This is a genomic window from Bacillus sp. PS237 (genome assembly GCF_037963345.1).
Classification (GTDB): Bacteria; Bacillota; Bacilli; order Bacillales; family Bacillaceae; genus Bacillus; species Bacillus subtilis.
The window spans coordinates 4090748-4142759 of record NZ_CP150156.1; the positions used below are offsets into that span (position 1 = coordinate 4090748).

A 52012-nucleotide genomic window follows, 5' to 3' on the forward strand; every position below is an offset into this window, starting at 1 on the left:
TATAGGAATCAACGGTTTCTTTCAGAAACTTCTGCACCAGCACCGTGTCGGCGCCTTTTGCCCTTAAATAAGAAGCCGCATCGAAAGTCCGCGAGCCCGTGCGGAGAGAAAAGCTCTTTGTATCCACTATTATACCAGCTAATAGGGCTGTTGCTTCAATCATATTGATTTTTAAGCGCTTCGGCTGATATTCAAGCAGCTCTGTCACCAATTCCGCTGTGGAAGAAGCGTATGGTTCCATATAAACGAGCAGCGGATCTCTGATAAACTCCTCACCTCTTCGGTGATGGTCGATGACCACGATATGTTCAATTTTATTGACCAGCCGTTCCTCCATGACGAGTGACGGCTTATGTGTATCAACGATCACAAGCAGTGTGTCATCATTGGAAATCTCCATTGCTTCTTCAGGCGTAATAAATCTTGACCACAGTTCTTCATATTTTTTGATTTCCCCAATCAAACGCTGCACACTTGATCCGATTTGGTTTGGGTCAATCACGATAAAACCATCTTTGTTATTTGCCTGAGCCACCTTTAAAATCCCGATCGCTGCGCCGATAGAATCCATGTCGGGGAATTTATGCCCCATGATAATCACATTGCTGCTTTCGGTGACGATTTCCTTTAAGGCGTGAGAAATCACGCGGGCCCGCACCCTTGTTCGTTTCTCCATTGGGTTTGTTTTACCGCCGTAAAACTTCACCTTGCCGTTTGGCAGCTTAATGGCTACCTGGTCTCCGCCGCGTCCCAGTGCTAAGTCCAAGCTGGATTGCGCCAAATCGCCAAGTTCTTTCAGGGAAGAGACTGAAGCCCCGACACCGACGCTTAACGTCAGCGCTACACCGTCAAACGAGGTTTTTTCCCGCACTTCATCAAGAATCGAAAACTTCGAATTTTCGAGTTCAGTTAAGATATGTTCATTAAGTACAGCAATAAAGCGTTCTGAAGACGTCCTTTTCAAGAAGATCCCGTACTCCTGCGCCCAAGCGTTCAGCAAAGATGTCACCTGGCTGTTCATCGTGCTTCTCGTCTGGTCATCCAATCCTTGTGTCACATCATCATAGTTATCAAGGAAAATATATGCCAGGACGGTTCTTTCGTTTTCATATAGCTTTTCAATCTGGATTTGTTCTGTTACATCAAAGAAATATAAGAGACGCTCATCCCGTTTGATGACAACCCTAAACTTGCGGTCATTCAATGTAACCGTTTCCGATTCCACCTCTTGTTTGATAAGCGGCACTACCGATTCACAAGTATCGTAAAGTGATCTCCCCACTAAAGTGCTTTCATTAAAACAAGAGGAAAGAAACGGATTTGCCCATTCTATATAATATTGGTCATTAAAAAGCATGATTCCAATCGGCATTTCCATCAATGCCTCTTCACCGACTTTTTTCAACCTGTAGGACAACGTAGAAATATAAGCATCAATCTCTTGTCGAATAAGAGAATCAGCACGCTTAATAAAAAACAAAATAACTGCCAGCAGCAGCACTTCGACGGTTCCTAATATCCAGTTAAAATAAAAGCTGATGAGGATTGTAATAATTGACAGAGCAATCAATGCATAGATGGGATACCGAAACAGCGGTTTTTCATAAAAGCTTGGCATTTCTATCACTCCCCACCATGTGAGTAAAACTCATGTTCACTTCACCTTATTCCTTATATGAAAGCCCATATCTAAAACGCCTAAAATGCGAATGGCCGCCATGAAGACCGGATGCACAAACCCAAGTATGACAGCAATCACAGCCGCAGCCTTTGGATATTGTTTCTTATGGCAATAGAAAAAGATAAATGATAAACCTTGGATGAAAATCAGAAACCCGAGTATAAACTCCCCATTTAAAGCGATAGAGTACAGCATTTGGCCTTTTTCTAAAGGCAAAAATGAAAGCATGACAATAATCAAATACAGTACTACAACACTTTGCGGAAACTTCAACTCTCTAAAAGGCTTTAGATTAGGAATATCGGGGGAGAATCGCCTTAAGAGCGGCTTAGCGATAAGGTAACTGAGGAAAGAAAAAATAACTCCTACCATCACAATAGCTGTTGGAAAAAGATATTGAACGATACCCAATTGTTCTTCCATCAGTTTTAATTGCTTCTCAAACTGCCCAGCATTGCCCGACTGCTTCGCTACAGTTTCTACAATATCAAGAGATTGCCGGTATTGTGTCATTGCCTCATCAATGATATTGATACCCAAAAACTGAATGCTTATCACAAAATAGAAGACAATACTAAGCATATAAATAAGAGCGCCCGAAATAATGGCGTGCCCGGGCTCTTTCCTTTTGAAAAAATGTCCCATGGCAATGCCGGCGCAAGCTGACATAAAAGCTACAATAAGCCCGTTAAAGGACCCGACAATAAAAACAACCGGAAGACTGACAGCGCCCATCCATATCCCTAGCTTCAATCCATGTCTGATCGTATACAAGATCATTGGCAGCGGCAGTGCAAATAACAGAATTGTTCCAATCACAGGAACATAAACGACCAGAAGCGTAATGATCGCAAACAGACTGATTAAAATAGCACCTTCCATTAAAGCTCTCGTTTGTTTCACTTAGTCACCTCGTATCATCCTGAACATACGAATAGAAAAGAGCAGCATAAACGACTGCTCTTTTGTTCATCGCTGCAACATGCTTTGCACCGAATGTTTTTATATCATCTCTAAATTTTACTTTTATATTTTAACATAAGTCCAAATCGCAAGTAAAATGACGCTAATGTTTCATGTGAAACATGAAAAAGGAAAAGACATTCTTTGAAAAGAATGCCCATCACAATTAATGTTTATCATCCATAAAGCCAGAAGATTCCTTGTTTTTCTTTTTCGTTTTTCTGACATACATAAAAATTAAGATCACCAGTAAAAGGGTTGTTGCTTGCAGAACGCCGCTGCTAAACAAGAAAAAGTTCTTTATCATGTCCCACATTGTGTTTCACCTCTTTGTGCATGTTCTCAACCCGTATCCTATATAAGGTGAATTTCCCTTTTTAAAAACTTCAAAACATCATGAACAACATTGAGCGTTGGGCATATGCTGATATGGAATCTGATCGATAAAGGAGAATTTTCACATGGATGAACGCAGAACATTGGCTTGGCATGAAACATTAGAAATGCACGAGCTGGTTGCTTTTCAATCAAACGGACTCATTAAACTGAAGAAAATGATAAGAGAAGTAAAAGACCCTCAGCTCAGACAGCTTTATAACGTGTCTATTCAGGGTGTTGAGCAAAATTTGAGAGAGCTTCTTCCGTTCTTTCCACAGGCTCCGCACAGAGAGGATGAGGAAGAAGAACGCGCAGATAACCCATTTTACAGCGGTGACCTGCTCGGTTTTGCCAAAACATCTGTCCGCAGCTATGCCATCGCAATTACAGAAACAGCAACACCTCAATTAAGAAACGTACTGGTCAAACAGCTGAATGCTGCCATCCAGCTGCACGCCCAAGTTTATCGATACATGTATCAGCATGGATATTATCCGTCTTACAACCTTTCTGAACTGTTGAAAAACGATGTCAGAAACGCCAACAGAGCCATTTCAATGAAATAAAACAAGCAGCAAAGGAGTTCCCTTTGCTGCTATTTCTGCTGATCCTTCACTAAGCCGTTCGAACGATAAGATTCCAGCACGTCTCTGTTGGATTCTCCCCATTCTTTCATTTGCAAAACAATCGGTTCAAGCGTGCGCCCAAATTCCGTCAGAGAGTACTCTACCTTGGGCGGCACCTGGTGATAAACCTCACGGTGCACGATGCCGTCCGCTTCCAGCTCCCTCAGCTGGAGAGTAAGCATTCTTTGAGTAATACTCGGGCAGATTCGCCGAAACTCATTAAATCGTTTCTTGCCATCTATCATGTGATAAAAAAGAATTCCTTTCCACTTTCCGCCAATGACATCTAGAGTGAATTCAACTGGACAGCCTTCTTTGTTCGGGTATATATTCTTTTTTTCACTCATTCTTGACCCTCCAATAGTACCTTTTTTGATACTACATTACATTTTGCAACTAATCTACCCAGTATTTTACACACCTTTTCTCCTTAGCTCAAAGAAAATGCTTCTTATTCACATCAATTTTTAAGGGTTTGCATGATTACACCTGCAGCAAGACGTGTTAAACTATATAAAGATTACACTACTTAAAAAAGGATAGGAGCTATCATGGAAAAGATACTTATTTTCGGACACCAAAACCCAGATACAGATACGATTTGTTCTGCGATTGCTTATGCTGATTTGAAAAACAAACTCGGCTTCAATGCTGAGCCTGTCCGCCTCGGACAAGTCAACGGCGAAACACAATACGCGCTTGACTATTTCAAACAAGAAAGCCCGCGTCTTGTTGAAACAGCTGCAAACGAAGTAAACGGCGTTATCCTGGTTGACCATAACGAACGCCAGCAAAGCATCAAAGACATTGAAGAGGTTCAGGTTTTAGAGGTTATCGACCATCACCGCATCGCTAACTTTGAAACAGCTGAGCCGCTTTACTATCGTGCTGAGCCTGTAGGCTGTACGGCTACCATCTTAAACAAAATGTACAAAGAGAATAACGTGAAAATCGAGAAAGAAATTGCCGGCCTTATGCTGTCTGCGATCATTTCTGATTCCCTGTTATTTAAATCTCCAACTTGCACGGACCAAGACGTAGCAGCAGCAAAAGAGCTTGCGGAGATCGCTGGAGTAGATGCTGAAGAATACGGCTTGAACATGTTGAAAGCAGGCGCTGATCTAAGCAAAAAAACAGTGGAAGAGCTCATTTCTCTTGATGCGAAAGAATTTACACTCGGCAGCAAGAAAGTCGAAATCGCACAAGTAAACACAGTGGACATTGAAGATGTAAAAAAACGCCAAGCTGAATTAGAAGCTGTGATCTCAAAAGTTGTGGCTGAGAAGAATCTTGATCTGTTCCTTCTCGTTATCACAGATATCTTAGAAAATGATTCACTTGCTCTTGCAATCGGTAACGAAGCAGCGAAAGTGGAAAAAGCGTTCAACGTTACATTAGAAAACAACACAGCCCTCTTAAAAGGCGTTGTTTCCCGTAAAAAACAAGTCGTTCCTGTCTTAACAGACGCAATGGCTGAATAAGCAAAAAGCATCCCGCGTCGGGATGCTTTTTCTTATTCACCCAGCTTCTCAATTTGTCCCATCACATCAGTAATTTGCTTTGCGTTTTGGACCAGGTCTGACTGCTCCAATTCTTTAAGCGATACCTTGCCTTCCTCGGCTTGTTTCAACACATCTTCAGCGCTTTTCTGCAAGGTTTCGTTATGCTCCTGAATGGTTCGATGAATCTCCGCTGCGGCATCAGGCGGCGTTAATTCATTAAAATCAGCGGCAGCCTTCTGAATCGACTCAAGCTGCGCTTCAAGTTTTTCTTTCGCCTCGGTGTCATTTACAGCTTTCTCAGCCAATTCAGGCGCTTCCTCTGCAAATGTCTTCACCTTCTCCACATAACCAGCTGCTTCACTCGTATAGTTCAATCCGTCGTTCACCTGATCAAGCATGCCGCATCCGCCTGCACTCAAAAGTCCCACTCCGGCAAGTACTGTCAAAATGATCTTCATCTTCAGCCCCCTCATCGTTTCTTTTTCATTTTTTCTTTTAAGATCGGAATCAATTTCTCTTTCGCTAACGGCAGCCCTTTCCTCACCAATTCACGCTTCAGCCACTTTTTCAGCTTAGACATTCTGATGCTCCTCTCCCTTTTTGATAAAAATGAAAAAACTCCACCAATTTGGTGAAGTTCCTGAAACAAAAAGACCTTCACCAAATCAGATTTGGCAAAGGTCTCGCTAACAATGAGATTGCCAGCAAAGCCGAGGACACCTTGTCCCGTAATGACGACTTTACTGTGAAAGCTACTCCCCTTTGGAGTGTTCATTTTTATTACTTTCATTCTAAAGCACCGATCTGTTCCAGTCAAATTCCTGCCGTTTATATAAAAGCGCGCTGTGGTATTTAAAATTTGAATGGTTTTTCTATCAGGAGATCATGCTATGACAGAGGAGGTTTTCATCATGAGTCAAGAGCGCGTGAAACGGCCTGGGCATACCAGATGGTACATATCTTCGTTACTTAGCGGCATTATTATTCTTAATTATTTTGACCGAGTGGCCATCTCGGTAGCGGCCCCTGCGATACAAGATTCGTTTCACCTTACTGCAACTGAACTCGGCATCGTGTTTTCCATTTACACCTATTCCTATACACTGATGCAGCTGCCTGTCGGAAGTTTGCTGGACCGTTTTGGGGTCGCATGGGTCACGAGGGTTGGAATGACAATATGGAGCTTTTTAACGATCCTTCTTGCTTTTTTGCAAGGAAAATTGCTGTTGTATCTGTTCCGGTTTCTCATTGGGCTGACGAGCGCCTCTGCGTTCCCTGCTGCCTCTAAAGCAACCGCTCTCTGGTTTCCTCCAAGTGAGCGGGGATTGGCAAACTCACTGTTCGATTCGGCCGCCAAGTTTTCAAATGTAATCGGCGCGCCATTGGTCGCCTTTCTTGTCACAACATTTGACTGGCGTGTCGCTTTTTTGACGATTGGATGCATCAATGTGCTGTTTACGATCTTTTTCTGGCAGTATTATGAACAGCCTGAACGGCACAAACGCATTTCTAAAAGTGAACTAAACTATATTCAAAAACACAATGCCATTACAACAGAGCAAATCCCTTACAAAACGGGCCCGCTTTTAAAAAAGCTTTTCACCAATCGAAAAGTATGGGGCTTAATGATCGGATTTACAGGGTACGGGTATACATTCAACCTGCTGCTCACCTGGCTTCCGACTTTCTTTAAACATACATACGGTATGGATCTCATGTCGTCCGGTTTATTTACGGCAGTGCCGTGGCTGATCTCAACCATTTCCGGAATTGCCGTCGGCGGCTGGCTCGTCGATTATTTTATTAAGAAAGGCTATCCTAATACCAAGGTGTACCGAACCGTAATCATAGTCGGAATGAGCTTTGGCTTTTTCTTTTTAGGATCCATTCTGACGAACAATATTACCGTAGCCATTATTTGCATTTCCATCGGACTCGCCGGAATTTCCGCAACCGCTCCGGTCGGCTGGTCCATCTCCGCAGAACTCGCGCCGATCGGTTCCGTATCCATGCTGAGCTCCATGGTGAATCTCGCAAACAACCTGTTCGGAGGCATTATTGCTGCGTCACTGACAGGGTATTTGTTTGATGTGACAGGCTCCTTTACCCTCAGCTTTCTGGTAGCTGGTTTTGTGCTGTTGCTGGGATTGGTTTTTTATGTGTTTGTATTAGGGGATGTAAAACGAATTAAACTATAGAACATGAAAAAGAGAGCTGCCAGTTGGCAGCTCTCCCTTTACATCAAAGAATCGGCCCGTCCCCATTTACCTTCTCCTCGTCCTGTTCCTCTATATCAAGCCCCGAAGCTAGCATTTCCTGCTCTATCTGTTCGAGCACCTGCTCGTTTTTTCCTTGAAGACCACCTTCATAATGAAAAGCATCCTGTGTGCCGTTTTCCTCTATTGTCGCTAAAATATCGTGGATATCATTATGGTCTCCTGAAATGGAGCCGAATCCCTGGTTTTGTTTTTTATAATTCACAAAACCGCTGGGGAGGTTGTTTCCGAGGTTTACACATGATGCGCTCCGAGTAGTAATTCATCAGTGTATCAAAATCTTCATTTTGGATTGCCACATCACATGCAGAGATGATGTCTTTCAATTGCTGTTCCAAATGAATTCCCCTAATCATCATGATTGGATATATTATACAATGTTTGACACGTAGGGATCCTTTTCATTTTTGTTTTTACGGTTTCGCTGGTCCATTTCCGCAGAGCTGGCGCCGATCGGTTCCGTATCCATGCTGAGCTCCATGGTAAATCTGGCAAACAACCTGTTCGAAGGCATTATTGCGGCTTCATTGACGGGGTATTTTGTTTGATGTGACAAGGCTCCTTTACGCTCAGCTTTCTGGTAGCCAGTTTTGTTCTGCTGCTTGGATTGGTTTTTTACGTGTTTGTCTTAGGGGATGTAAAACGAATTAAGCGGGAATAAAGAGTGCTTGTAGAGAAAACGTTGTTCTTTCTACAAGCTTTTTAGTTTTGTGCTGTTTTTCAAGATATTCAGCTGTCATAAAAAGAAAATGAGCTCCCACATACCGGCTAGGTATGTGGCGTTCTTCTTCATGTTCTGGCATGCAGCTGTGAGGAGGATTTGTTTGCTCACCCCCTGAACCTGCGATAGCTAAGCCCGTGCAGTTGTTTTGAACCTACAAAGCTTCGTTCTATTTTTTCTTTTCTTTTTTTAGAGATTTCCTGAAATAGAAAAGCAATCTTTTCTAACCTTTTCTTTATGGTTTTGCCATACATACCGAGTAACGACTTTCTGGCGTTTCGTTGATTTTGTGTAATATTCTCAAACATATTTCAGGATTTGATTTATATGACCGATAGTCTTTGCGATCAATTGTTGAGTACGTAAGTGTATGCTGATTCAACAAATGTATCTGTATTGTTCACTTTATAATGAAATTTCCATTTTGGAAGCAAACCCCTGACTGGGTGATAACGTCTATGTGCGATGGCACCAAAAACTTGGAGGTCAAATAGTCCTTTAGAGATGAGAGTTGTTAAGTAGCCGGAATCTAGAGCGACGGCTTCTACTTGAAAATCAAATCATGCAATTTAGTGATCCAATCGGTCAAGGTAGGGCTTGGAACAGAATCATGGACTTTTCTGGAGTTGCAAACTATTAATCGTCCTCATTAAATTTATAATAAAAATATTCTCAATTGAGCAAATCGCCCACCCTTTTTCCTTTATAACATAAAATCCAATACTATCAATAAAATTCTTTACAGGTTATTACAGTTAAGATATAATATAGTTAATCTTTTACGTAAAAGGAGGTTTTTATTACTTGTGTTGAAGTTTTAAATAGGAGTAACTCCATCTCCCCATTACGGTCTTCATTTAATTTCATCCTGAGTTTTATTTAGTTAGATATAAAAACGAAAATTTCACATTATTTTTAACTAACCGATAGTATAAAATATATATTGAAAGGATTGTAAAATTATGAATAAATTCCTGAAGAGCAATTTCCGTTTCCTTCTTGCGGCTGCTTTAGGCATATCATTACTTGCTAGTAGTAATTTTATAAAAGCCAGCAATGATAACTATAAATTCCATTTACTTGTACCTTATGGCTATGGTAATGCCTATTCAAATGATGCATTTAGACAGACCACTCATACAGATAATCCTTGGAAAGTAAATTTACAGAAATCGGCAGAAGGTAAAGGTACAATCATGACATTTTGGTTGATTAACACAGGGAATAGTAAAATTCCAAAAGCTTCTAAAATACATAACGTAAAACAAGGAAGCGGAGCTCATTATTATCATGCAAATAGCCAGGGAAGCCATACATATGTAGCCTTAGCAGTTGAAAACAACAATTACAGTGCAAGTTCTTATGGTATAGATGGTGTATGGGATGAAGAAACTTGGTAAACAAGAACCTTCTAAAAACGTTGGCACCTTTTAGCCACGCGAAAAAATTTAGAATGATAATCTTTTTATAAGATTATCATTTTTATTTATTCTATTAAGAATTGAGTGAGAACATGGAAAGTCATATTTATCGCATTATCAAAAATAAATTAACTATAATAATATTTACTATAATCATATTAATTCCTTGTGTTGATATATCACTATTGTTAATGACTAACACAGAATACCATCCTGCATATGCGTTTTTCCTTTCTGGCACTTCCGTAGGGCATGCTTCACAAATGATCCTATTATGGTTTCTTCCGCTTTATTTTTTGTTACTATGTGCTGACGATTCTATACAAGATTATAAAACAGGATATCATTACATTCTTATAAGCAAAGTTGGCAGAAAAAAATATTGTTTGGAAAAAATATTTACCTCTTTTATCATTTCATTTTTGACAATGTTTTTGTCACTAATATTAAACTTTTTATTGGTTCAGGTTTTCTTTTTTAAAGGTACATTTAAAAATGACTTAGACCAAATTAAATTCCCTGATAACAGCCTTTATACTTTTAGTATGGCCCATCCTTATATAGCAATTGTGTTATTTTCTATTATTTGTTGTATTATGTCTGGATTTGTTGGAGCACTTGGTTCAAGCCTCAGTTTACTTTTTCGTGATAAGAAGTATGCCTACCCAGCAAGTTTTTTTATTTGGTTCGTACTTATACTAAAAAACAAATCATTAATGTTTTTATTCCAACCGTTTACAGAATACGGTTATAATGTACTTCTCCCTATCCTATGTTTGTCTATCTTTATTTTTCTAATAATAATTTCTAGTATTGTTTTATATGAGGCAAAATACAATGAAAATTAAAAGACTACTATTAATTTTATGTTTACTACTATTTTTAGTTACTTTATGGTTCAACCAGAACCACACTTATCTTGGAAAGAATTCTATCGCGTCATTACTATATATGAATAATAGTACATTCGGATATAGTTCAATATTTGCATATACCTTGTTTTATATTGTCCCGTTTCTTATGTTACTTAGTAACTTTTTTCATTCAGAAAACCCCTACAAAGTAATGAGGATGGTTAAGCGTAAAAATTACTACAAGTCTAAAATTATGGAGATTGGGTTTGTTTCTTTACTTTTTTCTTCAATACATACTGTTATTAATATTACGTGTACACATATTTTCTTTAGTAAAAACTTGTTGGTCGAAGCAAACTTTTTATCAATTTGTTTATTAAACATGATTAGTTTAGTGTTTTTCTACTTATCAGTAGGTATTATGTTTAGACTTACATACGATCTGTTTAATTCAGTAGCATTAGCAATTTTTATTGTGTATATAATTTTAGATAGCTTGTATTTCGGCGTTAAATTATTACTTCCTAATGGATATTGGGAACCCTTTAGAGACTTGGCTATATTCACAAATATGCTCAATAGATATTGGTCAACTTCAAATCTTATAATAGTTTATATTAGACAGATAATAATAGTTTTTATTTTTTATTTAGTTGGATCTTCAATTTTTTTGAATAAGGATTATAAAAAATGAGGATTAAAGGCTTTTTCATAACTTTAGTTGCGATAATATTTCAGGCGTCATTATCGAGTTATAATAATAATAAAAATGTCTTTCCTTTTTTAGATGGCATACCAATAAGCACCTCGGGTCATTATGAGTATCAAAATATTTTATTGTGGTTTGTACCTATTGTTTCCCTAAGTTTTTGTTTCTCTGGGAGTATTAGAGATACATACATTTCGTATGAGCAATTAAAGTTAGTAAGAGAACATAGTAGAGTTAAATGGGTAACATCTCAATTCTTAATAATTACAGTTGTACTTTTAATCTTTACTTTATCTCAGATTGCTATATTTTATATTTATTCACTTGTATCTCTTCATAACCTTGATATTAATTCCGTTATCAATAAAAGATTTGTTATGATGACACTCATGTATTATCTAACCTTACTTAACTTATTTAGTTTTCAATTATTTATGGAGCTTTATTATAAATCTCAAATAGCACAATTAAATATAAGCGTTTATATTATTTTTTCGTTAATTTTAGCAAAGAAGTTAGTGCAATTAAATTCTCCGAAAGTTATTCACTACTTTTTAATTCCAAACTACAGTAATGGATTAAGAACTGGGTTAAGCTATTATTCCCAATCTGGAACTGCTATTATTGAACCATTATTAGGTTTGTTTATTATAATCATTTTACAGATTTCAATAGTTATATTATCTGTCTTAAAGTTCAAAAAAATAGATATGCTAAAAAGTGAGGGCTTACAATGATTGAGGTATTAAACCTAACAAAAAAAATTAAAAAGACTACAGTTTTAGATAATATCTCTTATACATTTGAAAAAGGAACAATTTATGGACTATTTGGGAGTAATGGTTCTGGAAAGACCATGCTACTTCGTGCATTATCCGGGTTAATAGTCCCTACTGAAGGGAGTATAACTATTAAAGGTGAACAATTACATAAAGATATCTCTTTTCCTAAAAGTGTAGGATTAATTATAGAAAATATGCAGTTACTTCCTCAGTATGATGCTTTTACTAACCTTAAAATTTTGTCAAAAATTAAAAAGATCGCATCAGATAATGATATATTAGATTCTATTAGTAGAGTTGGTTTGGAAAATTTTAATAGTGTAAAGGTTAGTAAATTCTCGTTAGGAATGAAACAACGATTAAATATTGCACAGGCTATTTTTGAAAAACCTGATATATTGCTACTTGATGAACCAACAAATGCGATTGATGAAAAAGGAGTTGCATTTGTTCATGACATTCTTTTACAAGAGAAAAAAAGGGGAGCTACCATTATTATTACTAGTCATCACAAGGAAGATATTATATCTTTATGTGACATTGCATTAGAAATGAATCATGGACGTCTAGAAACTTCAGAAAAAGTAATATATAAGAAAGATAGTTAGTTTAAACTGGCTATTTCTTATCCAATGATAGACTGCAGACAAGTTCAACTGCTGTAATGCTAGAAAATCCAATGAAATGCTGATAATTGCGAAGAGATATGATCAGTCAGAAAACAAATCTTAAAAAGAAAAAGTAAATTCATCAATATTTCTAATAAACCTGGCAAACAACCTGTTCGGAGGCATTATAGCTACTTCACTGACGGGATATTTATTTGATGTGACAGGCTCCTTACGCTCAGCTTTCTGGTGCCGGTTTTGTGTTGTTGCTGGGATTGGTTTTTTATGTGTTTGTATTAGGGGATGTAAAACGAATTAAACTGGAATAAAGAGTGCTTGCTGAAAAGCACTCTTTTTCTGCATCGAAAGAATACTTAAGATAAGTCACTCCCAAAAATCGTAACAGTCTGACGGTTAAACATAAACCTCTGCCCGTTCCATTTTAATACGGTTTGAACATATCCCAATGAGTCGGCGTTATACCTTCCCGCTATCCGCTGGTACGCCAATAATTCGTATACGCCGTCTCTGTCAAAATCAACCGGATACAAGCCCGATAAAGGATTCACCCATCCTTCTATCGGCATTTTTAACACACCTTGGCTGTTATAAATCTCATTCAAATATTCCCTGCCCTTGTAAGTAAGGTCGAGGATATACGTTTCGTTTTGCTGATGACTGATAACGCTCGCTTTATATTGATTTTGATACCTCACACTGTACTTTAATTCATCATTCAATACATCTGAATTGAAAATTCGCCGGAACTGCCTGTTTAGATAGGCAAACACATATGCATAAATAGCACCGCCGCTTCCCCCTGTGTCCATTACTACTGCCACATCCTCAATCTTGTCGCCTGTCATATCCCCCAGAAAAAGTGACGGATTGTATCCCATATTGTTTTGAAGCTGAATCCGCTGCTCCTGATGGGTTCTGCCATCACGGATCACCAATGTGATATTTCTCCATAACGGGCTGCCGGGCATTTGATTTCCAGTTAGAAAGACCTCGTCAATAACGCCGTCTCCCGTTACATCGCCGCGGGTAGATACAATGATTGCACGTGAGGAGACAGGCTGCCGAAATACGTATGGATGTTGAACAAGTCCTCTGCCTTCATAAAACCAATAAGGAGCCATTCTGATGTCATACACATTCAATTGTGTCACCTTCCCTAATCAGCTGAATGAATCATTATATGCAGGAATGGCACATCAAAGACATATCTTACACACCAATTAAATCCGTACCATATGAATTATCAATTACACAAAGCCACTCGCCTTGCGCATTCTTTTTAAATACATAGGTCGCCCTTCTTTCCATCGCATACTCGGAGTCCTTTTTATCCGAATCAAGCAGTGTCTGAGAAAGAACGAGTACCGTGTCACCTGCTTCCAACAGGATCATTTTCCCTTGTGTCGGGACAATATGATGATTGAAATAGTTCGCAATCGTGATAAACGCTTTTTTGATTTCTTCCTTGCCTCGCGCGATCATGCCCGGCTTCACAACTAAAACGGCATCTTCCGAATAATAATTCATCAGTGTATCAAAATCTTCATTTTGGATTGCCAAATCACACGCAGAGATGATGTCTTTCAATTGCTGTTCCAAATGAATTCCCCCAATCATCATGATTGGATATATTATACATCGCTAGACCACTGAAACCTTGAAAACAAAATGAAAAGTATCCTTTTTTCCTATATAATCAAATAGATATATTTAACAAAGTACCCAAGTGAAGGGGTGAACATTATTGTCTGCGGAAGTAACGTTACATGACAATATACATTATGATTTAAGTGCGGATTGCCAGCACTGTTTTGGCCTGTGCTGTGTCGCCTTGCCTTATGCGAAGTCGGCAGATTTTGCTTTTGATAAAGACGGGGGCACGCCTTGCCGCAACTTACAATCAAACTATCAATGTTCTATACATAAAGATCTCAGAGAAAAAGGATTTCGAGGCTGCTCTGCATATGAATGCTTTGGCGCCGGCCAAAAAGTATCCCAAATCACTTATGAGGGAAAGGATTGGCGAAACAGCCCCGAAACGGCCAACCAGATGTTTGACGTTTTTCCTATCATGCAGCAGCTGCACGAAATGCTCTGGTATTTACATGAAGCTCTTTCTATAGATATAGCCAAGCCGATTCATTCTGAACTGAGAACCACTTTCGAAAAAATAGAAAGGCTCACCAGACTCAGCAAAGAACGCTTGCTGACACTGCAGGTGGACGAGCATCGAGCTGAGGTCAATGAATGGCTGTTAAAAACAAGTGAACTGGTGCGTGCCCAAGCCCGCCATCCAAAACTCCCGAAAAAGGTCAGCCGGGGAAGTGTCCTGATCGGCGCGAAACTGAAAGGGCTTGATCTGCGAGGAGCAAATCTAAGAGGGGCGCTGCTCATAGCCGCCGATCTGAGAAATGCCGATTTGAGAATGACAGACTTTATCGGTGCAGATATGAGAGACGCTGATCTCAGCGGCGCCGACCTGACCGGGAGCATCTTTTTGACACAGGCACAGGTGAACGCCGCCAACGGCGATTCGAATACAAAGCTGCCGCTGTCTGTACGAACCCCTGCCCATTGGAAATAAAAAAGGACCCGCTAACGGTCCTTTTTTACTGATCAATTCAATCCTTTTTCGTTCCTCTTATCCGGCATTTTCACACTTCTTGCCAAGTATCCCGACAGCCATAACGCAACCAGCAGCATGAAGGTGATCATACCGACGACGCCCAGCCAGTGAAAACCAGACCAGAATAGCCCTCCGATTGTTCCGAAAACACTTGAACCGGCGTAATAAAAGAACAAATACAGCGATGAAGCCTGTGCTTTGTTGTGAAGGGCTCTCCTGCCCACCCAGCTGCTGGCAACTGAATGCCCTCCGAAAAAACCGAATGTAAAGAGGGCAATCCCCAGAATTTTCACTGCCAGCATATTGTTTATCGTAAATAACGCACCTGCAATGACGATGAAAATATTCATCACCAATATTTTCGGATAGCCATACCGATCAACCATTCTTCCAATGAAAGACGAGCTGAAAATGCCTACAATCATCACAATAAAGATCCAGCTGGAAAATGCTTTATTAAGCGAATACGGCGGGCCCAACAGCACATACACAATGTAATTAAACAAGGCAACATTGCTTCCAAGCAGCAAAAAACCAATGAGAAACAAGCTGAATAGTTTACGGTCCCTCAAGTGGCCGATCAGAGACATTCCCAATTTCCCGAGCTTCAATTTTCTTGGCGTAAAATGCCTGGATGGCGGCAAATTTATAAAAAATATAACACTAGCAATCAAACTAATGACACCAATTGTCCCCATCGCCATATGCCAATTCAAGTACTCGCTCAGGAGCCCGGAAACGATCCTTCCGAAAACGGCGCCGATTGCATTTCCGCTGATATATAGCCCCATCGCTGATCCAAGACTTCCGGGTTCAATTTCTTCCCCAAGATAAGCCATCGCAATCGACGGAAGGCCTGCGAGCGCAACGCCTTGAATGGTTCTCAATACGAGCAGTGTATGAAAGCTCGGACTAAAGGCCGATGCCAGACAGAGAACCGATGCGGCCAGCATGGAAATACCCATAATAGGCTTGCGTCCCCACACCTCGGATAATGAACCAAAGACAAGCATGCTCACAGCTAACAGCATTGTGGTAACAGATAAAGAAAGACTCGCCGCAGTAGGCGTTACATGAAATTCCCGCGTGAATTCCTCCATGAGCGGCTGTACGCAATATAGAATCGCAAATGTATTGAAACCCGCAGCGAAGAAAGCAAACGTAATTTTTCGAAAAACCGGTGTGCCTTTTCGAATGTATGTCATCGGGACTTTATCGGTCCCTCATCATGTTGTGGAGCACTGCCATTCATAAACAATCATCCTTTATTTCTTACGAATTCAAACATCCTCGAGTCTGTTTATATTATTATCTTAGCACCGTTGATATATGTTGTATAATGCATATAAAATATCCTTTTCATGCTTATATGTAATAAGGAGAGATGATAATTGGAATGGGAACAACTTGAATATTTTCAAACACTGGCCCGGATGCAGCACGTCACGAAAGCCGCAAAAAGCCTCTCCATCACACAGCCTGCACTTTCACGCTCTATCGCCAGGCTGGAAAATCATTTGGGCGTCCCGCTATTTGACAGGCAAGGACGATCCATCAGCTTAAATCAATACGGACACATTTTTTTACGACGGGTTCAGGCGATGATGAAGGAGTATACCGAAGGAAAAGAAGAAATCCAAGCCTTATTAAAGCCAGACCAAGGCGTAGTCTCTCTCGGTTTTTTACATACATTAGGCACCACGCTCGTGCCCGATCTCATCGGCTCCTTTCAGCAGGAATACCCCAACATTTCCTTCCAGCTGAAGCAAAACCACTCTTATTGGCTGCTTGAACGATTAAAATCCGGAGATCTGGACCTCTGTCTCCTCGCTTCGATTAAGCCTGAAAATCCGATCCAATGGATCAAGCTGTGGAGTGAAGAACTCTTTGTATTTGTGCCAAATGATCACCCATTAGCCAGTCGCGAAAGCATTACCCTGAATGAGATTGCCGGGGAGCGTTTTATTTTATTGAAAAAGGGCTATGCGCTTCGGATGACGGTCGATGAGCTGTTTGAGAAGGCCAATATACAGCCGAACATTATGTTTGAAGGAGAAGAAGCAACTACTGCCGCAGGTTTTGTGGCAGCCGGTCTGGGCATATCTATTCTCCCAGACCTGAAAGGCTTAGACCAAAGCAAAATCACCAAAATCCGCGTCAGCTGGCCGGAATGTCAGCGTGTCATAGGAATTGCCTGGATAAAAGGCAGGTTTTTATCACCGGTTGCTGAGACCTTTAAACAATATGTGATCAGCCATTTTTCTGAGTAGGAAGGATTCAAGCATGAATGTCAAAAAAATCACGTCAGAACAGGATTTACATACAGCGTTTGAAATCAGAAAGGCAGTATTTGTAGAGGAACAAGGCTGTCCCATTTCGGATGAATTCGATGAGTTCGATACACTCCACGGTGACTGCCAGCACATCCTGGCTTATCATCAGAATGTACCTGTTGGCACTGCACGTGTCCGTATCGTTGGCCACACGGGGAAACTGGAACGAATCTGCATTCTGAAGTCTTACCGCAAATTCGGTTTGGGAAAAGTGATCGTCGATGCATTAGAACGTATTGTAAAAGAACAAGGCATTTCTGCCTTCAAACTGCACGGCCAGACACAGGCGGCAGGCTTTTATGAAAAGCTCGGCTATCGGACTGCATCAGAAGAATTTATGCTGGACGGCATTCCGCATGTGCTGATGACAAAACAAGACGATTCTGCGCTATAGATTGTTCACAAATTTGTCACTTATGAGCATGAACGGTTCATTGGTATACTAATCACCGATTATGGAGAGAAGGAATGATTGTATGCCAGCAAATAAAAAAGAAGGCCTTATATTTGGCGTGATGATGTGCTTTGGAATGGTTTGCGTCATGTCGATTTACAATGCCATCATCAACCGAGCCATCTACGATTTTTCACTGATGACCGTTTTTGAAATGGTCATCGGTTTTATGATCGCCCTCCTGTTAGATTTACTGTTAGTGGGCCCCCTCGCCAAGAAGATTGCATTCCGCATGCCGTTCGACAAGACTAAAAAAATTTATGTCATCCTTGCCATGTCAACTTGTATGGTGATTGGCATGGTACTTTGTATGTCTGTGTTCGGTTTAGTGACAGCGGTTCTAGCAAATGGGCTGAACGGGGACAGCCTCTTCAGTGCTTATCTTATGATTGTGTTGAAAAATTTCATCCTGGCCTATCCGTTGCAATTACTGATTATGGGCCCATTAGTCAGAGGAGTTTTCATGAAATTTGTAAAACCAAAGCTCACAGCCGCAATTTAAATAGAAAAGGAGTGAGCCTGACACTCACTCCTTTTGCTCATGAATCGAATGTAAAACAAGCTCCGCAAAAGCCTCTGCGGCAGGCAGCTGCCATTTTTTCTTTTTGGGTGTGAGTAAATCGGATCGAGGGCTTCACCATGCTGGAGATTTTTCAGCTTATGTTTTTCACTTCCATTAATCCCTATACCTTACCACATAGTTTTTATACAATTCTTCGTTATAAAGGATTTCTTCGCCATGTGAAGAGCAAATGAGCGTTGGTTTGATTTGATCTATGATTGAGCCGCTGTCGATGTTCTCATTTATATCAACACTGAATCTTCTTATAGGTGGGTGTAAATCCTCCTTACTTGTGATAAAAAGGTCGCCCGTCAATAGCGTACGATCGATTTTATGATAATACACAACATGCCCCGGCGAATGGCCAGGTGTTAAATAGTATTTCAGAGGCAGATGAGCAAGCGTTTGCTCCGTCAGCGGCTGTACAATATGGGCTACCCCTGTGTTCTCCACTTCATTTTTGTTCGGATATGGCTCTTCCCCATTGATGTACTTTAGTTCTTTCTGGTGCGCAAAAATCGGAATATCAAATCTCTCTAACCATTTTGATGCACCCCCGATATGATCACTGTGGCCATGGGTAAGCAAAATGGCTTTTGGATTGCCGATCGCTAACGCTGCCCTAATTTGAGCATCAGCAAAACGTTCTATTCCCGTATCAACAATATAAACATCATCACCATCTTTGATAAACCAGGTATGAACCGGAATACGAAGAGGCACATCAAGCTCAAATTCACATTGAAAGACATGTTCTGATAGTTGTCTCAAATTCACGCAAACCATCTCCTGTGGAAATTTTTTGATAGTTTTAAAGAAAACAGAAGTGAACGGACTATTTTCACCCACGCTCGAGCTGACTGGATTCTTGAGAGGAAACGCCGATTTTCGCCAGCATCAGCTCAACTTGTTAACGTTGTCCATTAATAATCCCTTTTGTTCCCCTTCTTCACATATTCCCAATCACGTTCTATATTCTTCCTCACTCTATGAAGGAGTGCAGAAATGGTTTCCTTTTCCTCTGAAGTAAAACCGGACAAGGCCACTTCCGTGGAATGTTCTCCTTCTCTTCTTAACAATGGATATACCTTTTTCCCTTTCTCAGTCGGGAACAGTTTTTTTATTTTTTTATTTTGCTCATCCGGCAGTTTTTGAATAAATCCCTGCATTTCCAGCTTCTTAATGGCCCGCGCGGCCGTTGTCCGGTCCACTTTTATCATTTCCGCCAATTTTTCTTGAATAATTCCCGGATTTTCGTATATACGCACGAGATAGAGATACTGCCCTCTTGTTAAGTCTAAATCTTTAAATTCGATGTTGCTTATGGAATCCAACGCTCTTGCTATCATGCCGATCTCACGCAAAATATCATTCATTCCTAAAACCCCTCACGTATTTTTGTTGCAATTACAACAAAAATGTTTTAACCTTACTATTATAAGACCACATGCGTGCTGTACAGTCCAGACTAATATCAGAAAAGGATTGATTCATAATGAATATAAAAAGAATAACAACTGAAGCTGATTTACATGAAGCTTTAAAGATTAGAAGAGGCGTTTTCATTGAGGAGCAACATGTGTCTGAAGCCGATGAGTTCGATGAATTTGATACGCTTCAGGAACAATGCCAGCATATCTTGGTATATCATGAGAATCAGCCTGTCGGCACCGGACGCGCGCGCATCGTTGGCCATACAGCAAAGCTGGAAAGAATCTGCATCCTAAAACCTTACCGTAAGTACGGATTGGGGAAGATCATCGTAAGCGGGTTAGAGGAAATCATGAAAGAAAAAGGACTGACTTCATATAAGCTGCATGGTCAAACACAAGCGGCAGGCTTTTATCAAAAACTGGGCTACCAGATTTCTTCACAGGAATTTATGGAGGACGGCATCCCTCACGTCTTGATGACAAAAGAAATATCGCGGAATATAACATGAAATATATGTATTACGGAATAGGCATACTCATATTAAGTTTGGGCATTTCCTTAACCATACAATCAGGACTGGGCACATCACCCTTCGATGCCCTTTTGGTTGGTCTGTCAAAAAAAATCGGTCTTACCGTAGGAAGCTGGGAGGTCCTTATTTCTGTGATCCTCTTAATCTGCAACGCTATATTAACGAGAAAAAAACCTATTTTGCTGGGCTTGATTACAGCATTCATTACTGGAATAGGCATTGACCTATGGTTGTTTGTTGTAAAAAACACCATCTATCTAAACTCGTTGTTAAGCAAACTGATTTGTTTTGGAATTGGTTTGGTGCTCATCGGTCTTGGAACAGCCATCTATCTTCAGACGAAATTCGCATCAACACCGATCGATCATTTAACACTTATTATCCGAGATCTCTCCAAAAGAACAATATTGTTTTCAAGGACATTGGTATACGCTCTTTTCTTAGTATTAGCCATCATCTTTAAAGGCCCTATCGGCATCGGAACTCTTTTAACGGTTTGTTTGGGAGGAATGCTCCTTCACGTTTTTATGCCTATTGTGGAAAGACATTTCTTATCAAAGAATAGAAGAGGTTATTAAGAAACCTCTTCTCGATCCAAAAAACGAAACGCAAAACAAGCCCCGTTTCGTTGTCAATTCTTTATCTCTGGTACTGTTGAGGTTTTATAATCAATTAAAATTTATAGTACCAAAAAATCGCAATTTCATTTGCTGTTGGAAAGTTGGAATAAAGCATCGTATCAACCGCACCTATTATAAAGTGATGTTTGGCATAAAAATGACAAGCTGAAATATTAATATCTTGGGTTTCAAGCATAAGACCACAAAAATGATTCTCCTTTGCCCACTCAATCGCTTTATGTAATAATGCTGTTCCAACACCTTTTTTTCTATAGTCTTTTGCCACGGCAATGTCCTCTATTAGTGCATACCCATTCCAGTTAGAACGGATCTTAATCCGGCCAATGCAGTTGTTTTCAAGATAATATAAAAAAGCCGCTTTCCCCTCTTCTTCAACATAACTAACATCCATGTCATCATCTTCATATTGTTTAAAATAAGGTTTAGAAAATCGTTCCTCAGTATATGTCCAAACACCGTTTTCAAAAGCAGGTATCATTCTCCCAAAAACAACGAAAGGTTCGTTTGGTTTATTGAAATCTTTCATATTCAAATGAGTCATTTTCATGATCATATCAATCTCCGCCAATCGAGATAATATTTAGTAAACTCGTTTCGATACTATTCAACAACAGCTTCCAAAAGTGTACTCTTTAAGAGAACAGCATTAGATAAGGCATCCATTACCTTATATATTTCACTATCTTAATGAGGTATTTCAACAGAGGCTTGTGGTACAGTAAAAAGGAATAGAAACAAGAGAAAAGAAGATGAACCTATGCCCACTAACAATAAACTCAATGAGAAATATCATACTTCCTTCAACTCGCCCACAACCCTGTTGACTAGTATCCGTGGAGAGAGGAAGCTTTGACACAGCTTCTGCCATTGATGACATCTCTATTGAAGTATCCAAAGGACAACCAAGGATCGCTCTTTGACTTTTTCAAGAAGAAAGTAGAGTGAATAAAGGAGTGATTGAGTATGTTAACAAGAGAAGATATCTTTAAACACGTCAAAGAAAAATACGGTACATCGCCTGATTACCCGTGGGAGAAATACCCAAACTATGCTTCTTTGAGACATACATCAAACAAAAAATGGTACGGTCTTATCATGAATGTTCTCCCAGAAAAATTAGGCTTGGATGGTCATGGCGAAATAGATATTCTAAATCTAAAATGTCCCCCTGAAATAAGTGATCGCTTAAGAAACGGGGAAAATATCTTACCCGGATATCATATGGATAAGGAACATTGGATTTCAATTGTTTTAGAACGGACAGATCCAGAAGGCGAAATCTATAACTTAATCGAGCAGAGCTTTCATTTAACCAAGTGAAGATAAAGAGTGTTCCTGCTAATCAAGCTGCGAAGAGTAGTGGGCACTTTCATTTTAGGATACTGTTCTTCACTCTGTCCACAAACGCAACTTAGTTCATCTGGTGCGAGAGTGGGAGAAGAATTTCAACCAACTTCTTATGTAAAAGGATGAATAGTTATGACAAATAACTTAAAACAGAGAAGAATCATTTTAGATTTAGCAGTTACTTTAGATGGTTTTATTGAAGGGAAAAATGGAGAAGTTGATTGGTGTATTATGGACCCTGATATGGGGTTTACTGATTTTTTAAATCAAATTGATACTATTTTATATGGTAGAAAAAGCTTCGATTTATGGGGACAATACATTCCAAAAAATGAAGACCCTGATACAGAAAAGGAACTTTGGAAATTGGTTCATAGTAAAAAGAAATATGTTTTTTCCAGAACACAAAATGAGATTGATAATCAAGCCATATTTATAAATGATAATATTCTTGAAGAAGTAAATAAATTGAAGAAAAATCCTGGTAAAGACATCTGGCTATATGGTGGAGCGAGTCTCATTACAACTTTTATAAATTTGGGGCTTGTTGATGAATTTAGATTATCTATTCACCCTGTTGTTTTGGGAGAAGGAAAACCGTTGTTTATTGATGTAAAACAGAGGATAAATTTAAAAATGGTGAATACAAGAACATTTTCCTCTGGCGTTGTGCAAATCGTTTATCATTGGAATGGCTAACATTGTAAAGTAACACTCGACAGTAATCCTTCTTATTGAACTAAAGGGGAATCCATAAATAATGGGTTCCCCTTAATATACTATGGAATTATCAATATCAAATTTTCTGTAATAAAAGAGGATTGAAAAGGACGATGTCTCCTCAATTAACATCATTAAGCATTATAGTATATTTTCTTCTCCCTCTTTTAAGTAATCGGCTAAGTTTTGTATTTATAAAAAAACGAAAGAAGGTGATCCAATGCCTACTAACAATAAACCCAATAGATTAATCGCTGAGAAATCTACTTATTTTACTTCAACATGCTCATAACCCTGTGGACTGGTTCCCTTGGGGAGAAGAAGCATATGAAAAAGCGAAACGCGAAAACAAGCCTGTTCTCGTATCTATTGGGTATAGCTAACGATGGCTAATCTAAAGAACATGCTATTGATGCCATGTTTATTCATTTTACAAAAAAGGATCAACCTTGAATTACTTTCACAAGATTGATCCTTTCACTCATTTAGCCATGTCTCCGCGAACGTTTATATACATTCAAGATTACTAGCCAACAAATAACAATGATTCCTGCAAAAAGTATGAGCATATTGCTATACAAATAGGTAGAGTGATCAACGTCAATAGGCAGCAGCCTATGATCTAGGAAGCCGATAGATAATAAACCGCCTACAATCGCAATACCCGTTCCCTCTGATAAAAAGCTCGTGAAATTAAGCAAACTCATTCCAGCGCCCGCTTCCTTTTCTTTCAAACTGCTAGACACAACTGTAGATATAACTGTTTTTGTGAAAGATAGCCCCCCAAAAACAAAAATTACTATAATTGTCATGATCCATGGTGCTGCATCTATAAAAAAGGCAGCGATTAAAAAGCCGGAAGAAAGCAATGCACTTCCAATAGTTAGTACATACAAGGAACCTTTCCGATCAACAAGCAATCCCCCAATGTAACCAAAGATGATGACACTCATTGTTCCGGGGAAAATAATGCCGCTTCCAATTGCTGCAGTACTTAAATGGTGAACATCTTTCATCATGTAAGGAACCATAGAGACAAATCCTGCTACTGTACCAAATATTAGTCCTCCGCAAAGGGTTCCAATCACAAAAAAGACGTTTTTCCCTAATTCAGGGTCAACAAAAGGGTCCTGAGCTTTCCTAATGTGTTGCACAAATATGAAGAAAGCAAGGATACTGATGATCAGAAAAGAAAATCTATAAGATGTTGTAAACAGCATAAAAAATACGATACCTGCAGACATCAATATAATCCCTGCCATATCAATGTGTCCTCTTATTCTCTCTTCCTTTTTCAACAATTTTATAAGGAATGGAACGGTGATAATTGTTGCAGTTGGAATAAGCAGCAAATACGACCAATGGATATAATGAGCAACCATTCCGCCAATAGCTGGCCCAACACCTTCTCCCATTGCTACCAGGGACCCGATCAGGCCAAATGCTTTCCCCCTGTTCTCTTTTGGAATATAGCGCGCAACGACAACCATCACAAGAGCTGGGAATGCGGCTGCACCAATTCCTTGAATAAATCGGGCTAGAATGAGAATAGGAAAGAAAGAGTGTCCAACAAATCCAATGATCGACCCTAAGCCATTTACCATAATCCCAAATAGAAGCAGATTTTTGATGCCCAGCTGGTCTGATAGCTTTCCATATAGAGCTGTTCCAATGGAGAAGGTTAACATAAAGGCTGTATTCACCCAGTTTGCACTTGCTGGCAGTTTATTAAACTCGTTGGCAATATCAGGTAATGAGACGTTCAGAACCATTTCATTTAATACGCTGAAAAATGATAGAACACAAAGCCAAATCAAAACTTGATTGTGCCGTAAAGTTGACTGTGAATAAGACGTATTCACAATTTCCCCTCCATTAATGAGGGCAGACGCAGTTTATAGGGTCATTGATACGCTTCCCTCTTTTAATTGTACCCTGTTCATTTTATTGCACTTCATAATAACTCCCCCTACATTTGATTGATATGATCTTATTATATATAGACTAAGGATTAAACTTTTACTTTTTTTATAAAAATTTGACCAGATTGCGAAACAAGGAAAAACGTTATTCGCATTTATCTCAAGTGGCAAAATGAAACATTAGTTTATATTTTCACATCACAATTATCGATAAGCAGTCAGTTATTGTATTTGTTTAGGATAACTGTGGTAACCTGAATATAACCAACTTAGGAAGAAGGTGATCCCATGCCAAATAAAAGTAAACCCAATAGATTAATCGCTGAAAAGTCTCCTTATTTACTCCAACACGCCCACAACCCTGTGGACTGGTTCCCGTGGGGAGAAGAAGCATTTGCAAAAGCAAAACGCGAAAACAAGCCGGTTCTGGTCAGCATCGGTTATTCGACGACTTGTCATTGGTGGCCTGGGATAATCAAATCGTGTGGAACTCCATTAAAAGATAACAGAAGCCATTTTAAACGATAATACTATTTGTTCAAACAATACAGTCTACCTTTTATTTCATTCATTTTCTAAAACCTGTAATCCGTAACCACGCGGTAGCAGGTTTTTTTATTTGCTTGACTTAGAGTTAACTCTAAATTGTAAACTAACTTTAATTAAATGAGAGGGATGATGTTGTTGTATTCCATTAGTAAAGCTGCTGAGAAGACTAGTATTAGTTCGTATACATTAAGATATTACGAAAAGATTGGGTTACTTCCACCACCAAAACGAAAAAACAGTGGAAGGCGTTTTTATACGGAGACTGATATTCAGTTCATGTTATTCCTGAAAAGTTTAAAGGAAACAGGTATGTCTTTGGAGGATATTAATGAGTTTGTCAAAGACGGATGCATTTTGGAAAAAATCAATTCGGATGTTAAATCGGCACAACTCTCCCCATCTATAAATAAACGTATTGAGATTTTAACCAAGCACTTAGAGAAAATGGAAATTAAAAAAAGGGAGCTGGAAGAAGTGATTTCTACTACAAAAGGAAAACTGGATACATATTATTCAATTTTGAAAGAGGAAGTGGAAAACAAATGAAACATTTAAATATATACATAATGTTACTTGGCTTCTCTATTTTCACGGGAGCTACTTTTAATCTTGCAAAATATACAGTTGGATATTTTTCTCCATCGTCTTCTGCGGCATGGCGTTTCGGTTTAGCGGCTGCAGTGATGCTCATCATTTTGATTTTTACTGAAGGTATAAAGAAGAGTCAATTACGGAAAAACGCCGTTTCATACATTGTTCTTGGAATTATAGGAATCTTTGGATTTAATGCCTTGTTTTTTGTTGGTTTAAAATATACATCTCCCGTTAACGGAGCATTAATAATGGGGCTGAATCCTTTATTAACAGCAATTCTCGCTCGAATTATCTTAAAGGACAACATGACAAAAAAACAAGTACTCGGCATATTCTTTGCATTCATCGGTGTATTGTTAGTCATTACACAAGGTTCTATCGAAACCATTAAAACCTTATCAATTTCAGGAGGAGACTTAATAATCTTTACAGGTAACGTTTGTTGGGCACTTTATGGCGTACTTGGACGTCGGTTTGTAAAGGATGGTACACCGCTATCTACAACCACTTATACGATGGTTATTGGTGCTGTTAGTTTAATAGTAGTTTCCTTATTTACATCCAAACCTGTTTCTTTATCGAACATCCCGATTGGAGTTTGGGGGGCAATTGCTTTTATGGCTTTTTTTACAAGTGTTTTGGGTTACCTATGGTGGAATCAGGGGATTAAAGAGATTGGAGCTAGTAAAACATCTTTATTTTTCAACCTTGTTCCCGTTGTAACGATGATTATTTCATTTGCCGTTGGAACACCAATAAAGGTATTTCAAGTTATTGGGGCTGTGCTAGTTATATTAGGCGTTTTAACCGCTTCGGGGGTAATACGTATTCCTAAGTACAATACTAAAGAACAGTCAGCTATATAAAGAAATAGGGAGTATTTTTGAGAAAATGTGTTAAGTTAAATATACACTAATTATAGGAAGAAGGTGATCCCATGCCAAACAAAAGTAAACCCAATAGATTAATCAATGAGAAATCACCATATTTACTCCAACACGCCCACAACCCTGTGGACTGGTTCCCGTGGGGAGAAGAAGCTTTTGAAAAAGCAAAACGCGAAAACAAGCCGGTTCTGGTCAGCATCGGTTATTCGACTTGTCATTGGTGCCACGTGATGGCCCACGAAAGCTTTGAAGACGAAGAAATCGCGCGTCTTCTCAATGAACGGTTTGTGGCGATTAAAGTCGACCGGGAAGAGCGGCCTGATGTGGATTCTGTTTATATGAGAATCTGCCAGCTGATGACCGGGCAGGGCGGCTGGCCGCTGAATGTGTTTATCACGCCTGATCAAAAGCCGTTTTACGCGGGTACATATTTTCCAAAGACGAGCAAATTCAATCGTCCCGGTTTTGTTGATGTGCTTGAGCATCTGTCTGAGACGTTTGCGAACGACCGCGAGCATGTCGAGGATATTGCGGAGAACGCCGCTAAACATTTGCAGACCAAAACAGCTGCAAAAACTGGTGAGGGCCTTAGCGAATCAGCGATTCACCGGACATTCCAGCAGCTTGCCAGCGGGTTTGACACGATCTACGGCGGTTTCGGGCAGGCACCGAAATTTCCAATGCCTCATATGCTGATGTATTTGCTACGTTATGATCACAATACAGGGCAGGAGAACGCTCTATACAACGTGACGAAAACATTGGACAGCATGGCGAATGGCGGCATTTACGATCATATCGGCTATGGGTTCGCCCGCTATTCGACCGATGACGAGTGGCTCGTTCCCCACTTTGAAAAAATGCTGTACGACAATGCGCTGCTGCTGACCGCTTATACAGAAGCCTATCAGGTCACGCAAAACAGCCGCTATAAAGAGATTTGTGAGCAGATCATTACGTTCATTCAGAGGGAAATGACTCATGAAGACGGAAGCTTTTTCTCGGCTTTGGACGCGGACACAGAAGGAGAAGAAGGAAAGTACTACGTGTGGTCAAAGGAAGAGATTCTAAAAACGCTCGGGGACGATCTCGGAACGCTGTATTGCCAAGTGTATGACATCACTGAAGAAGGAAACTTTGAAGGCAAAAATATTCCTAACCTCATTCACACAAAGCGAGAACAAATCAAAGAGGATGCCGGGTTAACCGAAAAAGAGCTCAGTCTCAAACTCGAAGACGCAAGACAGCAGCTCTTGAAGACACGCGAGGAAAGAACCTATCCGCATGTCGATGATAAAGTGCTTACCTCATGGAACGCGCTGATGATCGCGGGTCTTGCGAAAGCGGCAAAGGTATACCAGGAGCCGAAATATCTCAGCCTAGCGAAAGACGCCATCACATTTATTGAAAACAAATTAATCATCGACGGCCGTGTGATGGTCCGATATCGTGATGGCGAAGTGAAAAACAAAGGCTTTATCGACGATTACGCTTTTCTCCTATGGGCTTATCTGGATCTCTATGAAGCTTCGTTTGATCTTTCTTATTTACAAAAAGCGAAGAAACTGACAGACGATATGATCAGCTTATTTTGGGATGAGGAGCATGGCGGATTCTACTTCACCGGACACGATGCAGAAGCCTTAATCGTACGGGAAAAAGAAGTGTACGACGGCGCCGTGCCTTCAGGAAACAGTGTGGCAGCTGTTCAGCTGCTGCGTCTCGGGCAAGTCACAGGCGACTTATCACTGATCGAAAAAGCGGAAACAATGTTTTCCGTGTTCAAGCCAGACATAGAAGCGTATCCGAGCGGCCATGCTTTCTTTATGCAAAGTGTGTTAAGGCATCTGATGCCTAAAAAAGAAATCGTGATTTTTGGCAGCGCAGACGATCCAGCCAGAAAACAAATTATAGCGGAGCTTCAAAAAGCCTTTAAGCCCAACGACTCCATTCTGGTGGCAGAGCAGCCCGAGCAATGCAAAGACATTGCGCCATTTGCAGCAGACTACCGCATCATAGACGGCAAAACAACCGTTTATATTTGTGAAAACTTCGCCTGCCAGCAACCGACAACAAATATTGAAGAAGCGATCCACACATTAATAAGCAGCAGGGATTAAGACCCTTGCTGCTTACTTTTTGATTTCTTATGGTACCATAAAGCGATCCCCGCAAACACAAGGTTGACCGCTATCGTAAAGAAAGCCTCCCACATCGGGTTCCCCCGCGTAACGGTAAACAGAGAAGGAATTCCTCCATACACACTGTTTTTTTCTGTAATAAACATACACAAAAACATATTATTCGCGGCATGGGCGCCAAGTGATATTTCGATGCTCCCAGTTTTAATCGTGTAATACGTCCACACAAACCCAAATGTTAAGTACTCAATTCCTGCCCAGACAGCGCCATTGTTCATTTCTGGATTCGCAAAATGCAATACGCCAAACAATCCTCCGACAATCAGTGTCAAAAATAGAGGATTTTTCGTCAATCTCCCGAAAGCTTGAAGCAAAAATCCCCTGAAAAATAGTTCCTCAGCTGATGTCTGAATCGGAACCAAAATGAGGGCAGCCGCTAGCAGCCAGATAAATCGTGATGCATTAAACTCTTGCATTGAATAGCTATCAGGATGAATCACAAAATCAATCAATTGTACGGCGATCATTAGCAAGAAATAAGCAATAAAACCAAAGGAAATTCTCCGCCAATTCATCTTTGAATTTGGTGTTATCACCGTTCGGAAAGGCCGCTTCAAAATAAAGCGCACAGCCAGCCAAACTCCCGGAATGGCGAATAAATAAATCACATGGGACAAATAAAGATCTACGAGGGGATCACTCAGCACAGCTTCATCCAAATCAAACGTGATATTGGGATTCACAATAACCGTGAACAATATAGCGAAAAGGTAAGCTATATTCCCTAATACATATAACCCTACCATCACCAAAAAAGCGAAAAAATATCTCCACAACGTATTGTTTCCTTCTATAGGACGGATAAATGAATTCATTCCTTCTATGTCTCTTCCTTTCAATGAGAATATTACTATATATTTGCATAAATTGGTCTATGAATCTACTGTTTTGGAAATCTTTTAAGCAAAATTAAAATATAAAGTGTGAATTTAGTTCTTCCATCTAGTGATTTGAACTCTGTTGCCAATGAACCAAGATACTTATAATAGTCCCAAGAGGGGAATTTTCAGTCTTTTCTACTACTCAAAAGGGGGTTTTTTATGAATACGATCTTCAAACAAAAGAATACACATCCTTTCTCAAACGCAGCGAATCGTTTAGACCGCCTTCCGATTTCACGCGTTCATTTCCAAGTGTTAACCGCTCTCGGCATTGTTTATTTCTTTGATCTCGCAGATTTATTTACCCTCAGCAACGTAGCGCCGGCACTGATCGAGCATTGGGGCATCCCGCTTTCAACTATTGCTAACGTAACGGCCGCTTCGTTTTTAGGCATGTTTTTAGGCGCTTCACTGGGCGGACGGCTGTCCGATCGAATCGGCCGCAAAAAAGCCTTAAATCTATTTGTCTTTGTTTTCTCAATCGCATCGCTATGCAATGCTGCGGCATGGGACATTCCATCTTTAATGACATTCCGTTTCCTCACCGGATTTGGCGTTGCAGCCGCCATGGTCATTACGAATAGCTATTTGGCGGAATTTTTCCCTTCAAGTGTACGTGGAAAATATATTTCTTTTTGTGCCATGATTGGATTGATTGGGGTTCCGATCACCAACATTGTGTCTGCCTTTGTCATTCCTCTTGGTTCATGGGGATGGAGGCTAGTATTTGTATGGGGTGCCGTCGGCCTTATTTATTTTTTCTTCATCCACCGTCTGGAAGAGTCACCTCGCTGGCACGAAAATCGCGGGGAATATGCGAAAGCCGATGCGATCCTCACCCGAATTGAAGAACAGGTTGAAAAGGAGAAAGGCCCGCTTCCGGCAGCATCCCAGCCTAAAGTAAGCGAAACTGTTAAGCAGAATGCAGGTTACGCAGGCTTATTGAAAGGCAGAAACCTCAAAATTACCATCGTATTATCTGCTGTATGGATTTTTGAAACGTTTGGGTTTTACGGATTTGCTTCATGGGTTCCAAGCCTGCTAAAAAGCAATGGCGTAACCATGGAAAATACATTATGGTATAACGTATTGCATTCCGTCGGCGCTCCACTTGGCGCACTGCTCGGCTCCATGATTTCCGAAAGATTTCAAAGAAAATGGATTTTAGCTGCGAGTGCGTTTCTGACGGCCATCGCCGGGCTCTTATATGGTATGACTTTTATTCCCATCATGATCATTGTATTTGGTTTTATCGTGAATATCACAGAACGGGTCTTTACCTCGAACTTATACGCCTATACATCTGAACCTTATCCGACTGAATACCGCTCGTCTGGCAGCGGTTTAGCCTATGGTCTTGGCCGTTTTTCAAACATTTTTGGCTCATTGCTTGTCGGATTTATTGCCGTTCAGCTCGGCTATATCAGCGTCTTCTTATTTATTGGGGGCTGTTGGCTCGCATGCTCCTTGCTGTTAATCTTCTTCGGTCCTAATACGAATGCAAAACAGATTTAAAAAAGTCAGTGCGGATCTGCCGCACTGATCTCATTACAATTGCTTCAAAATCCTTGCGGGGTTTCCGCCTACAACAGTATTAGCGGGTACATCCTTAGTGACAACAGATCCAGAAGCAATCACTGCGTTATCACCGATTGTCACTCCCGGGTTAATCACCGCCCGGCCTCCAATCCAAACTTGATCTCCAATTGTCACAGGCTTACCGAACTCCTTCCCGGATTTCCTTTCGATCGGATCAAGAGGATGACCGGCCGTGTAGATATGTACACCTGGCGCAATCAAACAATGACAGCCGATACGCACCTCACACACATCTAAAATGACACAGTCAAAATTAACAAATGTATGATCTCCGATATGAATGTGATAGCCATAATCACAGCGGAATGTCGGCAAAATCGTGACTTGATCCCCAACCGAACCGAGCAGCTCCTTCAAAAGCTTCGTCCGCACTGCATCATCTTCCGGTGTTTCGTTGTATTGTCTAATCAGCTGTCTCGCATGCTTGCGTTCTAGTAATAGTTGTTGATCTTCCGAATTGTATAATTCTCCGGCTGCCATTTTTTCTTTTTCTGTCCTCAGCATTTAAGTCACTCCAGATGTCAGATTGTAATCTCGATCAAATTTCCTTCATCATCCTCAATCACGCTTTCATAGTAGCCGTCTCCTGTTGTCCTCGGGCCGTTTACTACTGCGAAACCATCCGCCTTCAATCGATCAGTCAGTTCGTCAACTTTCTCCCGGCTCCCAACGGAAAAGGCAATATGTGCCCAGCCTGTCATTGTTTGTGAGGGCGGATCGGTCACATTCCCTTTTTTCATAATTTCCAGCCTTGCTCCGGAATCAAACGTAATAAAATAAGACTTAAAATCTTTTTTCTCATTATGATACAAATCATTCGCTTCGCCATTAAAATACGATTCATAAAAAGACTTCATTCGCTCTAAATCATTGACCCAGACCGCTGTATGTTCAATCTGCATTTCTTCCTCCTCCTTCGCCTTCAATGAAGTTATAAGGTATGAAATGCATTTCAGTTCAAGCTTTTTTCTTAAATTTATGCTGAATTTTGATATCAGCGGGTTCATCCTGCAAAAATAGAGAAAATGCTGCGATGCCGAGCTGCTCAAGATTCAAATCAAGCGACGGAAAACCAAGAACACGGCTGATAGAAGTATTTCCCTCGCCTATGATTTCAACATCCCAATTATTCTTTTTGGCAAATAGATGAATTCCAGCTGCCACTTCATCACTATTTGCATAAATAGCAGTCGGAACCCGCCCGCTCATATAAAAATGTTCAGCTGCCAGCTCACCATCATTCATATCGTTGCATCCGGACAGCATATGGCGGTCTTCCAACCTTCCGCAGACAGCTTTATAGGCCGCAGCTTTATCAGCCGTGCTCGGGCTCCTATCAGCTTCTCTGACACACGTAAAAGCAATATTCTCATGCCCGCGGCTCTTTAAATAGCGAAAGCTCTCTGCATAAGCAGTTTTTCTGTCATTAAAAGCACAAGGGACATCAATGTCTCCGGTATCCTCACAAGCGATGACCGGCCCATATTCCTGATAAGCTAAAATGCTGTCCCAATGATTGGCGCGGGAAGTAATGATGAGACCGTCTATTTTCTTCGTTCTTAACAGCTCTAAATATTTGATTTCAATATCGGGGTTATAATTGGTGGGGAGAAGGGTCGTTGCATACTCATGCTGAAAAGCCGCCTTGGTGATTCCGTTAACGATTTTATCAAAGCAGGGATGATCGCTATAAGGCAGAATCACACCGACCGTATGGGTTTTCCCGCGAATGAGATCGATTGCGGTTCGATTTGGTGTATAATCCAATTCCTTCATGACTTGATGAACAAGCTTTCTCTTTTCTTCAGATACATACGGATGATGATTCAATACACGCGAGACAGTCGAAACAGATACATTTGCCAGTCTTGCGATCTCTTTTATATTTGCCATCTCTTTCTCCTTTTCATATAAAAAAAGCAGTAAGTGTAAAATCCTTACTGCTATCTCATCATATATTGATGATAAGTTCAACAGGACAATGGTCGGAACCCATGACGTCCGCTGATATGCTGGCATCTTCAATCTGTTCCTTAAGGCTTTCAGAAACAACAAAATAATCAATCCGCCATCCAATATTTCTGTCCCGGGCGCCGGCACGATACGACCACCAGGAATAAGCGCCTTCAAGATCAGGATAAACATGACGAAAAGAATCAACAAAGCCAGCTTCTAAGAAACGAGTGAATGCCTCTCTTTCTTGATCTGAAAATCCAGCGTTATTCCGGTTCGCCTTTGGATTTTTCAAGTCAATCTCCTGATGGGCTACATTCAAATCACCGCATAAAATCACTGGTTTTTTCTGATCCAATTCAAGAATATAAGACAGTAAAGCCTCTTCCCATTGCATGCGGTAATCAATCCGCTCTAATCCCCTTCTGGAATTGGGCGTGTAAACAGTCATCACAAACACGTTTTCAAATTCCAGCGTAATCACTCTGCCTTCTTGGTCATGCTCTTCTACTCCGATACCGTAGATGACCTGCAGCGGTTCTTGCTTAGAAAAAACAGCTGTGCCGGAATATCCTTTTTTCACTGCATAATTCCAGTACACATGATAGTCTTCAGGCTGGAGATCAACCTGGCCGTCCTGTATCTTCGTTTCCTGAAGACATATAATATCTGCATCCTCTTCTTTCAAATAAGAGAGGAAATCCATTTTTCTCATCACAGCCCGCAGGCCGTTTACATTCCATGAAATCAACTTCATGTTTCATCCTCCCCCCTATAAAAAAGAGCAAGAACCCGAAGGTCCTTGCTCTTTACATATCAGCTTACTCACCGCTTACGTATGGAAGTAAAGCCATTTGACGTGCGCGTTTGATCGCTGCAGTCAATTTACGTTGGTATTTAGCGTTTGTTCCAGTTACACGACGTGGTAAAATTTTACCGCGCTCAGAAACAAACTTTTTAAGAAGATCTACATCTTTGTAGTCGATGTGCGTGATACCGTTAGAAGTGAAATAACACACTTTACGGCGTTTCGCACGACCGCCTCTGCGTCCTCCTGCCATTGTCATTTCCCTCCTTTCTTTTTCATTTTAGGCGATAATCACATTAGAATGGAAGATCATCATCCGAGATGTCAATCGGTTTGCCGTCGTTGGCAAATGGGTCATCATTAAAGCTGTTCCCCTGATTGCGTCTCTGGTTGTTTTGATTTCCCCCAAATGGATTATCATTTTGGCCTCCGCCAAAGTACTGGCCTCCGCCGCTGTTTCCTTCGTTGTATCCACCTGAACCAGAACCGCCGCCGTTTTTCGGCTCAAGAAATTGAACACTTTCAGCTTGGACCTCTGTCACGAAGACACGCTGTCCTTGCTGGTTTTCATAGTTTCTTGTTTGTAAACGGCCATCTACGCCTGCAAGGCTTCCTTTTTTCAAGAAGTTTGCAACGTTTTCGGCTTGTCTTCTCCAAGTGACACAATTAATGAAATCGGCCTCACGTTCTCCGGACTGGTTCGTAAATGTACGATTCACAGCAAGAGTAAACGTAGCAACAGCCGCACCGTTTGGCGTATAACGAAGCTCTGGGTCTTTTGTCAGTCTTCCGACTAATACAACTCGGTTAAGCATAAGAAAGACCACCTTTTACCATTATATATTTCAAAATTGCTTATTCTTCTTCTTTAACAACAATGTGGCGAATGATATCGTCACTGATCTTAGCTAGACGGTCAAATTCTTGAACTGCCGCAGCGTCAGATTGAACGTTTACGATTTGGTAGAAACCGTCGCGGAAATCGTTGATTTCGTAAGCAAGACGACGTTTACCCCAATCCTTTGTTCCAGTGATCTCCGCACCGTTAGAAGTCAGAACGTTGTTGAAACGCTCGATAACTGCTTTTTTAGACTCTTCGTCAATGTTTGGGCGGATAATGTACATAACTTCGTACTTTCTCATCTGTTTGCACCTCCTTTTGGACTAAGCGGCCCATAATGGGCAAGGAGCAATAATTCTATTACTCACAATTTTATATTATACCAAAGCTCTTGTCCCTTTACAACTGCATCCTATACATTAAATCGGAAATGAATAACATCTCCGTCTTGGACCACATATTCTTTCCCTTCAAGGCGGACTTTTCCTGCCTCTTTAGCTCCTGCCATACCGCCGCCCGCAAGAAGATCCTCATAAGCAACTGTCTCAGCACGAATGAAGCCCCGCTCAAAGTCACTATGAATAATTCCTGCACACTCAGGGGCTTTCATGCCTTTTTTGAATGTCCAAGCTCTGACTTCCTGTTCTCCGGCTGTGAAATATGTTGCGAGGCCGAGAAGAGAGTAAGACGCTTTGATCAGCTGATCAAGACCTGATTCTTGAATGCCCAGCTCTTCCAAGAACATTTGCTTTTCTTCGCCTTCAAGCTCAGCGATTTCAGATTCGATTTTTGCACACACAACGATAACTTCTGCGTTTTCGCCGGCAGCGTACTCGCGAATCTTCGCTACATTTTCATTGCCAGATGGATCAGCAACTTCATCTTCACTTACGTTGGCCACGTACAAAATAGGCTTCGAAGTCAGTAAATGGAGCTGCTTCACAAGCTTTTGCTGCTCTTCAGTGAATTCTACAGATCGAGCAGGCTTTTCACTCTCAAACGCTTCTTTCAGTTTAGATAAAATCTCAAACTCAAATACAGCGTCTTTATCTTTTTGCTTCGCAAGCTTGCTGACGCGTGTAATCCGCTTTTCAACTGTTTCCATATCAGCGAGGATCAGCTCAAGGTTGATCGTTTCAATGTCATCAATCGGATCAACCTTTCCGGAAACGTGTGTAATGTTGTCATCGGAAAAAGCACGGACAACGTGGCAAATCGCGTCAACTTGGCGAATATGAGATAGGAACTTGTTGCCGAGTCCTTCTCCTTTAGATGCGCCCTTTACAATCCCTGCAATATCAGTGAATTCAAAAGCAGTCGGCACAGTCTTCTTCGGGTTGACCAGCTCAGTCAGCTTTTGCAGACGATCATCCGGCACCTCTACAATTCCCACGTTCGGATCAATTGTACAGAACGGGTAGTTGGCTGATTCGGCACCGGCCTGTGTAATTGCGTTAAATAGTGTTGATTTTCCGACGTTCGGCAAACCAACAATTCCAGCTGTTAAAGCCATTCTTTCATCTCCTCTATATAAAACCGTCATTGTATGAACGTATTTTGAACCTAGAGCAATTATAAGGAGGTTCACTGGAAAAGACAAGCTGACAAAAAAGCATTTTCAGCTTGCCAATCCCTTTGATTATGCTTTTTTCAAGCCTACTAAACAGTCAAAAAGCGTACTTCCCATTCCATTATCAGAATTTGTATCATTTGTCAGTGCATTGACTGACCCTCCAAAAGCCGCCCACATGCCTTCATCTATATTAATCGTCTTCGCATGAGCCTGCTTCATCACTTTCACCTTGCCCTTCATGCTTCCGCGGTCATTAAAGATGACAACTTCGTCTCCATCCTGAAGATCCTGCCCAGCCGCTATATCTGGAGAAATATCGACCTGAACGTGCTGAAGCTTTTCAATAAACGGCACATGCTGTGAATGATTGGAACGCTGCGGATGAATGGATAAGAGCGTATAAGGGTACTTTCCAGCTAACTCCTCATTATGGAAAACAGATTCTTCGGGCACATTTAATTGAAGCGAGCCGCTAAATCCTTTTTGCTCAGCTAGCGACGAAGTAAATTCAAATTTTCCACTCGGCGTCAAAAACTGATAATCATCCCACGGCACCTGTTTTACTGGAAGAGGGAGGTGGCCTTTTTCTTTTAAACGCTCAAGTGTCACATCCTCTGCTTCCAATGAAGAAAGCCCCATCTCTAAAAATTCTTGAGTGCTGTATTCAAACAGCTCGCCAAACCCAAGACGTTTTGCAAGCTCTGACCAGATCCAGCTGTCCGATTTCGCTTCACCCTGCGGCTCCACAAGCTTCTTCCCGTACTGAACATAATGATGATACATACTGGAATAGTAGATATCTTCTTCTTCAAAAACAGTGGCAGTCGGCAAAACATAATCACACAGCTCTGCGGTATCCGTCATAATGGAATCAATCGCGACCGTCATTGGAACCTTTTCAAATGCTTGTCTCACCTTATTTGTATTCGGCACCTGAGTCAGCGGATTTCCGCACGTCACAATAATCATCTCAATCGCAGGATCAGCAGCGGTCAACACTTCTTCAGCCTGTGTCATCATTGAAAAAGAACGGGATGTTGTTTTTAATTCCGGCAGCGTCAGCTTTGTTTTTGCAAAGCTCTCACCAATCTGGACATTTCCGAAATTCGCGCCGCCGCCCTTAATTCCGACATTTCCGCTTGCCGCCACAAGTGCATCAATCCAACGAATCGTTCCCCCGCCGTTTTTATATCGCTGCATGCCAAGCCCCATAAAAGTAGACACCGGACCATCAGCATACAAACCTGCCAAATACTCCAGCTCCTCCATAGAAGTTTCTGTTTTCACAATAAACTCTTCCAGAGAAACGGTCTTCAAAAGCTCTTTCACATCATCAAAACCGACAGAATGCTCAGAAATAAACGTTTCATCCGTTCTTCCCATCTCAATCAGAACCTTCAAAACGGCTGCCGCAAGCCAGCCGTCCATTCCAGGCTTTACAGAGATATAGCGGTCGGCAAGCTTAGCAGTCGGGTTGAAGATCGGATCAATCACCGTAATCGTGGCGCCCTTCTTTTTCACCTGCTGCAAGTGATGGTATAAGTGCATATTTGTTCTTGATACATTTCTTCCCCACACAACAACATGCTTGCTGTTGTAAATATCAAGCGGTCCGTGACCGTACGAACGGCCAAAATCCCAGCTTTGCGCCTCGATACCGGAGCCCCAGCATATGCTTCCGACGATTTCGGTCACGCCGCCATATCCATTAAAAAAACGCTGATCAAGCGCTTTTAACAGACCGTTATTCGCATAATCATGGCTGTGCAAAACAGCAGTCGTCTCCGACGTTTCCTTGATTTCCCGAAGTTTATCGGCAATTTCATCAAGTGCCTGCTCCCAAGAAATCCGCACAAACTCGCCATTTTGTTTTTTCATTGGATAGCGAAGCCGATCAGGCGAATTTGTTTTTGTCTCAAGCATTCTGCCGCGGCCGCAGATTTTACCTTCCGTAATCGGATGGTTTGGATCTCCGTCCACTTTTGTTACCTTTCCATCATCAACAGTCACCAAAAAGCCGCAGCTGTCCCAACAATTCAGCGGACATGCCGACTGATGCACTTTGCTCATCGCCGTCTTCTCCTTACCTTCTATATGAAAAAGCATGAGTGTCGGCCTATTTATGAAGTAGGCTCCTCATGCTTGACTAGTACTTTTTTTAGTTTTCTTTCAAATTCTCTTCTCGGAATCATAACACTGTGAGAGCATCCCTCACACTTAATTCGAATATCCATTCCCATGCGTATAATTTTCCAGCTGTTCGCTCCGCATGGATGCGGTTTTTTCATTTCTACGATATCATTCAGGCCAAAGTCTTTATCCGCCAAGACCCTTCACCTCTTTTCCTAAACTGCTGTATCTATTGTACAAAAAAACTGATCATAAGAGCAATCAAGATACCCGAAAAGAAATACATCCTCTTATTTCCATTTACTCAAAATAGGATATAAGAGCAGACAAACTAACAAATACAAATTGAGCATCCCATATATCGGATACAAGAACGCGATCAAATCAGAAAATCCGAAAGAAGTAAAAGGTACCATTAACACTAACAAAATCAACACAATCATCCATCTCGGCATATGAATAAACGCCATCAGCCGGCTGGACAAACCCAGCAAACCAGCTACCGTCGTCGTGTAAATCGCCAGGCACAGCACCGCCGTCATACATAAAAAAAGGAAATAAGGCGCACCCTCCAGAACGGCAAACAGCGGTATTTCAAACTGAGAAAGGGAGCCCGCCAGCTCCACCAACGTTTCATTATAAACAAATGAGATCACGCCAAAAATAAGACCGCTTGCCACACTTGCGATTTTTGCTTCTCCGAGCCCTTTCATCTCTTTCCCAACAGAGGATAAAATCGCAACAACTGAAAGGATGTTTAAAGAGGTAAACGTAATGCTCGCAGGCCAGTTATACTGCTGGGACAAATCAATCGTCCACGTATGGTGATGTGTGCTCTGAAAGGAGATCAGCGCATATAAAAGCCCCGCTACTAACACAGGAATCAAAATACTATTTATAGATAATATTCCTTTCACATCCCACAAAAACAAGCACACTGTCACGATGCAAATCAGCGTGATTCCCCACCAGAAAGGAAGCTTGTACATTTGCAGGGTCACACCGCCTCCGGCAATCATCACCATAGTCGTCGAAAACAAATAAAAAATGATGAGGACATCATAAATTTTCGCCAGCCATGGCCCCATTAAATGCTCCAGAACCGGCAGAAAATGAGTGGATTGAACCTTAAAACTGATTTTCATCACAATATAAGACGAGAAAATGAACATAATTGTAAACAGCACAATAGCAAGTCCGCTTTCCGCCCCAAAAAACTGCCATATCTCCTGACCGCTCGCATATCCGGCCCCGATCAGGCTCCCTAATATGAGCAGCATCCACTTCATTCCGGCTCTCCACAACACTATCACCTCATAGACAAAGTTCAGCTTGTTCCCGTTATTGTTACTATATAAATAAAGGAAAGCAAACATGCCATATTTTCATAGACATTTGAACACAAGCTGAAATTATCATACGAAATACACATAAAAAAGACTGCTAATACGGCAGTCTAAAAAGAGATATTTATTTGTTTGTCCGCGGAATGAAGAAGTGAACTTCACTCTTCACTTTTTTCTAACCATTCCTACCTATTCAAGTGTTTCATAAGCAGACCATTGCTTGATCATGATCGAGGCAATGGGGGACAATACTTGTAATCGCCCACTAACCATTCATATCATGCCCTCTACTTTTTTAAAATCTCTGGTGCCATACACAAAGCATAAAAAATCATACTGCTGGATATACTGTAAACAACCTTACATAACTACACACACCATAGCAATTCTGTTACCTACTATAACAAGGAAGTGAAACCCATGAATCGAAAAGGCGGGCTTTTTTCTTCTCAGGAACGAGTAAAGCAATATGTTTCACATACAGATGCTGCAGCGGCAAAACAAATCCAAACCATCCTTTCTTCATCCTTACGTAAAGCTGCTGGCAAACCAATTGTCGTGGTTTGTATCGGAACAGACCGTTCAACCGGTGACTCATTAGGCCCGCTCGTAGGAATGAAACTCAAACAGATGCAGCTCACCAGATTCCATGTCTACGGAACCTTATCTGACCCCGTCCATGCTGTGAACATGAAGGATAAAATCAATGACATTCATAAATTACATAAAAACCCATTTGTTATAGCAGTCGATGCATGCTTAGGCCGCGTTAAGAGTGTGGGTTCATTTCAAATCGGGGACGGGCCATTAAAGCCCGGAGCCGGTGTACAAAAAGACCTTCCTGAAGTGGGAGATCTTCATATTAACGGAATCGTGAATGTGAGCGGTTTTATGGAATATTTTGTATTGCAAAATACTAGACTCAACTTGGTCATGAATATGGCAAATGTTCTAGCGGAAGGTTTGAGTTTAACAGATCGGACAGAGTGGAGGCAAGAACGCCTTAACCCGCTACAAAGGCTCACTGGGCGCATATAAATGAAAAAACCATCTTCGTTTGAAAGATGGTTTTTTCATTTATGATTCTCTTTCAGACAAAAGCTCTAAAATCCGGTCAAGGTCTTCATTAGAGAAAAATTCAATTTCGATTTTGCCTTTTTTCTTCTGTCTTTTAATATTAACTGTTGTTCCAAAATAATTTTGGAGATAGGATTCTCGTTCTTTTAGAACCGCATCTTTCACAGGTTCTTTTTTCTTTGTTTCACGTGGAACATTCTGATTTAACTGCTGAATCAGCTGCTCAAGCTGGCGAACATTGAGCTGCTCCGCAATCACTTTTTGTACCAGCGGTTCAAGCTTATTTTTGTTTTTTAAGCCAAGAAGCGTGCGTCCATGTCCCATAGAAAGCGTACCTTCGGCAATAAGCTGCTGAATATTTTCTGGCAGTGTCAGCAGTCTTAAATGATTCGCAATATGCGGTCTGCTTTTCCCAAGACGTTTGGCAAGCTGCTCTTGTGTGAGATCTAAGTGTTTCAACAAGGAATCATATGCCTGAGCCTCTTCAAGCGGAGATAAATCTTCACGCTGAAGGTTTTCTAATAAAGCAATTTCCCTCATTAACGCCTCTGATAATTCACGGACAATGGCCGGAACTGTATCTAAACCTGCCAGCTTTGCCGCTCGAAAACGCCGTTCACCCGCAACAATATCATAGCCTTTTAAAGATTTTCTGACGATAAGCGGCTGAAGAATGCCATGCTGCAACACAGATTCTTTTAGTTCAGCTAATGCCTCGTCATCAAAGTGTTTTCTTGGCTGATAAGGATTAGGGCGTAAATCGGCAATTTTAATTTCTTCAACTGTCTCTTCAGACAAATCTACCTGATTAAATAACGCATTAATCCCTTTTCCAAGGCCTTTAGCCATTCGCAGCCACTTCCTTTGCTAAATCTAAATATACTTCCGCACCTCTTGACCGCGGATCGTATAAAATGATGGGTTTTCCGTGACTCGGTGCCTCACTCAGACGGACATTACGCGGAATAACTGTCTTATATACTTTATCCCTAAAATACTTTTTAACCTCTTCAATCACTTGAATGCCAAGGTTTGTCCGGGCATCAAGCATTGTCAGCAATACACCTTCAATCATTAAATCAGTATTCAAATGCTTTTGCACAAGACGTACTGTATTTAATAACTGGCTGAGACCCTCCAAGGCATAATATTCGCACTGTACAGGAATCACAACGGAATCCGAGGCTGTAAGGGCGTTAATCGTCAGCAAGCCCAATGACGGCGGACAATCAATGATAATATAATCATAATTTTGCTTTACTGCTTCAAGCGCTCTCTTCAATCTCACTTCTCTTGATATTGTAGGAACCAGCTCGATCTCAGCCCCTGCAAGCTGAATCGTCGCAGGAATCACATCCAAGTTCTCTACTGTCGTTGCTTTAATAATATCTATTACATCTGCATCATCTACTAAAATATCGTACACACACTGCTCTACATCGGCTTTTTCAATCCCTAATCCGCTTGTCGCATTTCCCTGCGGATCAATATCTACCAGCAGAACCCTTTTCCCTATGTAAGCCAAACATGCCCCAAGGTTGACAGACGTCGTTGTTTTGCCGACCCCGCCTTTTTGGTTCGTAATTGCTATGATTTTTCCCACGATGTCACCTACTTTCACATGAACATGTACTATCTTGCTTCTATTCTATCAAAAAAAGATTAAAGCGTTTCATTTTTTTCATCATTTTGTTCCGAATCAGAAGGGAAATAATTGAAAATTCAAGCACGCTTTATGCTTTCTCTTATAAATTCTGCAATTTCTATGTTTTTTTGACTTAAAAAAGGAATTTCTTAAAGAAAAAAAGAAGAAGTCACAGTACAGAACGTGGAAACAGGATGGTGAGAAAATGATTTATCAAACGAAGAGAGATGTACCCGTTACGCTGATGATTGTGTTTCTCATATTACTGATACAAGCAGATGCCATTGTTCCTTTTGTGCTGGGAAATATGAGAGTTTCCGGCTGGATCATTTTTATTCTGCTGACTCTTTTAAATGGACTCATCATTTGGAGCTTTATTGACCTGAAATATGTATTGAAAGAACACCATCTGATCATTAAAGCCGGATTGATCAAACATCAAATTCCTTATGAAAACATCGATAAAGTCGTTCAAAAAAAGAAACTGTGGTCCGGTTTTCGTCTGATCGGCTCTCGCCATGCCATCACAATATATTATCAGGGGGGATGGGGACATGCAGTGATTTCACCGCAAAAATCTGAAGAATTTATCCACAAGCTCAAAGAAAAGAATTCTAATATAATAATATTCACTAAAAGTAAGTGATTACCTTTTATTAAAAATATAAAAAGCTCTCCTGCTTTTCAGGAGAGCTTCTATTTTGGTATGCGAATCGTTAATTGAATATATTCTTCAAATTCTTCTTCTTCCGTATTCAATTTTACACCGCTGTCTTCCACCATTGATAGTGACTGGCGAATCGTGTTCATCGCAATTCTTGTATCTCTGCTGAATGCTTTGCGTCTCGGCTTTGGCTTTCTCTGGCCTTGCTCCAGCATTTTCACCACGCGGTCTTCTGTCTGCTTTACATTTAAACTTTTCTCAATAATCTCTGTGAGCAGTGTGACTTGGAGCTCAGGCTGTTTCAGCGGAATCAGTGCTCTGGCATGGCGCTCGGTGATTTTCTTCTCCATAATCGCCTCTTGGACCGGCTGAGGCAGCTTTAATAACCGAAGCTTATTCGCGATTGTAGACTGCCCTTTTCCTAAGCGCTGTGCGAGTGCCTCCTGTGTTAAATCATGCAGCTCAAGCAGCCTAGCATAAGCATGCGCTTCCTCAATAGAAGACAGTTCTTCCCGCTGCAAGTTTTCGATTAACGCCACAGAAGCGGTTTCCGTGTCGGAAAAATCCTTAATAATTGCCGGAATCTTTTCCCACTCAAGCGATTGCACCGCTCTCCAGCGTCTTTCACCTGCAATGAGTTCGTATTGGCCTTCTTCTTCTGTATGCCTAACAACAATCGGCTGAATAATGCCGTGTGTATGAATGGTCATTGCTAACTCTTTGATTTTTTCATCTGAGAAAATGGTGCGTGGCTGAAAACGGTTGGGAACGATAGCATTTACCGGTATTTCCAGAATCTCTTCTTTGTTTGTATCATGTTCAGCAATCTCCGGCTCCTGTTCCTTCTCACCAAGCCCGAAGAAACGAGAGAATGAATGCTTCATGTACCTACACCACCTTTAAAAACTGCCATTTTTATAATTCTATTTTCTCATGGTTTTTCCTGCTGTACATCCATCAATTTTGATGAAAATATGATGGTATTGTCATATCAGGCTGTCTAAATTACCCTTCAATTGGCGATTTATTAGGAGTTCCCGGTTTTCTTGGATACTTCTTAGGTGTATTTTTTATTTTGCGTATCACCATAATATTACGATCGCTTTCTTCAATAGGCAGCTTAAAAGAATGGATATTCTCAAGTTCTCCTCCAAGCGTCGTGATTGCTTTTTTGCCTGCATTCAGTTCTTCTTCAGCTGATGCGGCTTTTAAAGCAACAAATAAACCGTTTTTCTTCACCAGAGGCAAGCAAAGCTCACTCAAAACAGATAATCTCGCAACTGCTCGCGCTGTCACAATATCATAGCTTTCACGCACGTCTTTCCGTTGCCCGAACGTTTCAGCTCTATCATGGCAGAATGTTGTATTCTCCAATTGCAAAGCCTCAGATAACTTTTCTAAAAACGTGATCCGTTTATTCAGTGAATCCACGATTGTGACATTGAGGTGCGGAAAGCATATTTTTATCGGCAGACTTGGAAAACCCGCTCCCGCTCCGACATCACAAATCGTGTTCACCTGATTGAAGTCGACATAAAAAGCAGCTGTAATGGAATCATAAAAATGCTTTAAATACACTTCTTTTTTCTCTGTTATTGAAGTCAGATTGATTTTTTCGTTCCATTCAACCAGCATGTCGTAATACAGCTCAAATTGCTCCAGCTGACGGGGAGAAAGGGAGATCCCTTTTTCCGCCAAACCAGAAGTGAATTCTTCAATATTCATGCCGTCATCCTTTCTATTCGGCTATCTTCGCAATGCGTCCCTGCTCTAAATACACCAATAGAATTGAAATGTCCGCCGGGTTTACACCGGAAATGCGGGAAGCTTGGGCAACAGACAAAGGCCGTACATTTTTCAGTTTTTGACGCGCCTCGGTCGCAATCCCCTTGATTGCGTCATAATCAATTCGATCTGGAATTTTTTTATTTTCCATCTTCTTCAGTTTTTCCACTTGCTGAAGAGATTTTTCAATATATCCTTCATATTTCACTTGGATTTCTACTTGTTCTGCCACGTCTTGAGGAACTGGCACTTCTGGCGGCGCCAGTTTTGTGACTGTTTCATAGTTCATTTCAGGACGCTTCATCAAGTCTGTGCCGCGAACTCCATCTTTCAATTCGCTTCCGCCAAGAGAACGGATATATTCTTGATTTTCCGGAGACGGCTTGATAATTACAGAATGAAGACGTTTTTTCTCCGCCTCGATCGCCGCTTTTTTCTTCTCAAAAGCCACATAGCGCTCATCAGAAATCAATCCAATGCGGTGTCCGATTTCTGTCAGACGCAAATCAGCATTGTCATGGCGAAGCAGCAATCTGTATTCCGCACGTGATGTCAAAAGACGATATGGCTCATTGGTACCTTTTGTCACAAGGTCATCAATCAGAACACCAATATAGGCGTCAGAACGGCTTAAAATCACTTCTTCTTTTCCAAGCGCTTTTCGTCCTGCATTGATTCCCGCCATAATCCCTTGTCCCGCAGCTTCTTCATAACCGGAAGTTCCGTTAATTTGACCTGCAGTGTAAAGGTTTGTGATTTTTTTTGTTTCAAGTGTCGGCCAGAGCTGTGTCGGTACGATTGCATCATACTCGATCGCATAGCCGGCTCTCATCATTTGCACGTTTTCAAGTCCAGGAATCGTTGCAAGCATTCTTTGCTGTACGTCTTCTGGAAGACTTGTAGATAAACCTTGGACATAGACTTCCTGTGTATTTCTGCCTTCCGGCTCAAGGAAGATTTGGTGACGCGGTTTATCATTAAATCGTACAACTTTATCTTCAATGGACGGGCAATATCTTGGGCCTGTACCTTTGATCATACCGGAATACATCGGTGAACGGTGCAGGTTGCTGTCAATAATCTCGTGTGTCTCAGGGCTTGTATATGTCAGCCAGCAAGGGAGCTGATCTGTGATATATTCCACTGTTTCATATGAGAAAGCGCGAGGCACATCGTCACCAGGCTGAATTTCCGTTTTGCTGTAATCAATCGTGTCGCTTTTAACGCGAGGCGGCGTACCTGTTTTAAAACGAACAAGGTCAAAACCGAGTTCCTCCAAATGCTCAGAAAGCTTAATAGAAGGCTGCTGGTTATTCGGGCCGCTTGAGTAAGACAGATCGCCAAGAATGATACGTCCTCTTAAATATGTCCCTGTCGTCATGACAACTGCTTTCGCACGATAATGTGCGCCTGTTTGTGTAATAACGCCTCGGCATTCGCCGTCTTCAACGATCAGCCGCTCCACAATTCCTTGCAGCAATGTTAAGTTTGGTTCTTTTTCAAGTGTATTTTTCATTTCGTGCTGATATTGGAATTTGTCTGCTTGCGCACGCAATGCACGAACCGCAGGACCTTTTCCTGTATTCAGCATTCTCATTTGAATATGTGTTTTATCGATGTTTCTTCCCATTTCTCCGCCGAGCGCGTCAATTTCGCGGACGACAATCCCTTTTGCGGGGCCGCCGACAGACGGATTACATGGCATAAATGCAACCATATCTAGGTTGATGGTCAAGACAAGCGTTTTGGCGCCTTGGCGTGCAGATGCGAGGGCAGCCTCAACACCGGCATGCCCGGCGCCAATCACAATCACATCGTATTGGCCTGCTTCATACCCCATGATTCTAGTTCCTCCTTTAATTATTTTCCTAAACAGAATTGAGAAAAGAGCTGATCAATTAAGCTTTCGTGGACAGAATCTCCAATGATTTCCCCTAAAAGCTCCCAGCATCTTGTAAGGTCAATTTGCACCATGTCGATCGGGACATCCTGTTCGATGCCGCTAAGCGCATCTTCAATGGCGCGTTTTGCTTGCTGTAAGATAGAGATGTGACGTGTGTTGCTGACATAAGTCAGATCACCGCTTTCAATGGCACCCGTGTAGAACAATGATTGAATCGCTTCTTCCAGATCATTGATGCCTTCCTCTTTTAAAAGAGATGTCGTAACAACTGGACGTCCATTGGCAAGCTCACGGACACGTTCAGTGTCAATCTTCGCCTCAAGGTCAGTCTTATTCAAAATCACGATAACATCCATGCCCTCAACGGCTTCAAAAAGCTTCACGTCTTCTTCAGAAAGCTCTTCACTATAATTAAGCACAAGTAAAATCAGGTCCGCTTCCTTTAGGACCTGGCGAGAACGTTCAACACCGATTCGCTCAACAATATCCTCTGTTTCACGAATACCTGCTGTATCAACCAGACGAAGCGGGACGCCCCTTACATTCACGTATTCCTCAATCACATCCCGTGTCGTTCCGGGAATATCGGTTACGATGGCTTTTGCCTCATGAACGAGGCTGTTCAGAAGAGATGATTTTCCTACGTTTGGCCGGCCGATAATGACGGTAGAAAGACCTTCACGCAAGATTTTTCCTTGCTCAGAAGTCCTCAGCAGCGCCTCAATTTCCTTTTTCACGGCGGTTGCCTTTTCGACTAAAATCTGATGCGTCATTTCCTCTACATCATCATACTCCGGATAATCGATATTCACCTCAACATGGGCCAGTGTTTCTAAAATCTCACTGCGCAAACGGCGCACCAAAGCAGAAAGACGCCCTTCCATTTGATTCATAGCAACGTTCATTGCCCGGTCCGTTTTCGCTCTAATTAAGTCCATAACCGCTTCCGCCTGTGAAAGATCGATACGCCCGTTTAAAAACGCACGTTTCGTAAATTCGCCAGGCTCTGCCAGTCTCGCTCCCTCTCTCAATGCGAGCTGAAGCACTTGGTTCACAGTCACAATTCCCCCGTGACAGTTTATCTCGATAACATCTTCCCGTGTAAAAGTTCTCGGCGCTTTTAACACTGATACCATTACTTCCTCAACGACACGATCCGAAGGTCTGTCTACGATATGACCATAATGAATCGTATGTGATTCGACCGAGCTGAGTGTTTTCCCCTTCGGTCCCTTATAAATTTTATCTGCGATTTGAATGGCTTCTGGTCCGCTCAACCGTACAATCGCAATCGCACCTTCTCCCATCGGTGTGGAAATTGCCGCAATTGTATCCATGTTGTTCACCTCTCTTTACTTATACTTCATCTATATAAAAAAATTTTTATTATGCCAAAACTAAAAGATAACATAGTTTGGTTCGAAGTGGAAGATTTGTTATCCACAGAAATAGAAATTCGTCCCTTATTACTTTAACTTATCCACATGTGAATAACAATTAATTTTATTTCCTGAACTTCCTTTTTATCAACAGGATACACCTAAAAAGAAAAAACTTAAACGGCAAAACCTTGATATTACTAGGAAAAGTGGATTTTTCGGATACAAAAAAACCGAAATCCAATTTTTATCGGACTTCGGTTTTATGCTATCTTTTATGGGAAATAACGAGATGACGATTTTCGCCCTCTCCCATTGAATATGTTTTGATCTGGTGGTTTGCATATCCAGAAAGAGTATCGTGAATAATTTTTCTTTCGCTGGACGGCATAGGCTCAAGCTGGATGGATTTTTTCGTTTTCAAAACCTGGTCAGCAAGCTTGATGGCCAGCTGGCTCAGTGTTTCTTTTCTTTTCAAACGATAGTTTTCTGCATCCACCGTCACATTTTTATATTGGCCTGGATAACGGTTAAGGGCAAGCTGTGTCAAAGTTTCAAGGGCATTTAAGGTTTGTCCTCTTTTCCCAATTAACAATGCTGCCTTTTCACCTGTTATATGATATCTCACTGTCTTTTTGCTTTCTTGAACAGTCACATCAGACTTCCCGGCAATGGCTTCGGCAATCGTTTGAAGATATAACTTCGCTTGCTGAATCGGATCAATCTTTTCAACCAGCTTTACGATCGCAGGCTTTTTACCGAAAATACCGAGAAACCCTTTGTTTCCCTCTTCAATAACAGTAATTTCTACCTTATCCTTCGTTAATCCCAACTCTTGCAATCCGGACTGTACTGCTTCATCGACATTTCGCCCTGCAGCAGTCACATTCCTCACTTTTTCTTTCCTCCGGCTTTTTGCGGCTCAGGATTTTTTTTAATATCAGGTCCTTTAATGAGGAAAGTTTGCGCAATCATAAACAAGTTACCAACTACCCAATAAAGAGAAAGAGCCGCCGGGAAGTTGATCGCAAATACGATAATCATAATTGGCATAATCCAAAGCATCATCGCCATTTGCGGATTTTGCTGCGCATTGCCAGCCATCATCAGTTTTTGCTGAACAAATGTAGCGACACCGGCAACGATAGGAAGAATATAGTAAGGATCTTTTTCTCCTAAGTCAAACCATAAGAAGCTATGCTCTGAAATCGCCTGGGTTCTCATGATCGCATGATAGAATCCAATTAAAATCGGCATCTGGATCAAAATCGGGAAACATCCCGCCAATGGATTGACACCATGCTTTTGGAATAAAGCCATTGTTTCCTGTTGAAGCTTTTGCTGCGTTTTTTGATCCTTTGAGCTGTATTTTTCTTTAAGCTTTTGCATTTCAGGCTGTAAAGCCTGCATCGCTTTCGAACTTCTCAGCTGCTTAATCATCAGCGGTAAAATTAATAAACGAATTAAAATGGTAACTAGAATAATTGAAAGCCCGTAGTTATCTCCCGTCAATTTCGCTACATACGTAATGAGCTCAGACAATGGATATACTACGTACTTGTCCCAGAAATGCGGACTATCTGCAGTGATCGGCTCTTTCACACTCGAGCATCCAGCCAAAAGCATGAATACGCCAACCATACTTAATAGCAACCCTATTCTCCTTTTCAACAACATTTCCTCCTATAATTAATCTTTACACTCTTTTATTGCAAAGCATACTTGTATGTATTTTAGCATCTTTCAGTTTTAAATGGTGTCTTTTTCTGATCAACCAGAAAGGAAGCGCTTTTAAAAGTTGTAAGAAAGCAGTGGTGATGCCTACTTTGACGAAGATTTCTTATATAATGAAGACTTTCTGAATAGATGCTGCAGACTTTTTTTCGTTTCCTCATATGTCAGCTGGCTCGCCGGTTTTCTGGCAATAATGATGTAATCCTTTTCCTTCAGTCTCTCTTTCTCTTCAAGAAAGGCCTGCCGAATCAAACGTTTGATCCGATTTCGCATCACAGCATTGCCAATTTTTTTGCTGACGGAAAGCCCGACACGCAGTTCATCATTTTCAGGCTGATCAAGCGTATATAAGACAAACTGGCGGTTTGCAACTGATGTCCCATGTTTAAACACTTTTTGAAAATCTTCATTTTTCTTTAAACGATTTCGCTTCTTCAAATGACTCACTCCGATACTGGCTGGCAGAAACTTTTAAAATTTATTATGAACATGAGATGCATCTGAACCAGGAAGCATGCCCCGGTTCATTACGCATCACATCTATCTTTTCCCATAACGTGAAAAAAGACCACTGACATTATTCAGTGGCCTAAGCTGATAATACTTTTCTGCCTTTGCGGCGACGGCGTGCTAAAACTAGACGACCGTTTTTTGAACTCATACGGCTTCTGAAGCCATGAACTTTGCTGCGTTTACGGTTATTCGGTTGGAATGTTCTTTTCATTTATGACACCTCCCTCGAGGAATAGCTGTTAAAGACAGTCTTACTTATTATATTTGCGTTACCTATTCATTGTCAACTTCACTAGTGCTTTTATTTCTTGCAACCATAATAGGATACCATACCTTTTCAACTTTCGAAACCTTATTTTTTAGATTCCTTAATTTTACGGAAAAAAGACAAATTCAAACAATTTGCCCCTAAAATCACGCATGTGGATATCTTTTTCGGCTTTTTTTAGTATCCACAGAGGTTATCGACAACATTTTCACATTACCAACCCCTGTGGACAAGGTTTTTTCAACAGGTTGTCCGCTTTGTGGATAAGATTGTGACAACCATTGCAAGCTCTCGTTTATTTTGGTATTATATTTGTGTTTTAACTCTTGATTACTAATCCTACCTTTCCTCTTTATCCACAAAGTGTGGATAAGTTGTGGATTGATTTCACACAGCTTGTGTAGAAGGTTGTCCACAAGTTGTGAAATTTGTCGAAAAGCTATTTATCTACTATATTATATGTTTTCAACATTTAATGTGTACGAATGGTAAGCGCCATTTGCTCTTTTTTTGTGTTCTATAACAGAGAAAGACGCCATTTTCTAAGAAAAGGAGGGACGTGCCGGAAG

At 41.0% G+C, this 52012-nt stretch carries 60 protein-coding genes and 4 pseudogenes (1 of these 64 only partly in view); 25 read left to right on the top strand and 39 right to left on the bottom strand.

Annotation, left to right across the window (positions count from 1 at the left end; genetic code table 11):
• The 3 genes from gdpP to NST22_RS21225 all read right to left on the bottom strand — a co-directional run.
• Positions 1-1618 carry the 5' portion of a cyclic-di-AMP phosphodiesterase GdpP gene (gene gdpP / locus NST22_RS21215; protein WP_003242517.1) on the bottom strand. Its footprint begins 362 nt before the window's first position, so the window shows 1618 of its 1980 coding nt (coding positions 1-1618); its start codon is at positions 1616-1618; its stop codon lies off the left edge, out of view.
• Between the two features lie 36 nt (positions 1619-1654).
• Entirely contained in the window at positions 1655-2584 is a 930-nt protein-coding gene (locus NST22_RS21220) for a YybS family protein (protein ID WP_003243969.1), read from the bottom strand.
• Positions 2585-2810: 226 nt separating this feature from the next.
• On the bottom strand, positions 2811-2960 hold the full coding sequence (locus NST22_RS21225) for a hypothetical protein (protein WP_003226909.1): 150 nt from the start codon (positions 2958-2960) through the stop codon (positions 2811-2813).
• Between the two features lie 145 nt (positions 2961-3105).
• On the opposite strand from NST22_RS21225, the gene cotF reads away from it, so the two are divergent.
• Positions 3106-3588 carry a spore coat protein CotF gene (gene cotF / locus NST22_RS21230; protein ID WP_003243364.1) on the top strand — a complete coding sequence of 161 codons (483 nt, stop codon included), beginning with the start codon at positions 3106-3108 and terminating at the stop codon, positions 3586-3588.
• Positions 3589-3617: 29 nt separating this feature from the next.
• Here the strand turns inward: cotF and hypR are convergent, their stop codons facing one another.
• A complete protein-coding gene (gene hypR / locus NST22_RS21235; protein ID WP_003242487.1) occupies positions 3618-3995 on the bottom strand; it encodes a transcriptional regulator HypR in 378 nt (125 codons plus the stop codon).
• A gap of 204 nt (positions 3996-4199) precedes the next feature.
• Here hypR and NST22_RS21240 point away from each other — a divergent pair, with 204 nt between their 5' ends.
• Positions 4200-5129 (top strand): manganese-dependent inorganic pyrophosphatase, encoded by a 930-nt coding sequence (locus tag NST22_RS21240; RefSeq protein ID WP_003226902.1) that lies wholly within the window; start codon positions 4200-4202, stop codon positions 5127-5129.
• A 32-nt stretch (positions 5130-5161) separates the two neighbouring features.
• On the opposite strand, the gene NST22_RS21245 is transcribed toward NST22_RS21240, so the two are convergent.
• Positions 5162-5608, bottom strand: coding sequence for a DUF6376 family protein (locus NST22_RS21245; RefSeq protein ID WP_003244214.1), 447 nt, complete (start codon positions 5606-5608; stop codon positions 5162-5164).
• 11 nt (positions 5609-5619) lie between these two features.
• The gene (locus tag NST22_RS21250) at positions 5620-5940 is read right to left on the bottom strand and encodes a hypothetical protein (RefSeq protein ID WP_003226899.1); all 321 of its coding nucleotides are present in this window, start codon (positions 5938-5940) and stop codon (positions 5620-5622) included.
• Between the two features lie 100 nt (positions 5941-6040).
• Here NST22_RS21250 and NST22_RS21255 point away from each other — a divergent pair, with 100 nt between their 5' ends.
• Entirely contained in the window at positions 6041-7348 is a 1308-nt protein-coding gene (locus NST22_RS21255; RefSeq protein WP_009968439.1) for an MFS transporter, read from the top strand.
• Between the two features lie 43 nt (positions 7349-7391).
• Here the strand turns inward: NST22_RS21255 and NST22_RS21260 are convergent, their stop codons facing one another.
• From NST22_RS21260 to NST22_RS21270, 3 genes and pseudogenes are all read right to left on the bottom strand, one after another.
• Complete coding sequence (locus NST22_RS21260) at positions 7392-7631, bottom strand: hypothetical protein (protein ID WP_003244542.1); 240 nt, start codon at positions 7629-7631, stop codon at positions 7392-7394.
• 43 nt (positions 7632-7674) lie between these two features.
• Positions 7675-7764, bottom strand: a pseudogene (locus tag NST22_RS21265) (hypothetical protein); the annotation flags it as partial.
• 32 nt (positions 7765-7796) lie between these two features.
• Positions 7797-7982: a hypothetical protein gene (locus NST22_RS21270; protein ID WP_009968440.1), complete on the bottom strand. Its 186-nt coding sequence runs from the start codon at positions 7980-7982 to the stop codon at positions 7797-7799.
• A gap of 1127 nt (positions 7983-9109) precedes the next feature.
• Between NST22_RS21270 and NST22_RS21275 the strand changes: the two genes are divergently transcribed.
• From NST22_RS21275 to NST22_RS21300, 6 genes and pseudogenes are all read left to right on the top strand, one after another.
• Positions 9110-9547 carry a DUF2712 domain-containing protein gene (locus NST22_RS21275; RefSeq protein WP_009968442.1) on the top strand — a complete coding sequence of 146 codons (438 nt, stop codon included), beginning with the start codon at positions 9110-9112 and terminating at the stop codon, positions 9545-9547.
• Between the two features lie 113 nt (positions 9548-9660).
• Complete coding sequence (locus NST22_RS21280; protein ID WP_003244187.1) at positions 9661-10416, top strand: DUF2705 family protein; 756 nt, start codon at positions 9661-9663, stop codon at positions 10414-10416.
• Positions 10406-11116, top strand: a complete 711-nt coding sequence (locus NST22_RS21285) for a WxPxxD family membrane protein (RefSeq protein ID WP_003243512.1) — start codon at positions 10406-10408, stop codon at positions 11114-11116. The genes NST22_RS21280 and NST22_RS21285 overlap by 11 nt, the downstream gene beginning before the upstream one ends.
• Positions 11113-11868: a DUF2705 family protein gene (locus tag NST22_RS21290; protein WP_003243304.1), complete on the top strand. Its 756-nt coding sequence runs from the start codon at positions 11113-11115 to the stop codon at positions 11866-11868. Before NST22_RS21285 ends, NST22_RS21290 begins: the two co-directional genes overlap by 4 nt.
• The gene (locus tag NST22_RS21295) at positions 11865-12521 is read left to right on the top strand and encodes an ATP-binding cassette domain-containing protein (protein WP_003243153.1); all 657 of its coding nucleotides are present in this window, start codon (positions 11865-11867) and stop codon (positions 12519-12521) included. Before NST22_RS21290 ends, NST22_RS21295 begins: the two co-directional genes overlap by 4 nt.
• Before the next feature lie 151 nt (positions 12522-12672).
• Positions 12673-12850, top strand: a pseudogene (locus NST22_RS21300) (MFS transporter); the annotation flags it as partial.
• Between the two features lie 45 nt (positions 12851-12895).
• On the opposite strand, the gene NST22_RS21305 reads toward NST22_RS21300, so the two are convergent.
• Complete coding sequence (locus NST22_RS21305) at positions 12896-13684, bottom strand: hypothetical protein (RefSeq protein ID WP_003244492.1); 789 nt, start codon at positions 13682-13684, stop codon at positions 12896-12898.
• Positions 13685-13751: 67 nt separating this feature from the next.
• Positions 13752-14141 (bottom strand): nuclear transport factor 2 family protein, encoded by a 390-nt coding sequence (locus NST22_RS21310; RefSeq protein ID WP_003243451.1) that lies wholly within the window; start codon positions 14139-14141, stop codon positions 13752-13754.
• A 145-nt stretch (positions 14142-14286) separates the two neighbouring features.
• On the opposite strand from NST22_RS21310, the gene NST22_RS21315 reads away from it, so the two are divergent.
• Positions 14287-15126: a pentapeptide repeat-containing protein gene (locus tag NST22_RS21315; protein WP_003244562.1), complete on the top strand. Its 840-nt coding sequence runs from the start codon at positions 14287-14289 to the stop codon at positions 15124-15126.
• Positions 15127-15158: 32 nt separating this feature from the next.
• Here NST22_RS21315 and NST22_RS21320 read toward each other — a convergent pair whose 3' ends face one another.
• A complete protein-coding gene (locus NST22_RS21320; protein WP_003243239.1) occupies positions 15159-16373 on the bottom strand; it encodes an MFS transporter in 1215 nt (404 codons plus the stop codon).
• Between the two features lie 186 nt (positions 16374-16559).
• Here NST22_RS21320 and NST22_RS21325 point away from each other — a divergent pair, with 186 nt between their 5' ends.
• From NST22_RS21325 to NST22_RS21335, 3 genes are all read left to right on the top strand, one after another.
• On the top strand, positions 16560-17438 hold the full coding sequence (locus tag NST22_RS21325; RefSeq protein WP_003242958.1) for a LysR family transcriptional regulator: 879 nt from the start codon (positions 16560-16562) through the stop codon (positions 17436-17438).
• A gap of 13 nt (positions 17439-17451) precedes the next feature.
• The gene (locus NST22_RS21330; protein ID WP_003226881.1) at positions 17452-17895 is read left to right on the top strand and encodes a GNAT family N-acetyltransferase; all 444 of its coding nucleotides are present in this window, start codon (positions 17452-17454) and stop codon (positions 17893-17895) included.
• Between the two features lie 82 nt (positions 17896-17977).
• Positions 17978-18457: a hypothetical protein gene (locus NST22_RS21335; protein WP_003243923.1), complete on the top strand. Its 480-nt coding sequence runs from the start codon at positions 17978-17980 to the stop codon at positions 18455-18457.
• 24 nt (positions 18458-18481) lie between these two features.
• On the opposite strand, the pseudogene NST22_RS21340 reads toward NST22_RS21335, so the two are convergent.
• The 3 genes and pseudogenes from NST22_RS21340 to NST22_RS21350 all read right to left on the bottom strand — a co-directional run.
• Positions 18482-18615: pseudogene (locus NST22_RS21340) on the bottom strand (LysR family transcriptional regulator); the annotation flags it as partial.
• A 16-nt stretch (positions 18616-18631) separates the two neighbouring features.
• Positions 18632-19294, bottom strand: a complete 663-nt coding sequence (locus NST22_RS21345; protein WP_003226877.1) for an MBL fold metallo-hydrolase — start codon at positions 19292-19294, stop codon at positions 18632-18634.
• A 146-nt stretch (positions 19295-19440) separates the two neighbouring features.
• Positions 19441-19893 (bottom strand): MarR family transcriptional regulator, encoded by a 453-nt coding sequence (locus NST22_RS21350; protein WP_003226875.1) that lies wholly within the window; start codon positions 19891-19893, stop codon positions 19441-19443.
• A gap of 119 nt (positions 19894-20012) precedes the next feature.
• Between NST22_RS21350 and NST22_RS21355 the strand changes: the two genes are divergently transcribed.
• Together NST22_RS21355 and NST22_RS21360 are read left to right on the top strand one after the other, a co-directional pair.
• Entirely contained in the window at positions 20013-20459 is a 447-nt protein-coding gene (locus NST22_RS21355) for a GNAT family N-acetyltransferase (RefSeq protein WP_003243577.1), read from the top strand.
• Positions 20456-21061: a YitT family protein gene (locus NST22_RS21360; RefSeq protein ID WP_003244154.1), complete on the top strand. Its 606-nt coding sequence runs from the start codon at positions 20456-20458 to the stop codon at positions 21059-21061. The genes NST22_RS21355 and NST22_RS21360 overlap by 4 nt, the downstream gene beginning before the upstream one ends.
• A 94-nt stretch (positions 21062-21155) precedes the next feature.
• Here the strand turns inward: NST22_RS21360 and satA are convergent, their stop codons facing one another.
• Entirely contained in the window at positions 21156-21677 is a 522-nt protein-coding gene (satA, locus tag NST22_RS21365) for a streptothricin N-acetyltransferase SatA (RefSeq protein ID WP_003242546.1), read from the bottom strand.
• Positions 21678-22087: 410 nt separating this feature from the next.
• On the opposite strand from satA, the gene NST22_RS21370 reads away from it, so the two are divergent.
• The 3 genes and pseudogenes from NST22_RS21370 to NST22_RS21380 all read left to right on the top strand — a co-directional run bounded on the left by NST22_RS21370 (position 22088) and on the right by NST22_RS21380 (position 23574).
• Positions 22088-22444, top strand: a complete 357-nt coding sequence (locus NST22_RS21370) for an MmcQ/YjbR family DNA-binding protein (protein WP_003244448.1) — start codon at positions 22088-22090, stop codon at positions 22442-22444.
• A 159-nt stretch (positions 22445-22603) separates the two neighbouring features.
• Entirely contained in the window at positions 22604-23170 is a 567-nt protein-coding gene (locus tag NST22_RS21375; RefSeq protein ID WP_003243497.1) for a dihydrofolate reductase family protein, read from the top strand.
• A 241-nt stretch (positions 23171-23411) separates the two neighbouring features.
• Positions 23412-23574: pseudogene (locus NST22_RS21380) on the top strand (DUF255 domain-containing protein).
• 102 nt (positions 23575-23676) lie between these two features.
• On the opposite strand, the gene tet(L) reads toward NST22_RS21380, so the two are convergent.
• Positions 23677-25053, bottom strand: coding sequence for a tetracycline efflux MFS transporter Tet(L) (gene tet(L), locus NST22_RS21385; RefSeq protein WP_003242953.1), 1377 nt, complete (start codon positions 25051-25053; stop codon positions 23677-23679).
• Between the two features lie 348 nt (positions 25054-25401).
• Between tet(L) and NST22_RS21390 the strand changes: the two genes are divergently transcribed.
• From NST22_RS21390 to NST22_RS21405, 4 genes are all read left to right on the top strand, one after another.
• Positions 25402-25641 (top strand): DUF255 domain-containing protein, encoded by a 240-nt coding sequence (locus NST22_RS21390; RefSeq protein WP_003243894.1) that lies wholly within the window; start codon positions 25402-25404, stop codon positions 25639-25641.
• A 150-nt stretch (positions 25642-25791) separates the two neighbouring features.
• Positions 25792-26208 carry a MerR family transcriptional regulator gene (locus tag NST22_RS21395; RefSeq protein ID WP_010886646.1) on the top strand — a complete coding sequence of 139 codons (417 nt, stop codon included), beginning with the start codon at positions 25792-25794 and terminating at the stop codon, positions 26206-26208.
• The gene (locus tag NST22_RS21400) at positions 26205-27122 is read left to right on the top strand and encodes an EamA family transporter (protein WP_003242776.1); all 918 of its coding nucleotides are present in this window, start codon (positions 26205-26207) and stop codon (positions 27120-27122) included. Before NST22_RS21395 ends, NST22_RS21400 begins: the two co-directional genes overlap by 4 nt.
• Positions 27123-27193: 71 nt before the next feature.
• Positions 27194-29263 (top strand): thioredoxin domain-containing protein, encoded by a 2070-nt coding sequence (locus NST22_RS21405; protein WP_009968448.1) that lies wholly within the window; start codon positions 27194-27196, stop codon positions 29261-29263.
• Here NST22_RS21405 and NST22_RS21410 read toward each other — a convergent pair.
• On the bottom strand, positions 29260-30159 hold the full coding sequence (locus NST22_RS21410) for a type II CAAX endopeptidase family protein (RefSeq protein ID WP_003244361.1): 900 nt from the start codon (positions 30157-30159) through the stop codon (positions 29260-29262). The genes NST22_RS21405 and NST22_RS21410 overlap by 4 nt on opposite strands.
• A 225-nt stretch (positions 30160-30384) precedes the next feature.
• Here NST22_RS21410 and NST22_RS21415 point away from each other — a divergent pair, with 225 nt between their 5' ends.
• Positions 30385-31740, top strand: coding sequence for an MFS transporter (locus NST22_RS21415; RefSeq protein WP_003243011.1), 1356 nt, complete (start codon positions 30385-30387; stop codon positions 31738-31740).
• Positions 31741-31773: 33 nt separating this feature from the next.
• Here the strand turns inward: NST22_RS21415 and NST22_RS21420 are convergent, their stop codons facing one another.
• The 11 genes from NST22_RS21420 to NST22_RS21470 form a co-directional block, all read right to left on the bottom strand.
• A complete protein-coding gene (locus tag NST22_RS21420; RefSeq protein ID WP_003242928.1) occupies positions 31774-32328 on the bottom strand; it encodes a sugar O-acetyltransferase in 555 nt (184 codons plus the stop codon).
• A gap of 17 nt (positions 32329-32345) precedes the next feature.
• On the bottom strand, positions 32346-32726 hold the full coding sequence (locus NST22_RS21425) for a VOC family protein (RefSeq protein ID WP_003244460.1): 381 nt from the start codon (positions 32724-32726) through the stop codon (positions 32346-32348).
• Positions 32727-32781: 55 nt separating this feature from the next.
• Complete coding sequence (ccpB, locus tag NST22_RS21430) at positions 32782-33717, bottom strand: transcriptional regulator CcpB (RefSeq protein WP_003243573.1); 936 nt, start codon at positions 33715-33717, stop codon at positions 32782-32784.
• A gap of 58 nt (positions 33718-33775) precedes the next feature.
• Positions 33776-34534 (bottom strand): exodeoxyribonuclease III, encoded by a 759-nt coding sequence (gene xth, locus NST22_RS21435; protein WP_003243194.1) that lies wholly within the window; start codon positions 34532-34534, stop codon positions 33776-33778.
• Positions 34535-34598: 64 nt separating this feature from the next.
• Positions 34599-34838, bottom strand: a complete 240-nt coding sequence (rpsR, locus tag NST22_RS21440) for a 30S ribosomal protein S18 (protein ID WP_003219224.1) — start codon at positions 34836-34838, stop codon at positions 34599-34601.
• Between the two features lie 43 nt (positions 34839-34881).
• Positions 34882-35400 (bottom strand): single-stranded DNA-binding protein SsbA, encoded by a 519-nt coding sequence (ssbA, locus tag NST22_RS21445; RefSeq protein WP_003219228.1) that lies wholly within the window; start codon positions 35398-35400, stop codon positions 34882-34884.
• A gap of 40 nt (positions 35401-35440) precedes the next feature.
• Positions 35441-35728, bottom strand: coding sequence for a 30S ribosomal protein S6 (rpsF, locus tag NST22_RS21450; protein ID WP_003244064.1), 288 nt, complete (start codon positions 35726-35728; stop codon positions 35441-35443).
• A gap of 110 nt (positions 35729-35838) precedes the next feature.
• The gene (ychF, locus tag NST22_RS21455) at positions 35839-36939 is read right to left on the bottom strand and encodes a redox-regulated ATPase YchF (protein ID WP_003242727.1); all 1101 of its coding nucleotides are present in this window, start codon (positions 36937-36939) and stop codon (positions 35839-35841) included.
• Between the two features lie 126 nt (positions 36940-37065).
• The gene (locus NST22_RS21460; protein WP_003244290.1) at positions 37066-39069 is read right to left on the bottom strand and encodes a molybdopterin-dependent oxidoreductase; all 2004 of its coding nucleotides are present in this window, start codon (positions 39067-39069) and stop codon (positions 37066-37068) included.
• Between the two features lie 50 nt (positions 39070-39119).
• Positions 39120-39326 carry a DUF951 family protein gene (locus tag NST22_RS21465; protein ID WP_003226838.1) on the bottom strand — a complete coding sequence of 69 codons (207 nt, stop codon included), beginning with the start codon at positions 39324-39326 and terminating at the stop codon, positions 39120-39122.
• A 93-nt stretch (positions 39327-39419) separates the two neighbouring features.
• On the bottom strand, positions 39420-40436 hold the full coding sequence (locus NST22_RS21470) for a membrane protein (protein ID WP_010886647.1): 1017 nt from the start codon (positions 40434-40436) through the stop codon (positions 39420-39422).
• Positions 40437-40895: 459 nt separating this feature from the next.
• Between NST22_RS21470 and yyaC the strand changes: the two genes are divergently transcribed.
• Entirely contained in the window at positions 40896-41513 is a 618-nt protein-coding gene (gene yyaC, locus NST22_RS21475; RefSeq protein WP_003243890.1) for a spore protease YyaC, read from the top strand.
• 39 nt (positions 41514-41552) lie between these two features.
• On the opposite strand, the gene spo0J is transcribed toward yyaC, so the two are convergent.
• Positions 41553-42401, bottom strand: coding sequence for a stage 0 sporulation protein Spo0J (spo0J, locus tag NST22_RS21480; RefSeq protein ID WP_003226832.1), 849 nt, complete (start codon positions 42399-42401; stop codon positions 41553-41555).
• The gene (soj, locus tag NST22_RS21485; protein ID WP_003219244.1) at positions 42394-43155 is read right to left on the bottom strand and encodes a sporulation initiation inhibitor protein Soj; all 762 of its coding nucleotides are present in this window, start codon (positions 43153-43155) and stop codon (positions 42394-42396) included. The genes spo0J and soj overlap by 8 nt, the downstream gene beginning before the upstream one ends.
• 247 nt (positions 43156-43402) lie before the next feature.
• Here soj and NST22_RS21490 point away from each other — a divergent pair, with 247 nt between their 5' ends.
• Positions 43403-43843 (top strand): PH domain-containing protein, encoded by a 441-nt coding sequence (locus NST22_RS21490; RefSeq protein WP_019712630.1) that lies wholly within the window; start codon positions 43403-43405, stop codon positions 43841-43843.
• 50 nt (positions 43844-43893) lie between these two features.
• Here NST22_RS21490 and noc read toward each other — a convergent pair whose 3' ends face one another.
• From noc to rpmH, 8 genes are all read right to left on the bottom strand, one after another.
• On the bottom strand, positions 43894-44745 hold the full coding sequence (gene noc, locus NST22_RS21495; protein WP_003226829.1) for a nucleoid occlusion protein: 852 nt from the start codon (positions 44743-44745) through the stop codon (positions 43894-43896).
• A gap of 121 nt (positions 44746-44866) precedes the next feature.
• Positions 44867-45586 carry a 16S rRNA (guanine(527)-N(7))-methyltransferase RsmG gene (rsmG, locus tag NST22_RS21500; protein WP_015250777.1) on the bottom strand — a complete coding sequence of 240 codons (720 nt, stop codon included), beginning with the start codon at positions 45584-45586 and terminating at the stop codon, positions 44867-44869.
• 13 nt (positions 45587-45599) lie between these two features.
• Positions 45600-47486, bottom strand: coding sequence for a tRNA uridine-5-carboxymethylaminomethyl(34) synthesis enzyme MnmG (mnmG, locus tag NST22_RS21505; RefSeq protein WP_032730266.1), 1887 nt, complete (start codon positions 47484-47486; stop codon positions 45600-45602).
• A 20-nt stretch (positions 47487-47506) separates the two neighbouring features.
• Positions 47507-48886: a tRNA uridine-5-carboxymethylaminomethyl(34) synthesis GTPase MnmE gene (gene mnmE / locus NST22_RS21510; protein WP_014478576.1), complete on the bottom strand. Its 1380-nt coding sequence runs from the start codon at positions 48884-48886 to the stop codon at positions 47507-47509.
• Between the two features lie 310 nt (positions 48887-49196).
• Positions 49197-49823, bottom strand: a complete 627-nt coding sequence (gene jag, locus NST22_RS21515) for an RNA-binding cell elongation regulator Jag/EloR (RefSeq protein ID WP_003243764.1) — start codon at positions 49821-49823, stop codon at positions 49197-49199.
• The gene (gene spoIIIJ / locus NST22_RS21520; protein ID WP_010886648.1) at positions 49820-50605 is read right to left on the bottom strand and encodes a YidC family membrane integrase SpoIIIJ; all 786 of its coding nucleotides are present in this window, start codon (positions 50603-50605) and stop codon (positions 49820-49822) included. Before spoIIIJ ends, jag begins: the two co-directional genes overlap by 4 nt.
• A gap of 144 nt (positions 50606-50749) precedes the next feature.
• The gene (gene rnpA / locus NST22_RS21525) at positions 50750-51100 is read right to left on the bottom strand and encodes a ribonuclease P protein component (RefSeq protein ID WP_003242628.1); all 351 of its coding nucleotides are present in this window, start codon (positions 51098-51100) and stop codon (positions 50750-50752) included.
• 151 nt (positions 51101-51251) lie between these two features.
• Positions 51252-51386, bottom strand: a complete 135-nt coding sequence (rpmH, locus tag NST22_RS21530; RefSeq protein ID WP_003178075.1) for a 50S ribosomal protein L34 — start codon at positions 51384-51386, stop codon at positions 51252-51254.
• Positions 51387-52012: the final 626 nt, after the last annotated feature.

Coding starts and splice junctions, on each gene's coding strand:
- rsmG (WP_015250777.1), bottom strand. CDS start 45,586: ATGAATATTGAAGAATTCACTTCTGGTTTGGCGGAAAAAGGGATCTCC.
- hypR (WP_003242487.1), bottom strand. CDS start 3,995: ATGAGTGAAAAAAAGAATATATACCCGAACAAAGAAGGCTGTCCAGTT.
- noc (WP_003226829.1), bottom strand. CDS start 44,745: ATGAAGCATTCATTCTCTCGTTTCTTCGGGCTTGGTGAGAAGGAACAG.
- NST22_RS21330 (WP_003226881.1), top strand. CDS start 17,452: ATGAATGTCAAAAAAATCACGTCAGAACAGGATTTACATACAGCGTTT.
- NST22_RS21240 (WP_003226902.1), top strand. CDS start 4,200: ATGGAAAAGATACTTATTTTCGGACACCAAAACCCAGATACAGATACG.
- NST22_RS21420 (WP_003242928.1), bottom strand. CDS start 32,328: ATGCTGAGGACAGAAAAAGAAAAAATGGCAGCCGGAGAATTATACAAT.
- yyaC (WP_003243890.1), top strand. CDS start 40,896: ATGAATCGAAAAGGCGGGCTTTTTTCTTCTCAGGAACGAGTAAAGCAA.
- NST22_RS21225 (WP_003226909.1), bottom strand. CDS start 2,960: ATGTGGGACATGATAAAGAACTTTTTCTTGTTTAGCAGCGGCGTTCTG.
- NST22_RS21410 (WP_003244361.1), bottom strand. CDS start 30,159: ATGAATTCATTTATCCGTCCTATAGAAGGAAACAATACGTTGTGGAGA.
- NST22_RS21320 (WP_003243239.1), bottom strand. CDS start 16,373: ATGACATACATTCGAAAAGGCACACCGGTTTTTCGAAAAATTACGTTT.
- NST22_RS21490 (WP_019712630.1), top strand. CDS start 43,403: ATGATTTATCAAACGAAGAGAGATGTACCCGTTACGCTGATGATTGTG.
- ccpB (WP_003243573.1), bottom strand. CDS start 33,717: ATGGCAAATATAAAAGAGATCGCAAGACTGGCAAATGTATCTGTTTCG.
- rpsR (WP_003219224.1), bottom strand. CDS start 34,838: ATGGCAGGAGGACGCAGAGGCGGTCGTGCGAAACGCCGTAAAGTGTGT.
- NST22_RS21295 (WP_003243153.1), top strand. CDS start 11,865: ATGATTGAGGTATTAAACCTAACAAAAAAAATTAAAAAGACTACAGTT.
- NST22_RS21400 (WP_003242776.1), top strand. CDS start 26,205: ATGAAACATTTAAATATATACATAATGTTACTTGGCTTCTCTATTTTC.
- NST22_RS21405 (WP_009968448.1), top strand. CDS start 27,194: ATGCCAAACAAAAGTAAACCCAATAGATTAATCAATGAGAAATCACCA.
- spo0J (WP_003226832.1), bottom strand. CDS start 42,401: ATGGCTAAAGGCCTTGGAAAAGGGATTAATGCGTTATTTAATCAGGTA.
- xth (WP_003243194.1), bottom strand. CDS start 34,534: ATGAAGTTGATTTCATGGAATGTAAACGGCCTGCGGGCTGTGATGAGA.
- mnmE (WP_014478576.1), bottom strand. CDS start 48,886: ATGGATACAATTGCGGCAATTTCCACACCGATGGGAGAAGGTGCGATT.
- cotF (WP_003243364.1), top strand. CDS start 3,106: ATGGATGAACGCAGAACATTGGCTTGGCATGAAACATTAGAAATGCAC.
- NST22_RS21390 (WP_003243894.1), top strand. CDS start 25,402: ATGCCAAATAAAAGTAAACCCAATAGATTAATCGCTGAAAAGTCTCCT.
- NST22_RS21245 (WP_003244214.1), bottom strand. CDS start 5,608: ATGAAGATCATTTTGACAGTACTTGCCGGAGTGGGACTTTTGAGTGCA.
- NST22_RS21415 (WP_003243011.1), top strand. CDS start 30,385: ATGAATACGATCTTCAAACAAAAGAATACACATCCTTTCTCAAACGCA.
- NST22_RS21375 (WP_003243497.1), top strand. CDS start 22,604: ATGACAAATAACTTAAAACAGAGAAGAATCATTTTAGATTTAGCAGTT.
- NST22_RS21395 (WP_010886646.1), top strand. CDS start 25,792: ATGTTGTTGTATTCCATTAGTAAAGCTGCTGAGAAGACTAGTATTAGT.
- ssbA (WP_003219228.1), bottom strand. CDS start 35,400: ATGCTTAACCGAGTTGTATTAGTCGGAAGACTGACAAAAGACCCAGAG.
- NST22_RS21275 (WP_009968442.1), top strand. CDS start 9,110: ATGAATAAATTCCTGAAGAGCAATTTCCGTTTCCTTCTTGCGGCTGCT.
- NST22_RS21360 (WP_003244154.1), top strand. CDS start 20,456: ATGAAATATATGTATTACGGAATAGGCATACTCATATTAAGTTTGGGC.
- NST22_RS21350 (WP_003226875.1), bottom strand. CDS start 19,893: ATGAATGATATTTTGCGTGAGATCGGCATGATAGCAAGAGCGTTGGAT.
- NST22_RS21370 (WP_003244448.1), top strand. CDS start 22,088: ATGTTAACAAGAGAAGATATCTTTAAACACGTCAAAGAAAAATACGGT.
- satA (WP_003242546.1), bottom strand. CDS start 21,677: ATGATCATGAAAATGACTCATTTGAATATGAAAGATTTCAATAAACCA.
- NST22_RS21285 (WP_003243512.1), top strand. CDS start 10,406: ATGAAAATTAAAAGACTACTATTAATTTTATGTTTACTACTATTTTTA.
- rpmH (WP_003178075.1), bottom strand. CDS start 51,386: ATGAAAAGAACATTCCAACCGAATAACCGTAAACGCAGCAAAGTTCAT.
- rpsF (WP_003244064.1), bottom strand. CDS start 35,728: ATGAGAAAGTACGAAGTTATGTACATTATCCGCCCAAACATTGACGAA.
- NST22_RS21255 (WP_009968439.1), top strand. CDS start 6,041: ATGACAGAGGAGGTTTTCATCATGAGTCAAGAGCGCGTGAAACGGCCT.
- NST22_RS21425 (WP_003244460.1), bottom strand. CDS start 32,726: ATGCAGATTGAACATACAGCGGTCTGGGTCAATGATTTAGAGCGAATG.
- mnmG (WP_032730266.1), bottom strand. CDS start 47,486: ATGGGGTATGAAGCAGGCCAATACGATGTGATTGTGATTGGCGCCGGG.
- spoIIIJ (WP_010886648.1), bottom strand. CDS start 50,605: ATGTTGTTGAAAAGGAGAATAGGGTTGCTATTAAGTATGGTTGGCGTA.
- NST22_RS21280 (WP_003244187.1), top strand. CDS start 9,661: ATGGAAAGTCATATTTATCGCATTATCAAAAATAAATTAACTATAATA.
- NST22_RS21290 (WP_003243304.1), top strand. CDS start 11,113: ATGAGGATTAAAGGCTTTTTCATAACTTTAGTTGCGATAATATTTCAG.
- NST22_RS21250 (WP_003226899.1), bottom strand. CDS start 5,940: ATGAAAGTAATAAAAATGAACACTCCAAAGGGGAGTAGCTTTCACAGT.
- NST22_RS21335 (WP_003243923.1), top strand. CDS start 17,978: ATGCCAGCAAATAAAAAAGAAGGCCTTATATTTGGCGTGATGATGTGC.
- NST22_RS21460 (WP_003244290.1), bottom strand. CDS start 39,069: ATGAGCAAAGTGCATCAGTCGGCATGTCCGCTGAATTGTTGGGACAGC.
- NST22_RS21355 (WP_003243577.1), top strand. CDS start 20,013: ATGAATATAAAAAGAATAACAACTGAAGCTGATTTACATGAAGCTTTA.
- ychF (WP_003242727.1), bottom strand. CDS start 36,939: ATGGCTTTAACAGCTGGAATTGTTGGTTTGCCGAACGTCGGAAAATCA.